The organism is Streptomyces sp. DvalAA-14, assembly GCF_900091855.1.
Classification (GTDB): domain Bacteria; phylum Actinomycetota; class Actinomycetes; order Streptomycetales; family Streptomycetaceae; genus Actinacidiphila.
The window spans coordinates 1-44,762 of the sequence record NZ_FMCH01000600.1; the positions used below are offsets into that span (position 1 = coordinate 1).

General features: G+C 71.4%; 34 protein-coding genes and 2 tRNA genes. 26 read left to right on the top strand and 10 right to left on the bottom strand.

Annotated elements, in window-relative coordinates; all coding sequences use genetic code 11:
• Positions 1 to 47 precede the first annotated feature (47 nt).
• From pepN (GA0115240_RS32135) to GA0115240_RS32150, 4 genes are all read left to right on the top strand, one after another.
• A complete protein-coding gene (pepN, locus tag GA0115240_RS32135; protein ID WP_093742249.1) occupies positions 48 to 2,618 on the top strand; it encodes an aminopeptidase N in 2,571 nt (856 codons plus the stop codon).
• Between the two features lie 336 nt (positions 2,619 to 2,954).
• Entirely contained in the window at positions 2,955 to 3,545 is a 591-nt protein-coding gene (locus GA0115240_RS32140; RefSeq protein WP_093742305.1) for a GNAT family N-acetyltransferase, read from the top strand.
• A gap of 332 nt (positions 3,546 to 3,877) precedes the next feature.
• Entirely contained in the window at positions 3,878 to 5,305 is a 1,428-nt protein-coding gene (locus GA0115240_RS32145) for an alkaline phosphatase family protein (RefSeq protein WP_093742251.1), read from the top strand.
• A 173-nt stretch (positions 5,306 to 5,478) separates the two neighbouring features.
• Positions 5,479 to 6,822 (top strand): MFS transporter, encoded by a 1,344-nt coding sequence (locus GA0115240_RS32150; RefSeq protein ID WP_141709043.1) that lies wholly within the window; start codon positions 5,479 to 5,481, stop codon positions 6,820 to 6,822.
• A gap of 85 nt (positions 6,823 to 6,907) precedes the next feature.
• On the opposite strand, the gene GA0115240_RS32155 is transcribed toward GA0115240_RS32150, so the two are convergent.
• From GA0115240_RS32155 to pepN (GA0115240_RS32175), 5 genes are all read right to left on the bottom strand, one after another.
• Positions 6,908 to 7,150 (bottom strand): hypothetical protein, encoded by a 243-nt coding sequence (locus GA0115240_RS32155; protein WP_093742253.1) that lies wholly within the window; start codon positions 7,148 to 7,150, stop codon positions 6,908 to 6,910.
• A 48-nt stretch (positions 7,151 to 7,198) separates the two neighbouring features.
• The gene (gene malQ, locus GA0115240_RS32160; RefSeq protein ID WP_093742255.1) at positions 7,199 to 9,277 is read right to left on the bottom strand and encodes a 4-alpha-glucanotransferase; all 2,079 of its coding nucleotides are present in this window, start codon (positions 9,275 to 9,277) and stop codon (positions 7,199 to 7,201) included.
• Positions 9,278 to 9,557: 280 nt separating this feature from the next.
• Positions 9,558 to 12,905: a S8 family serine peptidase gene (locus GA0115240_RS32165; RefSeq protein WP_237555383.1), complete on the bottom strand. Its 3,348-nt coding sequence runs from the start codon at positions 12,903 to 12,905 to the stop codon at positions 9,558 to 9,560.
• 217 nt (positions 12,906 to 13,122) lie between these two features.
• Positions 13,123 to 14,151 (bottom strand): hypothetical protein, encoded by a 1,029-nt coding sequence (locus tag GA0115240_RS32170; protein ID WP_237555384.1) that lies wholly within the window; start codon positions 14,149 to 14,151, stop codon positions 13,123 to 13,125.
• A gap of 187 nt (positions 14,152 to 14,338) precedes the next feature.
• On the bottom strand, positions 14,339 to 16,933 hold the full coding sequence (pepN, locus tag GA0115240_RS32175) for an aminopeptidase N (protein ID WP_093742262.1): 2,595 nt from the start codon (positions 16,931 to 16,933) through the stop codon (positions 14,339 to 14,341).
• A gap of 242 nt (positions 16,934 to 17,175) precedes the next feature.
• Between pepN (GA0115240_RS32175) and GA0115240_RS32180 the strand changes: the two genes are divergently transcribed.
• From GA0115240_RS32180 to GA0115240_RS32195, 4 genes are all read left to right on the top strand, one after another.
• Positions 17,176 to 17,835: a mycothiol-dependent nitroreductase Rv2466c family protein gene (locus GA0115240_RS32180; RefSeq protein WP_093742265.1), complete on the top strand. Its 660-nt coding sequence runs from the start codon at positions 17,176 to 17,178 to the stop codon at positions 17,833 to 17,835.
• A 14-nt stretch (positions 17,836 to 17,849) separates the two neighbouring features.
• Entirely contained in the window at positions 17,850 to 18,236 is a 387-nt protein-coding gene (locus GA0115240_RS32185; protein WP_093742268.1) for a VOC family protein, read from the top strand.
• 162 nt (positions 18,237 to 18,398) lie between these two features.
• Entirely contained in the window at positions 18,399 to 18,887 is a 489-nt protein-coding gene (locus GA0115240_RS32190) for a ribose-5-phosphate isomerase (RefSeq protein ID WP_093742270.1), read from the top strand.
• Positions 18,888 to 18,895: 8 nt separating this feature from the next.
• Complete coding sequence (locus GA0115240_RS32195; protein WP_093742271.1) at positions 18,896 to 19,726, top strand: Fpg/Nei family DNA glycosylase; 831 nt, start codon at positions 18,896 to 18,898, stop codon at positions 19,724 to 19,726.
• 42 nt (positions 19,727 to 19,768) lie between these two features.
• Here GA0115240_RS32195 and GA0115240_RS32200 read toward each other — a convergent pair whose 3' ends face one another.
• Positions 19,769 to 20,998, bottom strand: a complete 1,230-nt coding sequence (locus GA0115240_RS32200; RefSeq protein WP_093742273.1) for a GNAT family N-acetyltransferase — start codon at positions 20,996 to 20,998, stop codon at positions 19,769 to 19,771.
• A gap of 129 nt (positions 20,999 to 21,127) precedes the next feature.
• Between GA0115240_RS32200 and GA0115240_RS32205 the strand changes: the two genes are divergently transcribed.
• Positions 21,128 to 22,270 (top strand): PP2C family protein-serine/threonine phosphatase, encoded by a 1,143-nt coding sequence (locus GA0115240_RS32205; protein ID WP_093742275.1) that lies wholly within the window; start codon positions 21,128 to 21,130, stop codon positions 22,268 to 22,270.
• A 153-nt stretch (positions 22,271 to 22,423) separates the two neighbouring features.
• On the top strand, positions 22,424 to 22,618 hold the full coding sequence (locus GA0115240_RS32210) for a hypothetical protein (protein ID WP_093742277.1): 195 nt from the start codon (positions 22,424 to 22,426) through the stop codon (positions 22,616 to 22,618).
• On the opposite strand, the gene GA0115240_RS32215 is transcribed toward GA0115240_RS32210, so the two are convergent.
• Positions 22,583 to 23,683, bottom strand: a complete 1,101-nt coding sequence (locus GA0115240_RS32215) for an asparaginase (RefSeq protein ID WP_093742307.1) — start codon at positions 23,681 to 23,683, stop codon at positions 22,583 to 22,585. The genes GA0115240_RS32210 and GA0115240_RS32215 overlap by 36 nt on opposite strands.
• A gap of 124 nt (positions 23,684 to 23,807) precedes the next feature.
• On the opposite strand from GA0115240_RS32215, the gene GA0115240_RS32220 reads away from it, so the two are divergent.
• Entirely contained in the window at positions 23,808 to 24,260 is a 453-nt protein-coding gene (locus tag GA0115240_RS32220) for an Lrp/AsnC family transcriptional regulator (RefSeq protein WP_093742279.1), read from the top strand.
• 21 nt (positions 24,261 to 24,281) lie between these two features.
• Here the strand turns inward: GA0115240_RS32220 and GA0115240_RS32225 are convergent, their stop codons facing one another.
• Positions 24,282 to 24,569, bottom strand: coding sequence for a hypothetical protein (locus tag GA0115240_RS32225; protein WP_093742280.1), 288 nt, complete (start codon positions 24,567 to 24,569; stop codon positions 24,282 to 24,284).
• Positions 24,570 to 24,706: 137 nt separating this feature from the next.
• Here GA0115240_RS32225 and GA0115240_RS32230 point away from each other — a divergent pair, with 137 nt between their 5' ends.
• Positions 24,707 to 26,128: an ATP-binding protein gene (locus GA0115240_RS32230; RefSeq protein ID WP_093742282.1), complete on the top strand. Its 1,422-nt coding sequence runs from the start codon at positions 24,707 to 24,709 to the stop codon at positions 26,126 to 26,128.
• 323 nt (positions 26,129 to 26,451) lie between these two features.
• Here the strand turns inward: GA0115240_RS32230 and GA0115240_RS32235 are convergent.
• Positions 26,452 to 26,522, bottom strand: a tRNA-Gly gene (locus tag GA0115240_RS32235).
• A gap of 111 nt (positions 26,523 to 26,633) precedes the next feature.
• Here GA0115240_RS32235 and GA0115240_RS32240 point away from each other — a divergent pair.
• The 5 genes from GA0115240_RS32240 (at position 26,634) to clpX (ending at position 31,678) form a co-directional block, all read left to right on the top strand.
• Positions 26,634 to 26,710 (top strand) — tRNA-Pro (locus GA0115240_RS32240).
• 174 nt (positions 26,711 to 26,884) lie between these two features.
• Positions 26,885 to 28,297 (top strand): trigger factor, encoded by a 1,413-nt coding sequence (gene tig, locus GA0115240_RS32245; protein WP_093742284.1) that lies wholly within the window; start codon positions 26,885 to 26,887, stop codon positions 28,295 to 28,297.
• Positions 28,298 to 28,801: 504 nt separating this feature from the next.
• Complete coding sequence (locus GA0115240_RS32250) at positions 28,802 to 29,419, top strand: ATP-dependent Clp protease proteolytic subunit (RefSeq protein WP_093742285.1); 618 nt, start codon at positions 28,802 to 28,804, stop codon at positions 29,417 to 29,419.
• Positions 29,420 to 29,489: 70 nt separating this feature from the next.
• Entirely contained in the window at positions 29,490 to 30,173 is a 684-nt protein-coding gene (locus GA0115240_RS32255; RefSeq protein WP_370673396.1) for an ATP-dependent Clp protease proteolytic subunit, read from the top strand.
• 221 nt (positions 30,174 to 30,394) lie between these two features.
• Positions 30,395 to 31,678 carry an ATP-dependent Clp protease ATP-binding subunit ClpX gene (gene clpX / locus GA0115240_RS32260; protein ID WP_093742311.1) on the top strand — a complete coding sequence of 428 codons (1,284 nt, stop codon included), beginning with the start codon at positions 30,395 to 30,397 and terminating at the stop codon, positions 31,676 to 31,678.
• A gap of 86 nt (positions 31,679 to 31,764) precedes the next feature.
• On the opposite strand, the gene GA0115240_RS32265 is transcribed toward clpX, so the two are convergent.
• Complete coding sequence (locus GA0115240_RS32265) at positions 31,765 to 32,712, bottom strand: hypothetical protein (RefSeq protein WP_093742288.1); 948 nt, start codon at positions 32,710 to 32,712, stop codon at positions 31,765 to 31,767.
• 117 nt (positions 32,713 to 32,829) lie between these two features.
• Between GA0115240_RS32265 and GA0115240_RS32270 the strand changes: the two genes are divergently transcribed.
• From GA0115240_RS32270 to rodA, 9 genes are all read left to right on the top strand, one after another.
• Positions 32,830 to 35,457 (top strand): valine--tRNA ligase, encoded by a 2,628-nt coding sequence (locus GA0115240_RS32270; RefSeq protein ID WP_093742291.1) that lies wholly within the window; start codon positions 32,830 to 32,832, stop codon positions 35,455 to 35,457.
• Positions 35,458 to 35,521: 64 nt separating this feature from the next.
• Positions 35,522 to 37,144, top strand: coding sequence for a bifunctional tetrahydrofolate synthase/dihydrofolate synthase (locus GA0115240_RS32275; protein WP_176725234.1), 1,623 nt, complete (start codon positions 35,522 to 35,524; stop codon positions 37,142 to 37,144).
• A 13-nt stretch (positions 37,145 to 37,157) separates the two neighbouring features.
• On the top strand, positions 37,158 to 37,493 hold the full coding sequence (locus GA0115240_RS32280; protein ID WP_093742293.1) for a DUF4233 domain-containing protein: 336 nt from the start codon (positions 37,158 to 37,160) through the stop codon (positions 37,491 to 37,493).
• Positions 37,494 to 37,545: 52 nt separating this feature from the next.
• Positions 37,546 to 37,959: a nucleoside-diphosphate kinase gene (ndk, locus tag GA0115240_RS32285; protein ID WP_093742295.1), complete on the top strand. Its 414-nt coding sequence runs from the start codon at positions 37,546 to 37,548 to the stop codon at positions 37,957 to 37,959.
• A 215-nt stretch (positions 37,960 to 38,174) separates the two neighbouring features.
• Positions 38,175 to 39,200, top strand: a complete 1,026-nt coding sequence (locus GA0115240_RS32290; protein WP_093742315.1) for a rod shape-determining protein — start codon at positions 38,175 to 38,177, stop codon at positions 39,198 to 39,200.
• A gap of 138 nt (positions 39,201 to 39,338) precedes the next feature.
• Complete coding sequence (mreC, locus tag GA0115240_RS32295; protein WP_093742297.1) at positions 39,339 to 40,478, top strand: rod shape-determining protein MreC; 1,140 nt, start codon at positions 39,339 to 39,341, stop codon at positions 40,476 to 40,478.
• Positions 40,479 to 40,481: 3 nt separating this feature from the next.
• A complete protein-coding gene (mreD, locus tag GA0115240_RS32300; protein ID WP_093742299.1) occupies positions 40,482 to 41,147 on the top strand; it encodes a rod shape-determining protein MreD in 666 nt (221 codons plus the stop codon).
• Complete coding sequence (gene mrdA, locus GA0115240_RS32305; protein WP_093742301.1) at positions 41,144 to 43,396, top strand: penicillin-binding protein 2; 2,253 nt, start codon at positions 41,144 to 41,146, stop codon at positions 43,394 to 43,396. The genes mreD and mrdA overlap by 4 nt, the downstream gene beginning before the upstream one ends.
• Positions 43,393 to 44,589, top strand: a complete 1,197-nt coding sequence (rodA, locus tag GA0115240_RS32310; protein WP_093742303.1) for a rod shape-determining protein RodA — start codon at positions 43,393 to 43,395, stop codon at positions 44,587 to 44,589. The genes mrdA and rodA overlap by 4 nt, the downstream gene beginning before the upstream one ends.
• Positions 44,590 to 44,762 lie beyond the last annotated feature (173 nt).

Genomic DNA, 44,762 nt, shown 5'->3' on the forward strand with positions numbered 1-44,762 from the left:
GGCGTGCGAGGATGGCCGCCTCACCTGACAAGAAGGAGTGGGCCGCTGTGGCTGGTACGAACCTCACGCGTGAGGAGGCGCAGGAGCGTGCGCGTCTGCTCGGCGTCGACGCCTACGCGATCGAGCTGGACCTGAGCGGCGCCCAGGACGGAGGCACCTTCCGGTCGGTGACGACCGTGCGGTTCGACGCTGCCGAGGCGGGCACGGCGACCTTCATCGACCTGGTGGCCCCCACCGTGCACGAGGTGGTGCTCAACGGCCGGGCGCTGGACGCCGCCGAGGTCTTCGCCGACTCCCGGATCGCGCTGTCCGACCTCCGGGCCGGCGCCAACGAACTGCGGGTGGTGGCGGACTGCGCCTACACCAACACCGGCGAGGGCCTGCACCGCTTCGTCGACCCGGTGGACAAGCAGGTCTACCTCTACAGCCAGTTCGAGGTGCCCGACGCCCGCCGTGTCTTCGCCTCCTTCGAGCAGCCCGACCTCAAGGCGACCTTCACCTTCACCGTGAAGGCCCCGGTCGGCTGGACCGTGGTCTCCAACTCGCCGACGCCGGAGCCGTCCGCCGACGGCGTGTGGGAGTTCGAGCCGACCCCGCGCATGTCCACCTACATCACCGCGGTGATCGCCGGGCCGTACACCTCCGTGCACAGCAGCTGGGAGGGCGACGGCCGCAGCGTCCCGCTGGCCGTCTACTGCCGGCCCTCGCTCGCCGAGCACCTGGACGCGGAAGCGATCTTCGCGGTCACCCGGCAGGGCTTCGACTGGTTCCAGGAGAAGTTCGACTACGCCTACCCGTTCGCCAAGTACGACCAACTCTTCGTCCCGGAGTTCAACGCCGGCGCGATGGAGAACGCGGGCGCGGTCACCATCCGCGACCAGTACGTCTTCCGGTCCAAGGTGACCGACGCCGCCTACGAGGTGCGGGCCGAGACGATCCTGCACGAGCTGGCCCACATGTGGTTCGGCGACCTCGTCACCATGGAGTGGTGGAACGACCTGTGGCTGAACGAGTCGTTCGCCACCTACACCTCCATCGCCTGCCAGGCGCACGCCCCCGGCTCCGACTGGCCGCAGGCGTGGACCACCTTCGCCAACTCCATGAAGACCTGGGCCTACCGGCAGGACCAACTGCCCTCCACCCACCCGATCATGGCCGAGATCACCGACCTGGACGACGTGCTCGTCAACTTCGACGGCATCACGTACGCCAAGGGCGCCTCCGTCCTCAAGCAGCTCGTCGCCTATGTGGGGATGGACGAGTTCTTCGCCGGCGTGCAGGCATATTTCAAGCGGCACGCCTGGGGCAACACCCGGCTGTCCGACCTGCTGGGCGCGCTGGAGGAGACCTCCGGCCGTGACCTGAAGACCTGGTCCACGGCGTGGCTGGAGACGGCCGGCATCAATGTGCTGCGCCCCGAGCTGACCGTGGACGACCAGGGCTTCGTCACCGCCTTCGCGGTACGCCAGGAGGCGCCCGCACTGCCGGCCGGCGCCAAGGGCGAGGCGGTGCTGCGCCCGCACCGGATCGCGGTCGGCGCCTACGACCTGCGAGACGGCAAGCTGGTCCGCAGCAGCCGGATCGAGCTGGACGTGGACGGCGAGCTGACCGAGGTGCCCTTCCCGCCGAACACCCGCCGCCCCGACGTCGTACTGCTCAACGACGACGACCTGTCGTACGCCAAGATCCGGCTGGACGAGCAGTCGCTGGCCACCGTCCGGGACCACCTGGGGGACTTCACCGAGTCGCTGCCCCGCGCGCTGGTCTGGGCGGCGGCCTGGGACATGACGCGGGACGGCGAGCTGCCCGCGCGGGACTACCTGGAGCTGGTGCTGCACGGCATCGGCAAGGAGACCGACATCGGCGTGGTGCAGTCGCTGCACCGCCAGGTGAAGCTGGCCCTCGACCTGTACACCGACCCGGCCTGGCGGGAGACCGGCCTGGCCCGCTGGACCGAGGCGGCCCTGGAGCACCTGACAGCCGCGGTGCCGGGGAGCGACCACCAGCTCGCCTGGGTCCGCGCCTTCGCCGCGACCGCCCGCACCCCCGAGCAGCTCGACCTGCTGCAGGGCCTGCTGGACGGTTCGCGCTCCTTCGAGGGCCTGGCCGTGGACACCGACCTGCGCTGGAGCCTGCTGGGCCGGCTGGCCGCGACCGGCCGGGCCGACGAGGCGGCGATCGACGCGGAACTGGTCCGCGACGCGACCTCGGCGGGCGAGCAGCACGCCGCGGGGGCCAAGGCGGCCCGGCCCGCGGCCGAGGTCAAGGCAGCGGTGTGGACCTCCGTGATCGAGGATGAGAAGCTGCCCAACTCGATCCTCGAAGCGCGCATCGGCGGCTTCGTCCAGACCGACCAGCGCGAGCTGCTCGCCCCCTACACCGAGCGGTACTTCGCGGTGGTCAAGGACGTGTGGGAGACGCGCAGCTACGAGATGGCCCAGCAGATCGTGGTCGGGCTCTACCCCTCGCTCCAGGTCTCCCGGGCCACGTTGGACGCCACCGACGCCTGGCTGGCCTCGGCCCAGCCGGTCGCGGCCCTGCGCCGTCTGGTGGTCGAGTCCCGCGCGGGCGTCGAGCGGGCCCTGAAGGCCCAGCAGGTGGACGCGGCGGCCGGCTGACGCACGGGTCGGCGGGCGGGCGGTCCGCCGGGTCGACCGGCGGTCGGACCCGGGTGATCCGGCGGACCCGGCGGATCACCAAGGCGGCGGCCGATCGGGCTGCCTGCCCGCCGCCCGCCCGCCGGCCGACTGCCCGCCGGACTGCCCGCCGGACTACTCGCCGGGCTGCCGGCTGGCTGAGCTGACGGCTGACCAGCCTCCCGGGCGGGCATCTCGGGGTGCCAGGATGCCGGTGTGACCGACGCACCCGACGGGCCCCCCGCTCCCGGCCCACCCGACGTCCCCGGCGCGCCCCTGACGCCCTCCGGTCCCGGCGTGCCGCGCGGCGGCCCCCGCATGCCGCCGCCCGCCGCCGGCGTGGCCGGCTCGCGGGAGGCGGTCCGGATCCGTACCGTCCACACGGCCGAGCTCGCGCCCGCCGAGCGGGCCGCGCTGCGCTCGCTGCTGGAGGAGGCGTTCGCCGGCCACCCGGACGGCGACTTCGACGACGCCGACTGGGACCACACCATCGGCGGTATGCACGCCCTCGCCTGGGAGGGCGCCGCGCTGATCGGGCACGCCGCGGTGGTCCAGCGGCGGCTGCTGCACCGCGGCCGGGCGCTGCGGACCGGATATGTGGAGGGTGTCGCCGTCCGGGCGGACCGGCGCGGGCAGGGACACGGCGCCGCCGTGATGGCCGCCGCCGAGCGGATCATCCGCGGCGCCTACGAGCTGGGCGCGCTGGCCAGCGCGCAGGCCGCCACCGCCTTCTACACCGGCCGCGGCTGGCAGCCCTGGCGGGGCCCGACCGCCGTCCTCACCCCCGAGAACGGCATCACCCCCACCCCGGACGAGGACGGCTGGATCCACGTCCTCCCCGTCGCCGGCACGACGCTGGACCAGTCCGCCACGCTGACCTGCGACTGGCGACCCGGCGAGGTGTGGTGATCCGCTCCTGCGGCGATCACCCGAAGGGATGAACCGCACCGCCCGGCGCCACGGCCGCCGCCCCCCGCGCCGGACCGGCCCGACCCGCCCGCGGCAGGGCTCCTGACACCCCATCGGGCCCCGTCGGAGATCACTTCGGCGTGCCTCCGGTCATGGCTGGGCAAAGCACGAAAAGGTGTGGCCAACCGCTTCCTGCTCGTTGGTCACGTGTTCACCGGTAGCCCCCATCGCCACATGCTCATCTCCCGAAAGAGTTTTGAGGGGTCCCCGATAAGGACCCAGCACCGGCAGCTCCAGGCTTCGCAGGCTCAAAGCTCTAGGAGGAAACGTTCATGGCCGAGTTGACACGACGGCGGCTCCTCGGATCGGCGGCAGGGGCCATCGGCGGGGCGGCAGCGCTCTCGCTGCTGCCCCCCAGCGTGCAGAAGGCGGTGGCGGCGGGGCCGCCGAGCCGCAGCTCGATTCAGGACATCAAGCACATCGTCCTGCTGATGCAGGAGAACCGCTCCTTCGACCACTACTTCGGCACGCTGTCCGGCGTCCGCGGCTTCAGTGACCCCAACGCGCTCAAGCTGTCCAGCGGGCGCAAGGTGTTCTACCAGCCGGACACGGTCAATCCCGACGGCTACCTGCTGCCGTTCCACCTCGACACCAAGACCACCAGCGCCCAGGCCATCCCGTCCACCAGCCACGCCTGGTCGGTGCAGCACCAGGCGTGGAACAACGGCAAGATGGACAAGTGGCTGCCCGCGCACCGCTCCGCGGACGGCGCCAACGGCCCCTACGTGATGGGCTACTACACCCGCGAGGACATCCCCTTCCAGTTCGCCCTCGCCGAGAACTTCACCATCTGCGACAACTACTTCTGCTCGGTCATGGGCCCGACCTGGCCCAACCGCCTCTACTGGATGACCGGCACCATCGACCCGGGCGGCACCAAGGGCGGCCCGGTCATCTCCAACAGCGCGCCCAAGCCGTACACCTGGACCACCTACGCCGAGCGCCTGCAGGCCGCCGGCGTGAGCTGGAAGGTCTACCAGCAGGACGACGACTACGGCTGCAACATGCTGGAGAACTTCGCCAACTTCAAGAACGCCAAGTCCGGCTCCCCGCTGTACGAGCTCGGTGTGCGACCGGGCGCCGAGGGCACCTTCGAGGACGACGCGCGCAACGACCGCTTGCCGACCGTCTCCTGGATCATCCCCACCAGCACCCAGTCCGAGCACCCGGACTACCTGCCGGCCGCCGGCGCGGACTTCGTGGCCCAGAAGATCGAGGCCATCGCGTCCAACCCCGCGGTGTGGGCCAAGACCGCCTTCATCCTCAACTACGACGAGAACGACGGCCTGTTCGACCACGTGGCCCCGCCGGTCGCGCCCGCGGGCACCGCCGCCGAGTTCGTGCAGAACCTGCCGATCGGCGCCGGCTTCCGGGTGCCGGCCATCATCATCTCCCCGTGGACCGTGGGCGGATACGTGGCCAGCGAGGCGTTCGACCACACCTCGCCGCTGCGGCTGCTCGAAACCGTCACCGGCGTCCAGGAGACCAACATCTCCGCCTGGCGGCGCCGTACCTTCGGCGACCTGACCTCGGTGTTCCGCTTCACCGACACCCACCCCACCCCGCCCGCGCTGCCCGACGACACCGCGGCGCAGCTGACCCAGGCCGAGCAGGAAGTGGCGACCCTGCCCAAGCCGACCCTGCCGGGCGCCACCCAGTCGGTTCCCCAGCAGGAGTCGGGCTCGCGCCCGCACGTGTAAGCGCGCCCACCCCGCTCGACCGGCTCGACCCGCACCTCCGCACGCCCCGCGCGCCCGCCGGAAAACCGGTGGGCGCGCGGCCGTGGCGCGGCTAGAGTCGGCGCCTTTGGCAGGGGGATCCGGAACACCCGCGGCGGCGACGGCCCGGACCGGTGACGGCAGGAGGTAGGCGGATGGCGGCGCCGGGACTCGGCCGCGACTTCCGGGCGCTGTGGGCGGCGAACTCCGTCTCCACGCTCGGCGACGGCATGGTGGCCGCGGCGGCCCCGCTGCTGGTCGCCTCTGTCAGCGACGACCCGGTGCTCATCGGCTTGGCCGTCTTCGTCCAGCAACTGCCCTGGCTGCTCTTCGCCCTGGTCAGCGGCGCGGTCATCGACCGGCTGGACAAGCGGCGGCTGATCGTGGCGGTGGACGTCTCCCGCGGCCTGCTCACCGGGGTCCTCACGCTGGCCGTCTGGTGGGGCCACGCCTCGATCCCGGTGATCTACGCCGTCGCCTTCCTGCTGGGCACCTGCGAGACGCTGGCCGAGACCGCGGCGTCGACCCTGGTCCCGGCGGTGGTGGCGCCGGAACTGCTGCCGAGCGCCAACTCGCGGCTGCACGGCTCGTACTTCGTACTGAACAAGTTCGCCGGGCGCCCGGCCGGCGCGAGCCTGTTCGTGCTGGCGGCGGCGCTGCCGTTCGGCCTCGACGCCGCCTCGTTCCTGGTCTCCGCGCTGCTGGTGGCCACCATGCGCGGGGTGCGCGCACCGGCCGGGCGGCCGGGGCCGGACGGGCCGGCTCCGGCGGACGGGCCGGGGCCGGCCCGGTCGATCCGGGCGGACATCCGCGACGGGCTGCGCTGGCTGTGGCGCGAGCCGGTGATCCGGATGCTGACGCTCGCGCTGTGCCTGATGAACGTCACCCTCACCGCAGGCTTCTCGATCATGGTCCTCTATGCCCGCGACCGGCTGGGCCTCGGCGACATCGGCTACGGATTCCTGCTCGCCGCAAGCGCCGTCGGCGGGATCCTCGGCGCGCTGCTGGCCCCGCGGCTGCAGTCCTGGTTCCGGGCGTCGGTGCTGCTGCGGGCCGGGCTGGTGGTCGAGACGCTGACGCATGTCGGCCTGGCGCTGGCCGGTACGGCGGCGGCCGCGTTCTGCGTCCTGGTCGCGTTCGGCGTGCACTCGTCGGTCTTCGCCGGGATCGAGACCACCTTCCGGCAGCGGCGGGTTCCCGAGGAACTGCGCGGCCGGGTGGGGAGCGTCTTCATGATGTTCGCGATCGGCGGCAACGCGGTGGGGGCGCTCATCGGCGGCCCGCTGGTGAGCTGGCGGGGTGTCGCGGCGCCGTTCTGGTTCTCGGCGGTGGCGATGACCGCGGTCACCGCGCTGTGCTGGCGCCCGTTCGGCCGCAATCTGCCGGCCGCGGCGGGCGGGGCAGCCGTGGGGGCCGGGGAAGCCGAGGCGACCGGGGGAGCGGGGGCGGGCGGGCCGGCGCCGGGGACGGCGTCCGGGGAGGCGTACCCCGTGCCGTGAGCGAGCCCCGCGGCGCCGTGCGGGCAGCACTCGGCCCCCGGCGGCCCTCGGGCGGGCGGGACGGGGGCTCAGGCGCGGAGCGCCGTCAGTGGTCCTTCTGCTTGCGGGGCCGCTCGGACAGGATGACCAGGCCCGCGATGATCCCGAAGGCCACCAGCGGCGTCGCGACGAACAGGCCGAGCGTCTGCAGCACGTTCAGACCCGGACCCGGGTCGTCACCGTCGTCCCGGACCACCGCGAACGCCGGCGACGAAATGAGCAGCAGCGCTGTCGTGGCGGCGGTGACGAATCCGGCGCGCACGGCCATCTTGTTGAGCTTCTTGTCCACACGTTCAATGTAGTGACCACCCCGGGGCGCCGCGCGCCCGGGGGTGCCTTACGGCGCGCCGTCCGGTCGTCCGCGCCGGGCGGCGTCCGCGACGGCCCGGCGCACCTCGTCGGCGAGCGCGTGCAGCCGGGGCGAGGCGGCCAGTTCCTCCAGGGTCATCGGGGTGCTGTCGGGTCCGGCCACCGGCAGCCGCCAGTTGGGGTACTCCGTCGAGGTGCCCGGCAGATTCTGCGGCCGGCGGTCGCCCACCCCGTCCGGCAGCCACACGCCGACCATCTTCGCCGGGGTGCGCGCCAGGAAGCGGTGCACCGCCTTGACCACGGCTTCCTCGTCGGCCGAGCCCTCCGGCAGCATCCCGAGCCGGCTCAGCTGCGCGATCCACTCGGCGACCTCGCTGGCGTCCGCGGCCTCCTCCTCGGCCAGCGGCCGGGTCAGCAGGCCGAGGCGGTGCCGCAGTTCCACGTGCTCGCCGGTCAGCCGGGCCGCGGTGCTCGGCAGGTCGTGCGTGGTGGCTGTCGCCAGGCAGAGCTCCCGCCAGGCCGCGGGCGGCAGCGGGCGCCGGTCGGCGGGCCGGCCGTCCCGGTCCTGGTAATTGCGTTCGAACCACAGCACCGACGTGCCGAGGATGCCCCGGTCCGTCAACTCCTCGCGGACGCCAGGCTCGACCGTGCCGAGGTCCTCGCCGATCACCACCGCGCCCGCCCGGTGCGCCTCCAGCGCCAGCAGGCCTAGCATCGCCTCGGCGTCGTAGCGGACATAGGTGCCCTCCGTCGGCGGGCGGCCCTGCGGCACCCACCACAGCCGGAACAGGCCCATCACATGGTCCATCCGCAGGCCGCCCGCGTGCCGCAGCATCCGGGAGATCAGATCGCGGTAGGGCGCGTAGCCGGCCGCGGCCAGCGCGTCCGGCCGCCAGGGCGGCAGACCCCAGTCCTGGCCACGGGAGTTGAACGCGTCCGGCGGCGCCCCCACCGACATGCCCGCGGCCAGCACATGCTGCATCGACCAGGCGTCGGAGCCCGACGGGTGCACGCCCACCGCCAGGTCGTGCACGACCCCGATCGGCATGCCGGCGTCCTTCGCGGCCCGCTGCGCGCCTTCGAGTTGGGTGTCGGTCAGCCAGCTCAGCCAGCAGTGGAAGTCCACCCGGTCCAGGTGTTCGCCGCGTGCCCGGGCCACCTGCGGCGAGCGCGGGTCGCGCAGGCCGGCCGGCCAGGAGTGCCAGTCGGGGCCGTGCAGTTCGGCCAGCGTGGACCAGGTCGCGTGGTCGTCCAGCGCCCGGCCCTGCGCGGCCAGGAAGTCGGCGTAGGCGGCCCGCCGGCCGGGGCTCAGCGGCACCTGCCGCAGCAGTTCCAGCGCTGCCGCCTTCAGCGCCCACACCGCGTCCCGGTCGATCAGGGCGTCCTTGAACAGGACGCTCTCGCGCAGCGCGGCGGCCTTGCGCAGCAGCGGCTCGGCCTGCTCGCGGGCCTCGGGGGGGAGATAGGCGTATTCGGGGACGTCCTCGATCCGCAGGTACACCGGGTCGGGGAAGCGCCGGGACGACGGCCGGTACGGCGAGGGGTCCGTCGGGTGGCCGGGGACGGCCGCGTGCAGCGGGTTGATCTGCACGAATCCCGCGCCGAGGGTCCGGCCGGACCAGGCGGCCAGATCGGCCAGGTCCGCGAGGTCGCCCATGCCCCAGGAGCGGGAGGACAGCGTGGAGTACAGCTGCGCCATGAAGCCGAACGTCCGGCCGGGCGGGCCTTCGAGGCGGCGCGGCGCCACCACGAGGTCGCCGCGCGCGGTCCGGCCGTCCCCGGCCTCGGCCCGCAGGACGTAGCCGCCCGGCGAAGTGGGGGCGGCGGCCCCCGGCTCCAGCGGCACGCCGTTGAGCAGGGTGCCCTCGGGGAGCAGGGGCAGGGCCGCCCCCGCCCGGACCACGGTCAGGGGCGGCAGCAGCCGGCCGGCCGCGCGCTGTTCGTGCGCGTCCAGGGCGTCGCGGACCGCGCGATCGGTACTGGCGTCCACACCGAGCGCCGCCAGCACGGCCACCACGGTCTCCTCGGGAACGGCCACCTCCGCCCCCGGAGCGGGCCGGTACGTCACGTCCACGCCGTACAGGGCAGCCAGGCGCACCCGGTCCATCGAGTCTCCGTCCTCACAACGCACGCGTAAGCCTTACGCCGCACATTCTCCCCCTACCCATCGCCGGGGGGTCAGGTGCGTGCGCCGCGCGGGCTTTTTGTTTCCGGTCGGCGGCCACCTGTTCGGATCCGCCGCCGGCTTGCCCCGCCCGGGAACGGCAGAGCGGGGCGGGCGCCCCCTGAGCGCCCGCCCCGCTCTGCTCCCCCAGGAGGGACTTCGGTGCCGGTGCGGCGCCGTATGGGTCACGGCGCCGACTTTTTTCGGACCGGGGAGGATCCGGTCAGGACACCGTCCTGGTGATGATCACACTGCCGCGGCCCGCCACCGTGCCGCGAGCGTCGAGCAGCTGCACCTCACCGAAGAACTGCCGCCCGGCGGGCGCCGCCGAGGACGCCAGGACCGAGGCCGAGACCTGGGCGGAGGCGCCGTGCGGCAGGTTCACCGTCGCGGAGTCGTCCACCGCGACCCGGCCGAGGCTGTCGGCGAAGTAGACGTCCTCGTAGGCGTAGGCGGTCGAGCCGGACGGCACCGAGTAGCCGTCGACCTCGAAGGTGTAGGTGCCGGCCGCCGGATCGGTCAGGCTGACCGCTTCCTCGGCGTCGCCGTCCGCGGACTGCCCGATCAGCACCCCGTCCCGGTACACGTACAGATCGAGGTCGGCTGCGGTGTCCGACGGCGAACCGATGGAGACGTCGAGCCGCGAGACGCCCGCGCCCAAGGTGAGTTCGGTGGTCTGGACGGCGCCCTGCGTGATCGTCGGCTTCGCGGTGAGCGCCGAGCCGAGCGGTCCGCCGCGCAGCTTGCCCTGGAGGCCGGCGAAGTTGTTGGTCACCTGCCAGGTCGCGGCGCCGGGCGTGCCGACGGTGGCCTCGTCGATGGTCTGCGTGGCCGGGTCGAAGGCCGCGCCGAGCACCGAGACCATCAGCCGGTAGGGGTTGTCCAGCTGCGGCGAGGTGCGGCGCGCCTCGACCTCGATCTCCCACACGCCCGGCAGCGGGTCGGCGTAGGACCGCAGGTCCGGCCGGCAGGTGTTCGCCGGGTTGTTGTAGTTCGGGTAGCAGTCCGGGGTCTGCGTCGAGTCCAGCGGCACACCGTAGGGGTGCATGGTCTCGAACCGGGTCTGGCTGCCCGGCTTCAGTCCGTCCATCGCGACCTCCAGCGAGGTCGCGCCGGCCGGCACGGTGAAGAAGTACGAGGTGGTGGCGTCCCGGCCGATGCTGCCGGAGCGGGTCAGCGTGTACGACGGGCCGGCCAGCGGGGTGGAGGCGACCGCCGTCACCGCGATCTGGGTGTCGGTGCCGCGGGTCAGCGGGTCGTCGAGGTCGAGCAGCGCGCTGTGCGTCCCGGCCGTCCGCGGCTGGGCGACGACGCGCACGGTGACCGGCGTGTTCAGCGGCAGCCGCACCCGCGGGCCGGCCAGCGAGAAGGTGCCGTCGTTGTGCGCCCAGCGCAGCTGCTGCGGCCCGGCGCCGGCCGCGCCGCCGGTGCGGGTCACGGTGATGTCGTACGTCCTGCGCTGGCCGGTCTTCAGGCCGCCCTCGCGGTCGTAGACGCCGGTGCCGAAGCCCGGGGTCTGCAGGAAGCCGGACAGCGCGGTGTTCACCGGCGCCTTGACGGTGTAGGTGTCGGCCGAGACGCCCCGCTTGAGCAGGTCCCAGGCCGGGCCGACGGCGATCAGGCCGGCGCCCTCCTGGATGGTCTGGGTGCCGCGGATGTGCCGGGCGGTGCTGGTGATCGCGGTCCGCAACTGGGCGGGGCTGACGGGCAGATGGCGGGCCTTGGCCGCGGACAGCAGCAGCGCCGCGGCGCCGGTGGCCTGCGGGGAGGCCATCGAGGTGCCCTGCAGCATGGCGTAGCCGGGCGGCAGGCTGTAGCCGGCCTCGGCGACCGGGGCCCCGGGCTCCCAGGTGGGGATGGTGTTGATCGACGCGCCGGGGGCGGTGACGACCGGGGCGAGGCCGCCGTCCTCGCGCGGGCCGCGCGAGGAGAAGGGCATCAGCGAGTAGGGCACGTCGGTCACCGAGCCGTAGTCGGCCGCCCAGGTCTCCTTGGAGACCGACGCGGCCACGCTCAGCACGTGGTCGGCGAGTCCGGGGTCGCCGATGGTGTTGACGCCGGGGCCGTCGTTGCCCGCGGAGATCACCAGCTGCACGCCGTAGGTGTCGATCAGCTCCTTGTAGAGCTGGTCCCGGGCGCTGGCGCCGTCGTTGAGCGAGCCGAGGCCGCCGATGGACATGTTGACGATGTCCACGTGCCGGTTGACGACGAGGTCGATCATGCCCTCGGTCAGCGCGATGGTGGTGCAGCCGCCGGTCCAGGTGCAGGCGCGCGAGGAGACGATCTTCGCGCCGGGCGCGGCGCCGTTCATCCGGCCGCCGAACAGGCCGTTGGCGGCGGTGATGCCGGCCACGTGGGTGCCGTGCTCGGACTCCACCACGCCGATGTTCACGAAGTCCGCGGTCTTGCCGACCCAGGTCCCGCCGTAGGGGTCCATGGGCACGTTCTTGCGGATCTCGACGGTGAAGGGCACCGACTCCGAGATCGCGGTCCCCGGGTCGTCCGTGCCGAAGTGGCCGATCTGGAAACCGTCCTTGTACGGCTTCATCGCGGTGTCGTCGGTGAAGTCGCCGTTGTTGTCCAGGTCCACCCGCACGGTGCCGGCCGCCGGGTCGTAGAGCAGGCCCCACACGTCGGTGGTGTCGCCGTCGCGGTTCAGGTCGCCGTTCTCGTCGCCGCCCTTGGTGGCGGCCTCTGCGAAGGTGCTGAACAGGTACGAGCCGGCCGGCGCGGTCCAGGTGCGGCCGGCGGTGGTGAAGCCCGGCCCGGTCACCGCGGTGACCATCGGCCGCCAGGTGGCGTCCCCGTCCAGGATCGGGTCGGTCGCGGTCACCCAGTCGACGATCTTGCGCTCGCCGGTGGTGGTCCTCTGCAGTGCCGGGTGGCCGACGTCCACGCCCGCGTCCAGGATGCCGACGGTCACGCCCCGCCCGTCGTTGCCCGGGTGGTCGTGCACGAAGTCGACCGCGCCGGTCTCGAAGGCCGGCTGGTACGGGTTCTTGGCCGGGGTGTGCCGGTCCGGACCGGGGTAGGTCGTCGCGGGCTTGCCGTGCCGGGCGGCCGCGGCGGCGGTGTCCGCGGCCGGCGTCGGGTCGTCCAGGGCGATCTCCTGCTTGAGGTCGATCGCGAGCACCTGGGGAAGCTTCTGGGCCGCCGCGATCGCCGCGTCCGCTTTAGCGGTGGGCACGGTGGCGCGTACATAGCCGAGTCGGTCGTACGTCCGGCCGACGCTGGCGCCCTGCGCGTGCAGCTTCGCGGTGACCTGGGCGGTGTCGCCGGGCGTGGTGGCGAGCATGAAGGTGACGTTCTTGTCGCCGTCCGACTTCGCCTGGGCCAGCAGCGAGGCGTCGGCCGAACCGAGCTTGCCGGCCGCGTCCTTGGCGGGGGTGTGCTGGGCCGGGGTGGCGCCGGCCCAGCTGGTGGCGGAGGTTGCGGAGGCGGCGGTGGAGGCGGTGGGCGCCGGGTCGGCGACCGCGAGCGCGGGCCCGGCGGCCGCCAGCGCGGCGACCAGGCCCGCGGCCAGCGCCGTGCGGACCGCGCGTCTCTTCGCGGATATGTGATCGAAAGGCATGGGCATCCCTGTTCGCACAATGGAGGTCTGTTCGGAGTGCGGAGTCGCACGACCGCTCACACTGATGGAATGGGCTGCTCTTTGGGGAGTGTTGACCTGGTTATGGTCTGCCGATGACGTAAACCCGCCAACCGTCAATCCGGATGACTACGGACGAACAGGGGTGAAAAGGCCGGGGGTTGTGGGGGAGGGGTGAACAGTCGGTGCGCGCTCGTGCTCAGCGCGGGGTGACGACGAGGTAGGCGGCCGGAGTGCGGTCGGCGGACGCGACGAGGGCGGTCCTGACCACCGTCGCCTGCTGATCGAGCGCGTCGCGCAGTTTGGCGAGGGTCAGGTGCACCACGGTGACGCCCAGGGCCTCCAGTTGCTCGCGCAGGCGCACGCACCGGTCCCATTCCGCGGCGTCGTCGGCCGCGCCGATCCGGGCGTCCACCACCACCGCCACCCCGTGTTCCGGCCAGAAGGCGTCCACCGCGCCGAGCGGCGGCCCGCCCGGCAGCCGCAGGTCGACGTTCCACGCCGGGTCGGGCAACTGCCCGCAGCGCGCCATGGTGTACAGCCGCTGCTCGGCCGTCCTGCGGCCGGCCGCCCGCAGCGCCGGCAACGCGGCGGCCACGCAGGGCCGTTCCAGCAGCCCGGCGGCGGACAGCTCACGCAGGACCGACACCGGGTCGCAGTGCCCGCGCCGCACCGCCTCGGTGAGCAGCCGCCGGACGGCCTCGGTGTCGTCGAGCCCCGCGACGGTGTCGGCCAGTGCGCGCGCCACCGGCGCGCAGGGCAGCCCGCCGACGTCGTGCGGGCGGGGGAGTTCGCGCACCCGGTGGATGCGCACGTCCCCGGCGTCGCGCAACCGCCGCTGGTGCGGCACCAGCACGTCGATCACCGGCGGTCCGGCGGGCGCCACGACCGCCCCGAAGTGGTGCAGCGCCAGCGCGGCGGGGCCGGTCACCAGCGCCGCCGGCCCGCCGGCCCGGGTGTGCTGCCCGGCGTACAGCAGCGCCGCCCGCACCCGTTCCTCGCCGCTGGGCGCGCCCGGATGCAGCAGGTACACCTGCGGGAGCACCTGCCGCCAGGGCCCGCCGGTCCGGGAGCGTTCGGCGAGCACCGCGGGGGTCACCCCGAGCGCCCGCAGCTGACGTGCCGTCAGCACGGTGCGGGGTGCGGCTCCGAGGCCGTCCGAGGGGGGAAGGAGGTCTGAGGTCTGCCGGTTCACGTTCATGGCCAGGTCGTTCCCGTCCGCGCCCATGCCGCTAACCGCTGTTACACGCCCGTCGACAAACCGGGACAAGCCCGCGCTAAAGTCCACCTGTTCGGATGCCGATGGAGGTCATTCCCCCGTACGGGTGAGGCCACACGCCCGACCAGCGGGCTTTCCGCCCGCCCCGCGGACCGGGCGCCGCCGCCGGTACGAACGGCGGCGCCCGGCGGGCGTTTCAGCGCCCCGCGTCGCAGGACTGGGCGCGCAGCGCCCGGGCCAGGTCGTCGCGCGACTCCAGGACGAGGCGGCGCAGGGCCGGCGCCGCGGAGGCGTGCGTGGTGAGCCAGGCGTCGGTGGCCGCCAAGGTGGCCTCCCGGTCCTGCAGGGACGGGAACAGCCCGCGCACCACGGACATGCCGATCTCGATCGAGCGGGACTCCCACAGCCCTTCGATCGCGGCGAAGTACGGCTCCGCGTAGGGGGCGACGAGCTCGCGCGCGCCGGGCTGGGCGAAGCCGGCGATGGTCGCCTCGACCAGCGCGTTGGACAGCGCGTCGGACCCCACCACCGCCTCCCAGGCCGCCGCCTTCACCTCGGCCGACGGGCGCGCCGCCAGACACCGGACCTCGTGCCGGTGCCCGGAGGCGGTGTCGTCCCTGGCCCGCTCGGCGGCGATCACCGCCGCGTCCGCCACGCCCCGCGCGGTCAGCGTCTCCAGGAAGGTCCAGCGCAGCTCCTGGTCCACGTCGAGCCCGTCGACCTTCGCCGTGCCGTCCAACAGCCCCTGGAGCAGCTGGAGATCGGCCGCCGACGTGGCCACCGCCGCGAAGAACCGCGCCCATGCCAGCTGATGCCCGCTGCCCGGCTCGGCCGCCCGCAACTCCCGCAGCGCGCCCTGCGCCTGCTCCCGCGCCGCCTGCTCGCGCGCGTCCGGCGCCACATAGTGGATCAGCGCGGACCTGGCCTGCTGGTGCAGCGACTGGAGCACCCCGATGTCGCTCTCCCGCCCGGCGAACCGCAGCACCAGGTCCAGGTAGTCGCGGGCCGGCATCAGCGCGTCCCGGGTCAGATTCCACACCGCCGACCAGAGCAGCGCCCGCGCCAGCGGATCGGTCACGTCGCCGAGCCGCTCGCGGACGGTGTCCAGCGACGCCTCGTCGAAGCGGATCTTGCAGTAGGTCAGGTCCTCGTCGTTGACCAGCACCAGGTCCGGCCGCTGCTGCCCGGCCAGCTCCGCCACCACCGTCGCCGGACCCGCCACATCCGTCTCGGCCCGGGCGTAGCGCTCCACGCCGCCGCCGGCCACCCGCCGGTACAGGCCGACCGCCACCCGGTGCGGCCGCAGCACCTGGTGCGCCGGGTCCGCCGTCTGCAGCACCGACAGCTCGGTGATCCGTCCCTCGGCGTCGTAGACCACCTGCGGAGTCAGCGAGTTGACCCCGGCGGTCTCCAGCCAGGCCCGGGACCACTGCGTCATCTCCCGGCCCGAGGTCTCCGCCAGCACCGCCAGCAGGTCGGCCAGCGTGGTGTTCCCGTAGGCGTGCCGCTTGAAGTAGCGCCGGGCCGCCTCCAGGAAGGCATCCCGCCCCACGTAGGCCACCAGCTGCTTCAGTACGGACGCGCCCTTGGAGTAGGTGATCCCGTCGAAGTTGAGCTTGGCGTCCTCCAGATCGCGGATGTCGGCCACCACCGGGTGGGTGGAGGGCAGTTGGTCCGCGCGGTACGCCCATGCCTTGCGGCGGTTGGCGAAGGTGATCCATCCCTCGGTGTACTCGGTGGCCTCCACCTGCGAGAAGGTCCCCATGAAGTCGGCGAAGGACTCCTTCAGCCACAGGTCGTCCCACCACCGCATCGTCACCAGGTCGCCGAACCACATGTGCGTCATCTCGTGCAGCACCACATTGGCCCGGTGCTCGTACGACGCCCGGGTCACCTTGCCGCGGAAGACGAACTCCTCCCGGAAGGTGACACATCCGGGGTTCTCCATCGCGCCAAGGTTGTACTCCGGCACGAACGCCTGGTCGTACTTGCCGAACGGGTACGGGTAGCCGAAGTGCTCGTGGAAGAAGTCCAGCCCCTGCTTTGTGACGGTAAAGATCTCGTCCGCGTCGAAGTGCCGGGCCAGCGACCGCCGGCACAGCGCGCTCAGCGGGATGTCCAGCACCGTTGTGTCGTCCAGCGCGCGCGAGTAGTGGTCCTGCTCGACGTGGTACGGGCCGGCCACCACCGCGGTGATGTAGGTGGAGATCGGCTGCGTCGGCAGGAACCGCCAGGTGGCGCCGCCGCCGTCGGCCGGTGCCGGCTCACCTTCCTGGGCGCTGTTGCTGATCACCGTCCAGCCCTCGGGCCCGGTCACCTGGAAGGTGAACGGCGCCTTCAGGTCGGGCTGTTCGAAGGTGGCGAAGACCCGGCGGGCGTCGGCCGGCTCGTACTGCGTGTAGAGGTAGACCTCGTGGTCCTCCGGGTCCTCGAAGCGGTGCAGCCCCTCGCCGGTCCTGCTGTACGCGCAACGCGCGTCGACCACCAGCGTGTTGCGCTCGGCGAGCCCGTCCAGCGCGATCCGGCAGCCGTCGAAGACCAGCGCCGGGTCCAGCTCGCGGCCGTTGAGCCGTACCGAGACGACCTCGGGCGCGATGAGGTCCGCGAAGGAGGCCGCCCCCGGCTGCCCGCAGCGGAAGTCGATCACCGTCGTGGACCGGAAGGTCCGCGGCCCCTGCCCGGAGGCAGGCCCCACCGCGGACCGCACGTCCAGCGCCACGTCGTAGCGCTCGACGGACAGGATCGCGGCCCGGTCACGGGCCTCCTCACGGCTCAGGTTCTCGCTGGGCACGGGCAACTCCTTCGGTCATCCCCGGACAGGTGAATGCGGTGAAAACTCGGTATATCGGGTATACGTACTCGCTGAGCGCTCCGCATCCTCCCATGGGGTACGGATTCACGGCTGCTGGGAATGCCCGCGTGCCGCCGCCCGTTGTCCGCTGAGGATCGTTCCCCGGATTGATCAGCGGATCCCGCCGAAGAACGTCCCAAGGATCGTCGCAACCAGCTGAGCCGTTACACGAGGAGCCCGCAGTGACCACGACCGCCGCCGAGAGCAGCACCGAGACCGCCAAGACACCGGCCGACTTCTGGTTCGACCCGCTGTGCCCCTGGGCCTGGATGACCTCCCGCTGGATGCTGGAGGTCGAGAAGGTCCGCCCGGTCGAGGTGCACTGGCACGTGATGAGCCTCGCGGTGCTCAACGAGGACAAGCTCGACGAGCTCCCCGAGCAGTACGCCGCCTTCCTGCGCGACGCCTGGGGGCCGGTCCGGGTGGTCGTCGCCGCCCAGCAGCTGCACGGCGACGAGGTGGTCGGCCGGCTCTACACCGCCCTCGGCACCCGCTTCCACAACCAGGCCCAGCCCAAGACGCGCGAGACCCTCGTCGCCGCCCTCGAAGAGGTCGGCCTGCCCGCGGACCTGGCCGACTACGCCGACCGCGACACCTACGACACCGAGCTGCGCGCCTCCCACAAGGAAGGCATCGAGAAGGTCGGCCAGGATGTCGGCACCCCCGTCATCGCGGTCCCCGGCGCCGACGGCGAGCAGGTCGCCTTCTTCGGCCCGGTCGTCACCCCCACCCCGCGCGGAGAGCAGGCCGCCAAGCTGTGGGACGGCACCTTGCTGGTGGCCTCGGTCCCCGGCTTCTACGAGATCAAGCGCACCCGTACCGCCGGCCCGAGCTTCGACTGAGAGCGTCCCTTCCCATGCCACACCTCGGCCTGGTGGCCCTCGTCGTCCGTGACTACGACGAGGCCATCGCCTTCTACCGCGACGCCCTGGGCTTCCAGCTCCGCGAGGACACCCCCCGCGAAGACGGCAGCCGCTGGGTCGTCGTGTCCCCGCCCGGCGCCCGCGAGACCTCGCTGCTGCTGTCCCGCGCCGCCACCCCCGCCCAGGCGGGGCACATCGGCGACCAGACGGGCGGCCGCGTCGCCCTCTTCCTCACCACCGACGACTTCGACCGCGACTACAAACGCATGGTCGCCGCCGGGGTCACCTTCGAGGAGGAGCCCCGCTACGAGCCCTACGGCGCGGTCGTGGTCTTCCAGGACCTCTACGGCAACCGCTGGGACCTGATCCAGCCGGTGTAGCCCGACGCGGTCCGCGGACGCGGCCCGTCCGGCGTTCGAGGACGGGACGCGGAGGCAGGCGCCGAGCAGACGCCGCCCGTCCGGCGATCGAGGACGGGCGAGGCCGTGCCCGGCGTCCACCCCCGCCCTGCGCCGCCGCCCCCGCCGTGCAAAACTCATCGCATGCGCGTCTACCTCGGCTCCGACCATGCCGGTTTCGAACTGAAGAACCACCTCGTGGAGTGGCTCGCCGCGACCGGCCACGAGCCGGTCGACTGCGGCCCGCAAGCCCTCGACCCGGGGGACGACTACCCCCCGTACTGCCTGCGGACCGCGACCCGCACCGCCGAGGACCCGGGCACCCTCGGCATCGTCATCGGCGGCTCCGGCAACGGCGAGCAGATCGCCGCCAACAAGGTCAAGGGCGTGCGCGCCGCCCTCGCCTGGAGCGAGCAGACCGCCACCCTGGCCCGCGAGCACAACGACGCCAATGTGCTGAGCATCGGCGCCCGGATGCACTCGCAGCAGGACGCGATGAAGTTCGTCGAGCTCTTCCTGGCCACCCCCTACTCGCACGAAGAGCGCCACCAGCGCCGGATCGACATGCTCGCGGCCTACGAGGCGACCGGCGAGCTGCCGCCCCTCCCGGCCGGCCATCCGCAGCAGGGCTGACCCCGGGCATGCCCGAAGGGCACACGATCCACCGGCTGGCCGCCGACCACGAGCAGCGGTTCGGCGGCCGGCCCGTCCGGGCGAGCAGCCCGCAGGGCAAGTTCTCCGACGGCGCCGCGCTCCTCGACGGACTGGTGATGGAGTCCGCCCAGGCGCACGGCAAGCACCTCTTCCTCGGCTTCGGCCCCGTCGGCTGGGTGCACATCCACCTCGGCCTGATCGGCACCTTCCGCTTCGGCGACGGCCTCGCGCCGCCGCCCACCGCGACCGTACGGCTGCGGCTGGCCACCGCCGGGCACTACGCGGACCTGCGCGGTCCGGCCGGCTGCGAGCTGCTGGTGGAGCCGGAGAAGCAGGCCATCCACGACCGCCTGGGACCCGACCCGCTCCGCCCGGGCGACGACCCCGACCGGGTCTGGGCCCGGATCGCCCGCTCGCGGATCCCGGTCGCCGCCCTGCTGCTGGACCAGAAGGTCATCGCGGGCGTCGGCAACGTCTACCGCGCCGAGGTGCTCTTCCGGCACGGCGTCGACCCGTACCTGCCCGGCCGCGACCTGCCCCGGCCGGTGTGGGACGCGATGTGGGCCGACCTGGTGGAGCTGATGGGCGAGGGCGTACGGAACAACCGGATCGACACCGTGGCGCCCGAGCACACCCCCGAGGCGATGGGCCGCCCGCCGCGCCAGGACGACCACGGCGGCGAGGTCTACGTCTACCGGCGCACCGCCCAGCCGTGCCTGGTCTGCGGCACCGGGATCCGCACCGAGCCCCTCGGCGCCCGCAACCTCTTCTGGTGTCCGGGCTGCCAGCCCGCGCAGGGCGCACCGGCCGGGCACTGACGCCCGGCCGGACGCCTCCCGCGGCGCGCCCCCGCGCGTGCGCTAGAAGCCGTGCGGCAGCCAGGGCTCCGGGTCGGTGCGGAAGGCCGTCGACGCCTCCGCGAGCGCCCCGGTCCGCTCCTCGCGGACCAGTCCCGCCCCGGCCATCGCGGCCAGCCCGAAGCCGCCGAGGTAGGCCGCGCCCAACTCCTTGACGGAAAGACGCAGTTCGGCCGGCTCCGAGGTGCGCTCGCACACCGCGCCCTTGATGTCGCCGGTCAGCCGCCAACGCCCGCTGTTCCAGGGGCAGAAGGCGTCCCCGACATCCAGCACCACATCCACCGGGGCGCTGTACGTACGCGCCGCCAGTGCCGCGCCCACGTCCACCAGCCGTACGTGCAGGCCGTCACGGAAGCCGAGTTGGCAGCGGCGGACGTCCGACACCAGGTGCTGCAGCGGGTCGTCGGCCGGCCGGTTGGTGAAGTGGATCCTCGAGGTGAGGTCGATCGAGGCCAGGAAGTCCCACAGCGCCGCGTACGTCACCGGATCGAGCGCCTCGACGTCGCGCAGCCGGACCGTCTCGTCGGCGCCCGCGGAACTCCACTCGCCGGTCACCGCGTAGCGCGCGTAACCGCGCACCTCGCCGTCCACCTCGGCCAGCAGGCAGTGCAGCGGCCCGGTGCCGTTCCGGCCCGACGGCGGGTCCAGGGCCGCCCGGGTCTCCCAGCCGGGCCGGCGGGCGAGCATCCCGGGCCGGCCGGGGACCAGCCGCGCGTAGACCGCCTCGCAGGCCGCCAGGCCCTCCGCGGCCGACACCAGCCGGAACCGCACCCGCTCGACGCCGGCCGGCCGGCGGAAGGACGTCCGGACGGTGTCGACCGTGCCGTGCAGCTGCTTGCTGCCCACTCCGTAGCCGAAACGGCCGTAAATGGCCGGCTCCGAGGCGGTCAGCACCGCCACCGGCTCCCCGCGGCCGTGGAACTCGTCGAACTGCCTGCGCATCATCGAGGTGAGCAGCCCGCGCCGCCGGTGCGTCGGCTGGACGCTCACCATGGTCACGCCGGGCACGGTGAGGGGTATCCCGCCCGGCACCGTCATGCTGAAGGTGAAGGCGCCCGCGGTGCCGACCATCTCCGGTCCGTCCCAGGCGGCCAGGGTCCGGTCGAACTCGGTGACCCTGCGCCACTGGGCACGCTCCTCCAACGGGTCGGTGGGGCCGCCGAAGGCCCGCTCCAACCGGTTGTACAACGTGTCCCAGTGTTCCGGCGCGAGCTCCCGCAGTTCGATCGTCATATCCCCTGCCTACCAGCCCGCGGTCCCGGCTGCGAACGTATTTCCAGCACCATTTCCGCACTTCGCGGCTCATCTCACAAGTCACCCGCCCTCCACGGACGGCCCATCGGTCGGTAGGGTCACCGCAAGATGGCAAAGCGTTCGGCAAGGGAAGATCTGCGGTTCCGGTGGAGCAGAGGGCTGCACCGGGCCCGGCTCGGCGTGCGCAAGTCCGCGGTGGACTACTTCCGCGGCGACGCCTCGGACTGGACCGGCCTGGCGGTCCTGGTCGTCACCATCCCGGCGCTGGCCTTCACCACGGTCTGCACCCCGGTGTGGTGCCCGCCCAGCGCGCTGGTACTGCCGATCCTGGCCGGCGGGCTGCTGCTGCGCCCGTCCAGCCTACTGGTGGTCTACGCGGCCTCGGCCGTCGCGCTGGTCGCCGAGTCCGCGGTGCTCGGCCCGTACCGGGAGGGGCCGGCGCGGGTCACGCCCGGCACCGTGCTGGTGGTCACCGCGGTGGCGCTGGCCGGGCTGATCATCGCCCAGTTCCGGGCCCGGGTCGGGGTGCCCTGGCGGCGCGGCCACACCATGCTGTTCGACCTGCGCGAGCGGATCCGGGTCCAGAGCCGGCTGCCGCGGCTGCCCGGCGGCTGGCACGCCGAGATGGCCCTGCGGCCGGCCGGCGGCCAGTCCTTCTCCGGCGACTTCGTGGTGGCCACCCGCACCTCCGACGGCCGGATCCTGGAGGCGGTGCTCACCGACGTCTCCGGCAAGGGCATGGACGCCGCCTCCCGCTCCCTGCTGCTGTCCGGCGCCTTCGGCGGCCTGCTCGGCTCGCTGCCGCCGCACGCCTTCCTCACCGCCGCCAACGGCTACCTGCTGCGGCAGAACTGGGACGAGGGCTTCGCCACCTCGGTGCACCTGGTGCTGGACCTGGAGAGCGGCGACTACGAGCTGCTGTCGGCCGGCCACCTGCCGGGGGTCCAACTCCACGCCGGCACCGGGCGCTGGGAGGAGAAGGCCGCCGAGGGGCCGCTGCTCGGGGTCTACGCCGGGGCCGAATTCCACGGCGTCAAGGGGACGTTGCGGGCCGGAGATGTTCTTCTGCTGTTCACCGACGGCCTGGTCGAGGCCCCGGATCGGGACATCACCGAAGGAATGGACCGGCTGATCGGCGAGGCGGACCGCTTCGTGGCCGCCGGATTCCGCGGTTCCGCCTGGCGGTTGATCGAAGCGGTCGCCAAAGACGTGAACGACGACCGGGCGTTGCTCGTGGTGTGCCGGGACTAGCGCCAGGGAATGGGACTATGGGCCGGACAGGTCCCTGGTGCGGGTCGCTGATGGCACCATGGGGACGGGCGAGGCGGGGGGCGGCGGCATGGGCGGCAGTTCCCCGGACCGGCAAGTCCGGCAAGGAATTACCGAAAGAGGAAGTGATCCGCTGTGGTTATCTCCCTGTCCGCGGTGCTGCTGCTGGCGATCGTTCTGGTCGTGATGATCAGGGCCAAGTCGATCAAGGTGGGCCCGGCGATCGTGGCTGCGCTCTTCGGGTTCTTCGTCGCCTCCACCAACATGGCGCCGTCCGTCAACCGCTTCCTGACCTCACTTGCCGACACGATCAACCAGATAAAGCTCTGAGGCGGGCAGCGCCTGCGGGGTGCTGTCCAGGATGCGGCGCAGGGTCGCCCCGGCGGCCCGCCGTCGCTCGGCGTCCTGCCGGACTCCGGCCTGCCCGCCGCCGGCTGCGTCCGGGCCGTCGGCGTTCTCCGCGCTCCGGCCGGCCAGCAGGGCGGCCAGGATCGCGATCCGGGCCTGGCCGGGGCGCAGTGTCCCGGCCAGCAGCGCGCCGGCGGCCACCAGGTCGACGGCGCCGCCCCCGGTGTAGAGCGGGGCCACCGCGCCGGCCGCGACCCGGGTGCTGACCGTGACCAGCACCCCGTCGCGGGTCGCCGCGGCGACCCGCGCGGCCACCTGCGGATTGGCGTTGCCGGCGCCGGTGCCGACCACCACGACGCCCTGGGCGCCGGCCGCCAGCGAGGCGTCCAGCAGGACGGTGTCGCCGTCGCTGTGGTGCATCACGATGTCCACCCGCGGCGGGGCCACCCCTGGGGCGGGCAGCGGGAGCGCCTCGGCCCGCGGGCGGCGCCGGCCCCAGGTCACCCGGCCGAACTCGACCCGGCCCAGCGGCAGTCCGTCCGGGTCGCCGAAGGCGCGCGCGTCCACCGTGTGCTTCTTCACGGTGCCGCGGGCGGCGAACACCTGGCCCGCGAAGACGATCACGACACCGATGTCCCGCCCGGTGGCGGCGGTGAGCAGCGCGTCGTAGAGATTGCCCGCCGCGTCCCCGTCCTCGGCGTCCAGCGGCTTCTGGGCGCCGGTGAGGACCACCGGGCGCCGGTCGGCGTGGAAGAGGTCCAGGAAGAACGCGGACTCCTCCAGGGTGTCCGTGCCATGGGTGATCACCACGCCGTCCACCGACGGGTCGGCCAGCGCCTCGTGCACCGCGTGCAGCAGCCGCAGTTGGTGGTCCGTGGTCAGCCGGGAGCTGTTGACCGTGAACAGGTCCACCACCGTCACGTCCACGCACTCCGGCACCGCCCCGGCGGCCAGCACCTCCTGCCCGGCGGCCTCGGCCGCGTAGCCGTCGCCCTGCCACCGGCTGGCTATGGTGCCTCCGGTACTGATGACTACGACGTGGCGCACGATGCCTTCGCCTCCAACGGTGATGATGGGCAGCACTCCCCGACACAATGATATGCGCGTAGACCTGCCATATGATTGCGAATACCAGCGGGTATCCCGCCTCAGCGTGCTACAAAGTGCCATCATGGATGCCATCGACAGAAGTATCTTGCGCGAACTCCAGGCGGACGGTCGGCTCACCAACCAGGAACTCGCCCAGCGGGTGGGCCTCACCCCCTCGCCGTGCCTGCGCCGGGTGCGCCAGCTGGAGGACGACGGGGTGATCCGGAGCTACCGCGCGGTGGTCGATCCGGCGTCCGTCGCCCGCGGTTTCGAGGTCTTCGCCTCCGTCGAGGTCCGCCGCGACCGCGCCTCGGTGGCCGCCTTCGAGGACCGCCTGCAGACCATCCCCGACGTCGTCGAGGCGTACCGCCTGTACGGCGCGCCCGGCAGCCTCCTGCGCATCGCCGTGGCGGACTCCGACGCCTACGAGCGGTTCTGGACCGAGCGCCTCATCGCGCTGCCGGGCGTGACCGACGTCAATTCACAGATGATCATGAAGCGGATCAAGGCGCCGCAGGGCATCCCGGTCGACTGAGCGGGGCGCCCGGCGGGCGCGTCACTCGACCGGCGGACGCGCGCGGCGCAGCCGTTCGAACGGGATCTGAAGGACGACGCCCGGAATGATCACGCACACGAACGCGACCCCGGCGACCGCCGCCGCGCTGCGGCTCGACCACCCGGCCAGCCACGGCAGCGGATCGAGGACCAGCCCGACCCCCACCATGATCTGCCCCACCGCGGCCCGGGGCAGCACGCCATTGCGCCCGGTCCGCAGCGTGTAGATCCCCAGCCCCACCACGACGCAGCCACTGCCCAGCATGATCCAGAGCCACACGATGTCCACGAGTCCTCCCCGCGGGGGACCTTACCGCCTGTGGGTGGCACCCTCGCCGCATGGGTGTCGATGTTACTAACATCGATGTTAGTAACATCAGCGTTAGTCTGGGATACTGGCTTCTCGGCGGTACGGAGGGATGACCGATGGCGGAATTCGTGGGGAGGCGGCACGAGCTCGACCTGCTCGACCGCGAGCTGAAGAAGGTGGCGGACGGTGACGGCGGGCAGCGGCCGGGACGGTGCGTGCTGCTGCGGGGGCGCCGCCGGGTCGGCAAGTCACGGTTGGTCGAGCAGTTCGCCGAGAGATCCGGCGCGCCCTTCCTCTTCTACGCCGCGACCGGCGCCTCACTCGAAGCGGACCTGGAACGGTTCGCTCAGGACGCGCAGTCGTCCAGCCTTCCGCTGGCGCATGTGCTGTCCGCCGCCCGCCCGCCGACCTGGGATGCCGCCTTCGACGTGCTGGCCGCCAGCCTGCCGCACGACCGGCCGAGCGTGGTGGTCATGGACGAGGTGCCCTACCTGATGGATGGCGACGGCGCCTTCGAGGGCGTGCTTCAGCGGGCCTGGGACAGGGCCCTGGAGGCCAAACCGGTTCTGCTGGTCCTCATCGGCTCCGACCTCTCCATGATGGAGGCGCTGAACAGCTACGGACGCCCGTTCCACCAGCGTGGACGGGAGATGGTCCTCGGGCCGCTCAACCCGGTCGACGTGGGCGCCATGCTGGGCGTGGCGGAGCCCGCCGATGCCTTCGACGCGGCGCTGATCACCGGGGGGCTTCCCCTGATCTGCGCGGAGTGGCAGGCCGGCGCCGGGATGTGGGACTTTCTCCGGACGGCGCTCAGCGACCCGGTGTCGGCGCTGCTGGTGTCCGCGGAGCGCTCGCTGGCAGCCGAATTCCCCCGGCAGGCGCAGGCCCGCACTGTTCTCTCGGCGATCGGCAGCGGCGAGCGGACCTTTTCGAACATCGCCCGCGCGGCCGGCGGAATCGGCGCGACCCCGCTTCAGCGGGCGCTGGAGCTGCTCACGGAGAAGCGGGTGATTGCCGCCGAACTTCCCCTCTCCCCGCGGCCGTCGAAGGACCGCCGGTACCGGGTCGCGGACCCCTACCTCCGCTTCTGGCTGAAACTCCTGGGCCCGGCGATGGACGAGATCGAGCGCGGCCGGGGCGACCTGACCTTGCAGCGCATCCGCAGCAACTGGACCAGCTGGCGCGGCCGCGCCGTCGAACCCCTGGTGCGCGAGGCGCTGGCACGGCTGCTGCCCGACGCGAACCTCCCCGCGGCCCCTGCCATCGGCGGCTACTGGACACGGACCAACGACGTGGAGATCGACATCGTCGGAGCAGACCGGGGGCCGATCGCCAAGGACCTTCTGTTCGTCGGCTCGGTGAAGTGGCTGGAGAACTCCCCGTTCGACCAGCACGATCTGGCAGCGCTGCTGCGCCACCGCGCGGCGCTCACCCCTGAACCCGTGCCCACGGTTGCCGTCTCGCGCAGCGGTATCGCCGGCCCGGGCCCGGACGCCGCGTACGGACCCGCCGAACTCCTTGCGGCGTGGAGTTCCTGACCCGCGAGCCCCCGGGAGCGGTCTTCACCGTCAACAACCGGTCGACGACGCCGAGCTGACCGCATCCATGAGGAGTACACCCCTAGGAACTACCCGGTCGCGCCGTTGCTGGAGTCCATGCGCGAAGGGATGCCGGACTCGCTGAACGGCCGACGGCGGCTTCCGGTTTCATGATCTTTGGCACACCGGCCGGCGCCGGCGGTTCCGGCAGGAACGGGCACGTGGGAGGCGCGCGCGGGCGACACGGGCCCCCGGAACAATCTCAGGAAGAGCGGCGGCCCAGGCCGCGGAATCCTTCCGCCACCTGGGCCGTAGCCGTACCGAGCGGGCGACGGGAATCGAACCCGCGTAGCTAGTTTGGAAGACTAGGGCTCTACCATTGAGCTACGCCCGCAGCACCAGTGATTCTGGCACACCGCACCGGAGCCGGTCGAACCGACGCGGCGCCGGGACGGATACCGGCTGTCCAAGGGTACGGAGGCATGTACTCTACGTGTCGCACCAGCGGGGTGTGGCGCAGCTTGGTAGCGCGTCCGCTTTGGGAGCGGAAGGCCGTCGGTTCGAATCCGGCCACCCCGACCAGCAGTTCCGCGGCAGGCCGAGGTGGGGAACCGCGGTCTCCGGAGGCTGTGGACGACCCCCTCCGGAAGGTTTGTGGTAACCGGTAGGATGGGCCGTCGGCGACCGGACGGGCGCACCTTAAACGCGCACAGCGAATCGCCCCCATCAACGTAAAGCCCCCAAGGAGACCCAACCGTGAAGAGCGCCGTCGAGACTCTGAACCCGACTCGGGTTCGACTCACTGTCGAGGTGCCCTTCGAGGAGCTCAAGCCCAGCCTCGACGCGGCGTACAAAAAGATCAACCAGCAGGTCACGGTGCCGGGCTTCCGCAAGGGCAAGATCCCTGCGCGCGTCATCGACCAGCGGTTCGGCCGTGGCGCGGTCCTCGAAGAGGCCATCAACGACGCGCTGCCCAAGTTCTACACGGAGGCGGTCAACGAGGGTGAGCTGAATGTCCTCGGCCAGCCCGACGTCGACATCACCGAGTTCAACGACGGCGACGAACTGAAGTTCACCGCGGAGGTGGACATCCGCCCGGTCATCGAGATCCCGGACTACTCCGGCATCGAGGTCGTGGTGGACGCGGTGGCCGTGTCGGACGAGGACATCGAGAAGTCGCTGGAGCAGCTGCGCGACCGCTTCGCGTCCACCACCCCGGTCGAGCGCGCCGCCGCCGACGGCGATGTCGTCGTGGTCGACCTGGAGGCCACTGTCGACGGCGAGGTGCTGGAGGACGGCGTCGCGACCGGGGTCAGCTACACCATCGGCTCGGGCCAGCTCCTCGACGGCATCGACGAGGCCGTCATCGGCCTGGAGAAGGGCGGCTCCGCCACCTTCACCTCCGAGCTCAAGGGCGGCACCGCCTCCGGCAGCCAGGCCTCCGTCAAGGTGGAGGTCTCCGATGTCCAGGAGCGCGAACTGCCCTCGCTGGACGACGAGTTCGCCCAGCTCGCCTCCGAGTTCGACACCCTCGAAGAACTGCGCGAGGACAGCCGCAAGCGCCTGGAGCGGATGAAGTCGTACGACCAGGCGACCCAGGCCCAGGAGAAGGTGCTCGACGCTCTCATCGAGCTGATCGAGGTCCCCATCCCGGAGAAGCTGCTCCAGGACGAGATCGGCACCCGCACCCACAACCTGGAGCACCACCAGTTCCCGCAGACGGGACTGACCTGGGAGACGTACCTGGAGGCCGAGGGCAAGACCCGCGAGGAGTACGACGCGGAGCTCGAAGCCCAGGCCGTCAAGGGCATCAAGACCCAGTTCATCCTGGACGAGCTGGTCAACAAGGAGAAGCTGTCGGTCAACCAGGAGGAGCTCACCGAGCACCTCATGCGCCGCGCCGCCACCTCCGGTATGACGCCGGACCGGTTCGCGCAGGCCGTGGTCGAAGGCGGCCAGGTGCCGATCCTGGTCGGCGAGGTCGCCCGCGGCAAGGCGCTGGCCGTGGTGGTGGAGGCCGCCAAGGTCACCGACACCAACGGTGAGCCGGTGGACCTCGAGGACGACGAGGACGAGGACGCGGAGACGGTGCAGGCCGCCGACGGCGAGGCCGCCGAGACGCCCGCCGGCGAAGAGGCCGGGGCGCCCGAGGCCGCCGAGAAGGCCTGACCCGCAGCGCCCGCTCAAGGGCGCGGGGAACGGCGCGGGCCACCGGCCGGCCGCCGGTGGCCCGGGGACGGCAGCAGCGGCCCCTTCGGGCCTACGGGCCGGTGACGCCCCGCGGGCCCCGTCGTGGCCGTCCGCGCAGTTCCTCGCGCCCCTGATGGGCGCCGCCCGGGCGCGAGGGCTCCCACCGGCCCCGACCCCGCCCCCGCGCCCCTGATGGGCGCCGTCCGGGCGCGAGGGGCCCCCGCCGGCCCCCACGCCCCCAGTGGGCGCCGCCCACCGTGAGGGCGGCCCGTCACCGGTGCGGCCCGCACAGCGACCCTGCGCTCACAGCGAACAGTTCCGCGTAGGGGATTGCTGGGCCCCACCTGCGCGTTAGGGTCCGTTAGTAGGAGGGCAGGGGTGCAGCACCGGCGACGCCGGGACAGCGCCCCCCGGCCCTGACGAAGACCCTGTGGCGGCAGCTCCGCCGTCCGACAACGAGCAGGTGGATACGTGACGACTCCGATGCCTTCCGCCGCCGGCGAGCCGACTTTCGGTGGCCTCGGCGACCAGGTCTACAACCGACTGCTCGGCGAGCGAATCATCTTCCTCGGCCAGGCGGTCGACGACGACATCGCCAACAAGATCACCGCGCAGCTGCTCCTCCTTGCCGCAGAGCCCGACAAGGACATCTTCCTCTACATCAACAGCCCCGGCGGCTCCGTGACCGCCGGCATGGCGATCTACGACACGATGCAGTTCATCAAGAACGACGTCGTCACCATCGCCATGGGCATGGCCGCCTCGATGGGCCAGTTCCTGCTCACCGCGGGCACCCCCGGCAAGCGGTTCGCGCTGCCGAACACCCGCATCCTGATGCACCAGCCCTCCGCGGGCCTCGGCGGCTCCGCCACCGACATCAAGATCCAGGCCGAGCAGCTGCTGCACACCAAGCGCCGGATGGCCGAGCTGATCGCCCAGCACTCCGGCCAGACCTTCGAGCAGATCACCAAGGACTCCGACCGCGACCGCTGGTTCTCCGCCGAGGAGGCCCAGGAGTACGGCCTGCTGGACGGCGTGATGCTCTCCGCCGCGCAAGTCCCCGGCGGCGGCGGCACCGGTGCCGGCGGCCCGGGCGCGTGAGCCCCGTGCCCGCGCACCGCAGCCGAGTCCCGCAGATCCCTCGAAGCTCTTCATCACCAGGACGGTGGACGTGAACCCCTTGAACTTCCCCGGTAGCGGCCTGTACGAGCGCACCCAGGCCGAGCGGCCCGGTGTGTTCGGAGCCGAGGCCCGCTATGTCATCCCGCGCTTCGTCGAGCGCACCTCGCAGGGCGTGCGCGAGTACGACCCGTACGCCAAGCTCTTCGAGGAGCGGGTGATCTTCCTCGGCGTGCAGATCGACGACGCCTCCGCCAACGACGTCATGGCGCAGCTGCTGTGCCTGGAGTCGATGGACCCCGACCGGGACATCTCGGTCTACATCAACAGCCCCGGCGGCTCCTTCACCGCGCTGACCGCGATCTACGACACCATGCAGTTCGTGAAGCCCGACATCCAGACGGTCTGCATGGGCCAGGCGGCCTCCGCGGCGGCCGTGCTGCTGGCGGCCGGCAGCCCGGGCAAGCGGATGGCGCTGCCCAATGCCAGGATCCTCATCCACCAGCCGTACAGTGAGACGGGTCGCGGTCAGGTGTCCGACCTGGAGATCGCCGCCAACGAGATCATCCGGATGCGGCAGCAGCTGGAGGAGATGCTGGCCAAGCACTCCACCACGCCGATCGAGGAGATCCGCGAGGACATCGAGCGCGACAAGATCCTGACCGCTGACGAGTCGCTGGCCTATGGTCTGATCGACCAGATCGTGTCGACCCGCAAGACCTCCGTCGGCGTCTGACGCACCTGATGTATCCGCCCGGCGTGCACGTGTGACGTGACCGCCGGACGGACGGCGACTGACGGGACCATGGCCCGCCCTCCCGGCGGGCCCTCCTCGGACTCGGAAAGCGAGTACGTCCAAGGGGGGCCCACACGGGGGGCGCGGCAAGGTACCGTCGATGAGAGAAGCACCAGGCTCCGTTGAAGGTCGGCGGATCCCAGGCGAAGGGGAAACACCTCGTGGCACGCATCGGTGACGGTGGAGACCTGCTGAAGTGCTCATTCTGCGGAAAGAGCCAGAAGCAGGTGAAGAAGCTCATCGCAGGCCCGGGTGTGTACATCTGCGACGAGTGCATCGACCTCTGCAACGAGATCATCGAGGAGGAGCTCGCCGAGTCCTCCGAGGTGCGGTGGGAGGATCTGCCCAAGCCGCGGGAGATCTACGAGTTCCTGGAGAGCTACGTCGTCGGCCAGGAGCCGGCGAAGAAGGCCCTCTCGGTCGCGGTCTACAACCACTACAAGCGGGTCCAGGCGGGTGAGAACGGCCGCCCGGGACACGACGACGCCATCGAGCTCGCCAAGTCCAACATCCTGCTGCTGGGCCCCACCGGCTCCGGCAAGACCCTGCTGGCCCAGACCCTGGCCCGGATGCTGAACGTGCCGTTCGCCATCGCCGACGCCACCGCCCTCACCGAGGCCGGCTATGTCGGTGAGGACGTCGAGAACATCCTGCTGAAGCTGATCCAGGCGGCGGACTACGACGTCAAGAAGGCCGAGACGGGGATCATCTACATCGACGAGATCGACAAGGTCGCCCGCAAGAGCGAGAATCCGTCGATCACCCGGGACGTGTCCGGCGAAGGTGTGCAGCAGGCGCTGTTGAAGATCCTGGAGGGCACCACCGCGTCGGTGCCGCCGCAGGGCGGGCGCAAGCACCCGCACCAGGAGTTCATCCAGATCGACACCACCAACGTGCTGTTCATCGTGGGCGGCGCCTTCTCCGGTCTGGAGAAGATCATCGAGGCCAGGGCGGGCGCCAAGGGCATCGGCTTCGGCGCGACCATCCGCTCCAAGCGCGAGCTGAACATGGCCGACCAGTTCTCCGAGATCATGCCGGAGGACCTGGTGAAGTTCGGCATGATCCCCGAGTTCATCGGCCGGCTGCCCGTCATCACCAACGTCCACAACCTGGACCGTGAGGCGCTGCTGCAGATCCTGGTCGAGCCGCGCAACGCGCTGGTGAAGCAGTATCAGAAGCTCTTCGAACTCGACGGCGTAGAGCTGGAGTTCGAGCGCGGCGCGCTGGAGGCCATCGCCGACCAGGCGATCTTGCGGCAGACCGGCGCGCGCGGTCTGCGGGCGATCATGGAGGAGGTGCTGATGTCGGTGATGTACGAGGTGCCGTCCCGCAAGGACGTGGCCCGGGTCGTGGTCACCGCGGACGTCGTGCACTCCAACGTCAACCCGACCCTGGTGCCGCGCGAGCCGCGGATCGTCGGCAAGGGCGAGCAGAAGAGCGCGTAGGCCCGTAAGCACGTCAGGTACGCACAAGGGGCGCCCGGTCCGCGGTGGACCGGGCGCCCCTTGTCGTTGCACGTCTCAACGGGTGGTTACTTGATCTCCACCCGGGTGTCCTTGCGGACCTGCGAGAGCAGCGTGGCCGTGCCGTCCACCGTCGGGCCGCCGCCGGTGCCGACGGCCAGCGCCGACAGGTCGATCGGAAGGATGGTGCCGAAGGTGCTGTAGTCGGACCACAGGCAGATCGGCGTGGTGACGGCCTTCTTCGACGCGCCGTCGGTGACCTTGGCGTTCTGGCACTCCACGATCGCGTCGTCCGCGCCGGCCGGGTGCACCGTCTGCACCCCGCCGATCAGCTCGGTCTTGGTGCCGTCGCTGTCGGTGCCGTTCTTGGCGGTCTGTGCCCGCAGGTCGGCCATCATGCCGTCGGCGACCTTCTTGGGGTCGGCGAGCTTGCCGTAGACCCCGCTGAAGGAGAGCAGCTTGCCGGTCGTCTCCGAGCCGCTGACGTAGCCGGCCGTCACCTGCTGCGGGTCGGACAAGCCGAGGGCCTTGAGCTTGGCCAGGTCGCCGCTGTCGAAGCCGCTGTCGCTGGCGCTCGGGTCGCCGCTCTTCTTGTAGTCGGTCGCGACGGTGGCCGGCGTGGTCAGCTTGTACTTCTTGCCGTCGTTGGAGAGCCCGTCGCTGCCGCTGTTGCCCTTGTGCGCGATGAGCACCCCGGCGAGGACGGCGATCACCGCCACCACCGCGACGCCGACGATGATCCCGGTGCGCTTGTTGTTCCCGCCCCGGGGCGGTACCGGCGGCTGCCCGTAGCCGGGCTGTCCGTAGGGCTGCTGGGGCGGCACCTGCCCGTGCGGCTGCTGAGCGGGCTGCGCAGGGCCGGCAGGAGGCCCGTAGCCGCCCTGCTGGTCCTGCGCGGGCTGCTGCGACAGGCCCTGGCCCTCCGCGGCTCCGCCGGCTCCCCCTGGGCCCTCGGGTCCCTCGGGTCCCTCGGGCTGCTGCCCGTACGGGCTCGGTGGCGGCTGGTTGTAACTCATCTGCTGGGTCCCCTCCGTTAACGAGTCCGCCCATCCTTGCGGACCGCGCTCTGTCTCCTGTCCACAGCGCGGCAACTGATTCGTAACAGCCCGGCCGGCCCCCGTAGAATCGGTGTCGTGACCGACAAGACTCAGCGCCCCGACAGCGGGCCGAACAGCAACCCCGAACTGCCGACCCAGTACGCGCCGGCCGAGGTAGAGGGGGCGCTGTACGAGCGCTGGGTGGAGCGCGGGTACTTCGAGGCCGACGCGAAGAGCGAGAAGCCGCCGTACACCATCGTCATCCCGCCGCCGAACGTCACCGGGACGCTGCACCTCGGGCACGCGTTCCAGCACACCCTGATGGACGCCCTCACCCGCCGCAAGCGCATGCAGGGCTACGAGTCGCTCTGGCTGCCGGGCATGGACCATGCCGGTATCGCCACCCAGAACAAGGTCGAGCAGCAGCTCGGCGCCGAGGGCAAGTCCCGGCAGGACATCGGCCGGGAGGCCTTCGTCGAGCGGGTCTGGCAGTGGAAGGATGAGTACGGCGGCCGGATCCTGGGCCAGATGCGCCGCCTCGGCGACGGCGTGGACTGGTCGCGGGAGCGCTTCACCATGGACGAGGGCCTGTCCCGGGCCGTCATGACCATCTTCAAGAAGCTCTACGACGACGAGCTGATCTACCGCGCCGAGCGGATCATCAACTGGTGCCCGCGCTGCCTGACCGCCATCTCCGACATCGAGGTGGAGTACCAGGACGACGACGGCGAACTGGTCTCGCTGAAGTACGGCGAGGGCGAGGACACGGTCGTCGTCGCCACCACCCGGGCCGAGACGATGCTCGGTGACACCGCGGTCGCCGTGCACCCGGACGACGAGCGGTACCGGCACCTGGTCGGCAAGCGGATCCGGCTGCCGCTCACCGACCGGACGATCCCGGTCGTCGCGGACTCCCACGTCGACCCGGAGTTCGGCACCGGCGCGGTCAAGGTCACCCCGGCGCACGACCCCAACGACTTCGCCATCGGCCAGCGGCACGGCCTGGACTCCATCACGATGATGGACGAGCGCGGCATCATCACCGTGCACGGCCCCTTCCAGGGCCTGGACCGCTTCGAGGCCCGCTCGGCGATCGTCGGCGCGCTGCGCGAACAGGGCCGGATCGTCGCCGAGAAGCGCCCCTACGTGCACTCGGTCGGCCACTGCTCCCGCTGCAAGACCACCATCGAGCCGCGGTTGTCGCTGCAGTGGTGGGTCAAGGTCGAGCCGCTCGCCCGGGCCGCGGGCGACGCGGTGCGTGACGGCCGGGTCGCGATCCACCCGCCGGAGATGTCCAAGCGGTACTTCGACTGGGTCGACAACATGCACGACTGGTGCATCTCGCGCCAGTTGTGGTGGGGCCACCGCATCCCGGTCTGGTACGGCCCGGACGGCGAGACGATCTGCGTCGGCCCCGACGACCCCACGCCCGGCGAGGGCTGGACCCAGGACTCCGATGTCCTGGACACCTGGTTCTCCTCCGGGCTGTGGCCCTTCTCCACGCTCGGCTGGCCGGACCGCACCGCCGACCTGGAGAAGTTCTACCCGACCGATGTGCTGCTGACCGGCCACGACATCATCTTCTTCTGGGTCGCCCGGATGATGATGTTCGGCCTGTACGCGATGGACGGCGTGGCGCCCTTCCACACCATCGCGCTCACCGGCCTGGTCCGCGACGAGCACGGCAAGAAGATGTCCAAGTCCAACCCCAACTCGGTGGACCCGCTGGACTGGATGAACGCCTACGGCTCGGACGCGGTGCGCTTCACGCTGGCCTCCGGCGCCAACCCGGGCGCGGACGTGCCGATCGGCGAGGACTGGGTCAAGGCGTCCCGCAACTTCGCCAACAAGATCTGGAACGCGACCCGTTTCGCCCTGATGAACGGCGCCAGCATCGACGGCCCGCTGCCGGGGCCCGAGGAGCTGTCGGCGGCCGACCGCTGGATCCTGTCCCGGCTGAACACCGTCGTGGCGGATGTGGACGCCTACTACGAGGACTTCCAGTTCGCCAAACTCAGCGACGGGCTCTACCACTTCGCGTGGGACGAGGTGTTCGACTGGTACGTGGAGCTGTCCAAGACCAGCTTCCTCAAGGGCGGCGCGCAGGCCAGGGTCTCCGGGCGGGTGCTCGGCGAGGTGCTGGACGTGATGCTGCGGCTGCTGCACCCGGTCGTGCCGTTCGTCACCGAGACACTGTGGACCACGCTCACCGGCCGCGAGTCGGTGGTGATCGCGGACTGGCCGCGCGACAGCGGATTCCGGGACGCCGCGGCCGAACGGGAGATCGCCGAGGTGCAGCGGGTGGTCACCGAGGTCCGGCGCTTCCGCTCCGACCAGGGCCTCCAGCCCGGCCAGCGGGTGCCGGCGCTGCTCACCCTCGACGGCACCCTGCTGGCGCCGCACGAGGACGCGATCCGGCAGCTGCTGCGGCTCCAGCCGCCCGGCGAGGGCTTCCACCCGACCGCGACCCTGCCGGTGGCCGGGGCCACCGTCGCGCTGGACCTGTCCGGCACCATCGACGTGGCCGCCGAGCGCAAGCGGCTCACCAAGGACCTGGGGCTGGCCGAGAAGGAGAAGGAGCAGGCGGGCCGCAAGCTCGGCAACGAGGGCTTCCTCGCCAAGGCGCCCGAGCCGGTCGTCGCCGGGATCCGCGCGCGGCTGACCGCCGCCGAGGCCGACATCGAGCGGATCACCGCGCAGCTGGCGGCGCTCCCGGCGGCGTGACACCGCACGAGCGGCGGACGGGCCCGGACCTCTCGGTCCGGGCCCGTTCCGTAGACTGCGGTGCGTGAGCGAGAACCTCCCGGGCGACCGGCCGCACGACGACGACTTCCCGGACGATTCCAGCGCGGGATCCGCCGGCCGCTTCGACGCGGCGGCCGACGACGCGGATGACGACCCGGCCGACGACGGCAGCGACGACGCCGATGAGGGGGCCGGTGACGGGGCGGCCGGCCGGCCGCTGCGCGAAGCCGACCTGGCCCTGATCGAGGCTGGCAGCCGTACTCTGCGCGCCCAGGTCACCCCGCCCGCCCCCGAGGACGACGTGCCGTCCCGGCCGGCCGATCCCGAGCTCGACCGGGAGCTGCGCGCGGTCGAGGAGGAACTGCTCGGCCGCTGGCCCGAGACCAGGATCGACCCGTCGCTGGACCGGATCACCGCGCTGATGGACGTGCTCGGCGAACCCCAGCGCACCTACCCGGCCATCCACATCACCGGCACCAACGGCAAGACCAGCACCGCCCGGATGATCGAGCGGCTGCTGCTCGCCTTCGAGCTGCGCACCGGCCGCTACACCAGCCCGCACGTGCAGTCCGTCACCGAGCGGATCACCCTGGACGGCGCCCCGATCAGCGCCGAGCGCTTCATCGAGACCTACCGGGACCTGCAGCCGTACGTCGGCCTGGTCGACGGCGGCCAGCCGCACCGGCTGTCCTTCTTCGAGGTGATCACCGCGATGGCCTACGCGGCCTTCGCCGACGACGCCCCGGTGGACGTGGCCGTGGTCGAGGTCGGGATGGGCGGCTCCTGGGACGCCACCAATGTGCTGGACGGCCAGGTCGCCGTGGTCACCCCGATCTCGCTGGACCACACCGACCGGCTCGGGGCCACCCCCGGCGAGATCGCGGTGGAGAAGGCCGGGATCATCAAGCACGACGCCAGCGCCGTCTTCGCCCAGCAGCCCGCCGACGCGGCCAAGGTGCTGCTGGCCCGGGCGGCCGAGGCCGAGGCCGAGGTGGCCCGCGAGGGCGTGGAGTTCGGCGTGCTGCACCGCGAGGTCGCGGTCGGCGGCCAGTTGCTGACCCTGCGCGGCCTCGGCGGTGAGTACGAACAGATCTTCCTGCCGCTGCACGGCGAGCACCAGGCGCACAACGCGGCCCTGGCGCTCGCCGCCGTCGAGGCGTTCTTCGGCATCGGCCGGGTGCACCAGCGCGCCCTCGATCCGGCCGCCGTGCGTACCGCGTTCGCGACCGTCACCTCGCCGGGCCGGCTCGAAGTGGTCCGCCGCAGCCCGACCGTGGTGCTGGACGCGGCGCACAACCCGGGCGGCGCGCTGGCGGCCGCCGCGGCCATCGGGGAGGTCTTCGCGTTCACCCATTTGGTGGGCGTGGTCGGCCCGAGCGGGGACAAGGACGTGCGGGGACTGCTGGAGGCGTTCGAACCGGTCTTCGCCGAGGTCGTCGTCACCCGCAACTCCAGCTCCCGGGCGATGGATGTGGACGCGCTGGCCGCGCTGGCCGTCGAGGTGTTCGGCGACGACCGCGTGCAGGTCGAGCCGCGGCTGGACGACGCGCTGGAGGCGGCCATCACCCTCGCCGAGGAGGAGGGGGAGTACGCCGGGGCCGGGGTGCTGGTCACCGGTTCGGTGATCACCGTGGGAGAGGCCCGGCTGCTGCTGGGCCGCAAGTGAGAGGTATCAGGCCATGCGGACGCTGTGTTCGAGCACGCTGATCGGCGAGTTCTTCGTCATCGGCTTCGCCGGGCTGGTCGCGATGAAGCATCCCGACCTCTCCCAGGGCACGGTGTGGACGGTGTGCGGCATCGCGATGGCGCTGTGCGTACTGCTGTGCGGAGCCGTCACCCGGCCGGGTGCACTGGTGATCGGCTGGGCGCTGCAGATCGGACTGATCGCCAGCGGTTTCGTAGTCGGTACGATGTTCGTCCTCGGGGTGATTTTCGCGGCGCTGTGGTGGGCCTCGATCCACTACGGCCGCAAGATCGACGAGATCAGGGGCCGCCACACGGCGTCGGCCGCGTGACGGCTAGGCTCGCCCCACAGCCGCACGTGTCATACGTATCAGGAGTCGAACCGTGTCCCAGCGCACCCTCGTCCTTCTCAAGCCGGACGCCGTTCGCCGCGGTCTGATCGGCGAACTCCTGGCCCGGGTGGAGCGGAAGGCCGACTGGACGATCGTCGCGCTGGAACTGCGCACCTTGGACCGGGCCACCTTGGAGCAGCACTACGCCGAGCACGTCGGCCGCCCGTTCTACGAGCCGCTGATGGGCTTCATGGCGTCGGGCCCCTCGGTCGCGCTGGTGGTCGAGGGGGAGCGGGTGGTCGAGGGCGTCCGCGCGCTGGCCGGCCCGACCGATCCGATCGCCGCCGCACCCGGCTCGATCCGGGGAGACTTCGGCACGATCGTGCGGGAGAATCTGGTGCACGCCTCGGACTCCGAGGAGTCCGCCGAACGCGAGATCAAGCTGTTCTTCCCCGGTCTGGCCTAACCGCCCGCCCCGGGTGGGCATATGCCGAGGGCGATCGGGAACCAATCATTCCGACACGGCGTCACCATTACCGAGGTCCGCTGTGTGTTCTGATGACAATGACGTCGGAACCCTCGATGACGTCACAGCCCCGATCCCGCGTCCGGTCGGGCGCGACTACGATGGAATCTCCGCTCCAGCTCGGGAAGGCCAGACGTATCCACATGGCGAACAACATGTCGTTCATCGGCCGTGATATGGCTGTCGACCTCGGGACCGCCAACACGCTGGTGTACGTCAGGGGCCGCGGGATCGTCCTGAACGAGCCGTCGGTCGTGGCGGTCAACACCAACACCGGGGGAATCCTCGCTGTCGGTTCCGAGGCCAAGAAGATGATCGGTCGCACGCCGGGCAACATCGTCGCGGTCCGGCCGCTGAAGGACGGCGTGATCGCCGACTTCGAGATCACCGAGCGCATGCTGCGCTACTTCATCCTCAAGATCCACCGTCGTCGCTACATGGTCCGCCCGCGGGTCGTCGTATGCGTGCCCTCGGGCATCACCGGCGTGGAGCGCCGTGCCGTCATCGAGGCCGCCACCCAGGCCGGCGCCCGTACCGTGCACATCATCGAGGAGCCGATGGCGGCCGCGATCGGCGCCGGGCTCCCGGTGCACGAGGCCACCGGCAACATGGTGGTGGACATCGGCGGCGGCACCACCGAGGTCGCGGTGATCAGCCTCGGCGGCATCGTCACCGCCCAGTCCATCCGGGTGGCCGGCGACGAGCTGGACAACGCGATCATCCAGCACATCAAGAAGGAGTACAGCCTGCTGCTCGGCGAGCGCACGGCCGAGCAGATCAAGCTGACCATCGGCTCCGCCTTCGACGCCAAGCCGGAGCAGGAGGAGCACACCGAGATCCGCGGCCGCGACCTGGTCAGCGGCCTCCCCAAGACCGTGGTGATCTCGGCCGGCGAGGTCCGCAAGGCCATCGAGGAACCGGTCAACGCGATCGTGGACGCGGTCAAGACGACCCTGGACAAGTGCCCGCCGGAGCTGTCCGGCGACATCATGGACCGCGGCATCGTGCTGGCCGGCGGCGGCGCGCTGCTGCGCGGCCTCGACGAGCGGCTGCGGTACGAGACAGGCATGCCGATCCACATCGCCGAGTCACCGCTGGACTGCGTGGCGCTCGGCGCCGGCAAGTGCGTCGAGGAGTTCGAGGCACTCCAGCAGGTGCTCGACGCCGCGCCCCGCAGATGACCTTTTTTCCGCACATACTCCCGCCGGACCGGCCGCCGCGGGCACCAACCGCACAGCGGCCGTACACCGCACACTAGTTCCGACCGGCCGTGCCCCCAGCGGCGGCGGGTCCGATGAGGAAGGCACGGACTGGCGCCCGTGAGGGACACAAAGGAGAGCCGGCTGCTGCTGGTACTGCTGGTGGTGATGGCGTTCGCGCTGATCACCGTGGACATCCGCGGCGGTGAGAACTCACCGCTCGACCGGCCCCGGCAAGTGGCCCAGTCCGTCTTCGGCCCGGTGGAGAACAGCGTGGCCGGCGTCGTCGACCCGGTGGGCAACGCCGTGGACGCGGTACGGGACTCAGGTGGTCGCAGCGCCACCATCCACCGTCTGCAGCGCGAGAACGAAGCGCTCAAGCAGCAACTCGGCAGCAAGGACATGACCCGTAACCGCGCCGCCGAACTCGACAGCATGCTCAAGACGGCCGGCGCCGGGCAGTACACCATCAAGGGCGCGCAGGTCATCGCGATAGGAGCGGCCCAGGGCTTCTCCTGGACGGTCACCATCGACGCCGGCAGCAAGGACGGCATCACCCGGGACATGACCGTCATCAACGGCGACGGGCTGGTCGGCCGGGTGACCACGGTGGGCCCCTCCACGGCCACCGTGCTGCTCGCCAACGACCCGGACTTCACCGTCGGCACCCGGCTGGAGAAGACCATGGAGCTGGGCTTCGCCACCGGCGAGGGCAACCGGCCGATGCGGGTGCAGCTGCTCAACTCCACCGCGAACGTGCACAACGGCGACCGGCTGGTCACCTTCGGCTCCACCGGCGGCAAGCCCTTCGTGGCCGGCGTGCCGGTCGGCCGGATCGTGCGCGTCGACCCGGCGGCCGGCAATCTCACCAAGACCGTGCAGGTCCAGCCCTTTGTCAGCTTCACCAAGCTGGACATCGTGGGCGTCGTCGTGGTGGGTCCGCGCACCGACCCGCGCGACAGCGTGCTGCCGACCCGGCCGGCGCCGCCGGCCACCGCGAAGCCCAAGCCCAAGACGTCACCGAGCGGCACGGCGCCCGGCACCAACGGGGACCAGCCGTCGGGCACCTCGAACGACCCGTCGTCCGGGACCTCGAACGACTCCTCGTCCGGCACCTCCGACAACGCTTCGTCCGACCTCCCGTCGGACAACCCGTCCGGCCTGCCGACCGACGGCGCCAGCCCGAGCGCCACGGTGCAGGACTACAACCTCACCGTGGGCCGTGAATCCACCACCCCGACGAACACCAGCGGGGGCTGACCGATGCGCCTCAAACGGATTGTGCTCTCCACCGTCCTGGTGGTCGTCGCCATGATCGCCCAGGTCAGCGTGCTGGCCCGGCTGCACTTGCCCGGCGCGGTGCCGGACCTGCTGCTGCTGACCGTGCTCGGCCTGGCCCTGGCCTACGGCCATATCGGCGGCTGCCTGGTCGGTTTCTTCGCCGGGCTGCTCGCCGACATCGCGCCGCCCGCCGACCACGCGGTCGGCCGCTACGCCCTGGTGCTGTGCGTCATCGGCTACCTGGCCGGCCTGGCCAAGCCCGACAGCGGCCAGCCGCGCACCGCGGCCGGCCCGATGCTGGTGGTCGTCGGCGCGGCCATCGGCACCACCCTGCTCTACGCCGGCGTCGGCAGCCTCGTCGGCGACCAGGCCGGCGCCCATGTCGGCCTGGTCAAGCTGGTGTTCACCGCCACGCTGTACGACCTGCTGCTGGCGCCCTTCGTCGTGCCGCTGGTGATGGCGCTCGCCCGCCGCTTCGACAACGATCCGCTCGCCGACGACCCGACCGGCTTCGGCGGTGTGCGCGGCAGCCGCAACCGGATGCGAAGCAGCAAGATCGGACTGACCCCCGATCGGGGCATGTTCGGGCGCGCTGGGAAGATGGTCAAGTTCAACTCGCCGGCCAGGGGAGCGCGTCGCCAGCCATGAGCAATATCCCGGACACCGGCCGGACCACACGGGTCACCATCCGCCTGGTCATCTTGCAAGTCCTCACTTTGTCGCTGCTGTTCACCCTCGGCGGGCGGCTGTGGTTCCTGCAGATCCGCAACGGCCAGGAATACGACCAGAAGGCCGCCAACAACCACATCCAGCAGGTCGTCACCCCCGCCGTCCGCGGCGCCATCCTCGACGACCACGGCGTGCCGCTGGCCGACAACGAGACCCGGCTGGTGGTCTCCGCCAGCCGCACCGACCTGCTCAAGCAGGCCGACGACGGCAAGGCGGTACTGACCCAGCTGGCCGGCGTGCTCGGCATGAAGCCGCAGGACGTGCAGGACAAGGTGCGGCTGTGCGACGCGAAGACCCCGCAGCCCTGCTGGAACGGATCGCCGTACCAGCCGATCCCGATCACCGACGAGGCCACCACGCAGCAGGCGCTCCAGATCATGGAGCGGCGCGAGGACTTCCCGGGCATCACCGCCGAACCCACCGCCGTACGCCGCTACCCGGCCCCGTACAAGGCGAACACCGCGCAGGTGCTCGGCTACCTCTCGCCGGTCACCGACGACGAGCTGACCGCCTCCGAGAAGACCGCCACCCCGCTGCTGCGGTCCGACCAGATCGGCCGCTCCGGCCTGGAGCGCACCTACGACACCGACCTGCGCGGCAAGGCCGGCGTCACCCGCTACGAGGTGGACAACCTCGGCCGGGTGATCGGCAAGGCCGGCGACACCCCGGCCACCCCCGGCGACACCCTGGTCACCAGCATCGACGCCAAGGTCCAGTCGGTCACCGAGCAGCAGCTCGCCGCGGCGATGAAGGAAGCCCGCAACACCTTCGACCCGATCACCAACGAGAACTACAAGGCCGACTCGGGCGCGGCCGTGGTGATGGACAACCACACCGGCCAGGTCATCGCGATGGCCAGCGCGCCGACGTACGACCCCAACTCCTGGGTCGGCGGCATCTCGGCCAAGGACTACAAGAACCTCACGGCGGTCAAGTCCAACTACCCGCTGCTCAACCGGGCGATCCAGGGCCAGTCCGCCCCCGGCTCCACCTTCAAGGTCGTCTCCACCTCCGCGGCCGTCAACGCCGGCTACGACATCAACGGCGAGTACCCGTGCACCTCGTCGATGAAGATCGGCGACCAGGAGTTCAAGAACTTCGAGAACGAGAGCTACGGCGACATCTCGCTCGGCCGCGCCCTCGAGGTCTCCTGCGACACCGTCTTCTACGGCATCGCCTACCAGGAGTGGCAGAAGGACGGCGGCACCGCGCCCAAACACCCCAAGGACTGGTTCTACAAGACCGCCCACCAGTTCGGCCTCGGCGCCAAGACCAATGTGGACCTGCCCGGTGAGGTCACCGGCCGCATCCCGGACCGGCAGTGGAAGCAGGACTACTTCGACGCCAACAAGGACTACTGGTGCAAGGTCAAGAGGACCAGTAAGAAGCACGACCTGGCCACCAACATCGCCCGGGAGAACTGCACCGACGGCTATGTGCTGCGCGCCGGTGACTCGGTCAACTACGCCATCGGCCAGGGCGACACGCTCGTCACCCCGATCCAGATGGCCCGGGTCTACGCGGCCATCGCTAACGGCGGCACCCTCTACCAGCCGACCATAGGGAAGGCGGTGGTGAGCCCCGACGGCAAGACCGTCACCCCGATCAAGCCCAAGGCGGTCGGCAAGCTGCCCGACACCCAGAACACGCTGAAGTACATCGATCAGGCCACCGCCGGCGTGGTCACCGGCGGTACCGCCAACTGGAAGTTCCTCAACTGGCCGCAGGACAAGATCCCGCTGCACGCCAAGACCGGTACCGCGGAGGTCACCGGCAAGCAGACCACGTCCTGGCTGACCACGTACACCAAGGACTACACGATCGTGATGACGATCTCGCAGGCCGGTACGGGTTCGGGCGGCTCCGGCACCGCGGTCCGCCGGATCTACGAGGCCATGTACGGCATCCAGAAGGACAGCACGTCGATCGACCCCAAGAAGGGCATCATGCCCAAGCCGGTCACGAAGCTGCCGAAGATCTCCCCCGACGGCGCGGTCGTCCAGCAGGCGTCCTACGTCGTCGGCCCGGCGGGCATCGGCAACCTCTCCGGCGACGTGCTCACCTCCGGTGACGGCCCGCGCACCGCGGACGACACCGGACCGGCCCTGGCCGCCCTCACCCCCACCCGTACCGAGCGGCTGCTGTACGGCAGGAAGTCCTGGACATGAGTGCCAACACCTATACGGTCCCCCGCTTCAGCCCGGAGAAGTCCTCCTTCGGCAAGCTCTTCGCCCGGGACTCGGTGGTCCGCCGGATGGACTGGGTGCTGCTGTTCACCACCCTGGCGCTGTGCGCGATCGGCACCATGCTGGTCTACTCGGCGACCCGCAACCGGACCAACCTCACCCATGGCGACCAGTACTACTTCCTGATCCGCCATGTGATGAACGCCGGCATCGGGTTCGGTCTGGCCATCGGGGCGATGGCCATAGGGCACCACCGCATGCGGACCATCGTGCCCTTCTTCTACGTCCTGTCCATCCTGGGCATCCTCGCGGTCCTCAGCCCGCTGGGCTCCACCATCAACGGCGCCCACTCGTGGATCGTGATCGGCGGCGGCTTCTCGCTCCAGCCGTCGGAGTTCGTCAAGGTCGCCATCATCATCGGCATGGCCATGGTGCTGTCCGCCCAGGTGGACGCGGGCGACAAGCTGCACCCGGACCGCCGCACGGTGCTCCAGTCGCTGAGCCTGGCCGCCGTTCCGGTGGGCATCATCATGCTGATGCCGGACCTCGGCTCGGTAATGGTGCTGGCCGCGATCGTGCTCGGCGTCCTGCTCGCCTCCGGCGCTTCCGCCCGCTGGGTGCTCGGCCTGATCGGCACCGGCTTCCTCGGCGCGCTGCTGGTCTGGAAGCTCGGCATCCTCGACAAGTACCAGATCGACCGCTTCGCCGCCTTCGCCAACCCGGCCCTGGACCCGGCCGGCGTCGGCTACAACACCAGCCAGGCCCGCATCGCCATCGGCTCCGGCGGCCTGCTCGGCAAGGGCCTCTTCCACGGCAGCCAGACCACCGGCCAGTTCGTCCCCGAGCAGCAGACCGACTTCGTCTTCTCGGTGGCCGGCGAGGAACTCGGCTTCGTGGGCGCGATGCTCATCGTCACCCTCATCGGCATCATCCTCTGGCGCGCCTGCTCGATCGCCCGCAACGCCACCGACCTCTACGGCACGATCGTGGCGGCCGGCATCGTGGCGTGGTTCTCCTTCCAGTCCTTCGAGAACATCGGCATGACGCTGGGCATCATGCCGGTGGCGGGCATCCCCTTGCCCTTTGTGTCCTACGGCGGCTCCTCGATGTTCGCGAATTTCATTGCCATAGGGCTCCTGGAATCCGTCAAAATGAAACGCACCATGTCCGCCTGACGGCGGCTCGCGGACGCCCGGGTCCCCCCCGGCCGGCGGGTGCGGCTGCGCCGCGGGCTGGTGGACGCGGGCCGGAAGGGGCGCGGGGAACTGCGCGCACGGCCAGGGGTGCGGCTGCGTCGCGGGTGGGGCACCGCCGGGCTGAGGGTGCGGCTGCGCCGCGGGTGGGTGGA

Bases quoted from the DNA above. Each gene is read 5' to 3' on its own strand.
- GA0115240_RS32250 (WP_093742285.1), top strand. From the start codon at position 28,802: ATGCCTTCCGCCGCCGGCGAGCCGACTTTCGGTGGCCTCGGCGACCAG.
- GA0115240_RS32170 (WP_237555384.1), bottom strand. From the start codon at position 14,151: ATGGGCGCGGACGGGAACGACCTGGCCATGAACGTGAACCGGCAGACC.
- GA0115240_RS32265 (WP_093742288.1), bottom strand. From the start codon at position 32,712: ATGAGTTACAACCAGCCGCCACCGAGCCCGTACGGGCAGCAGCCCGAG.
- GA0115240_RS32280 (WP_093742293.1), top strand. From the start codon at position 37,158: ATGCGGACGCTGTGTTCGAGCACGCTGATCGGCGAGTTCTTCGTCATC.
- GA0115240_RS32165 (WP_237555383.1), bottom strand. From the start codon at position 12,905: ATGCCTTTCGATCACATATCCGCGAAGAGACGCGCGGTCCGCACGGCG.
- mrdA (WP_093742301.1), top strand. From the start codon at position 41,144: ATGAGCAATATCCCGGACACCGGCCGGACCACACGGGTCACCATCCGC.
- malQ (WP_093742255.1), bottom strand. From the start codon at position 9,277: ATGGACCGGGTGCGCCTGGCTGCCCTGTACGGCGTGGACGTGACGTAC.
- GA0115240_RS32185 (WP_093742268.1), top strand. From the start codon at position 17,850: ATGCCACACCTCGGCCTGGTGGCCCTCGTCGTCCGTGACTACGACGAG.
- GA0115240_RS32140 (WP_093742305.1), top strand. From the start codon at position 2,955: ATGCCGCCGCCCGCCGCCGGCGTGGCCGGCTCGCGGGAGGCGGTCCGG.
- GA0115240_RS32200 (WP_093742273.1), bottom strand. From the start codon at position 20,998: ATGACGATCGAACTGCGGGAGCTCGCGCCGGAACACTGGGACACGTTG.
- GA0115240_RS32195 (WP_093742271.1), top strand. From the start codon at position 18,896: ATGCCCGAAGGGCACACGATCCACCGGCTGGCCGCCGACCACGAGCAG.
- GA0115240_RS32205 (WP_093742275.1), top strand. From the start codon at position 21,128: ATGGCAAAGCGTTCGGCAAGGGAAGATCTGCGGTTCCGGTGGAGCAGA.
- mreD (WP_093742299.1), top strand. From the start codon at position 40,482: ATGCGCCTCAAACGGATTGTGCTCTCCACCGTCCTGGTGGTCGTCGCC.
- GA0115240_RS32145 (WP_093742251.1), top strand. From the start codon at position 3,878: ATGGCCGAGTTGACACGACGGCGGCTCCTCGGATCGGCGGCAGGGGCC.
- rodA (WP_093742303.1), top strand. From the start codon at position 43,393: ATGAGTGCCAACACCTATACGGTCCCCCGCTTCAGCCCGGAGAAGTCC.
- GA0115240_RS32290 (WP_093742315.1), top strand. From the start codon at position 38,175: ATGTCGTTCATCGGCCGTGATATGGCTGTCGACCTCGGGACCGCCAAC.
- GA0115240_RS32190 (WP_093742270.1), top strand. From the start codon at position 18,399: ATGCGCGTCTACCTCGGCTCCGACCATGCCGGTTTCGAACTGAAGAAC.
- GA0115240_RS32150 (WP_141709043.1), top strand. From the start codon at position 5,479: ATGGCGGCGCCGGGACTCGGCCGCGACTTCCGGGCGCTGTGGGCGGCG.
- GA0115240_RS32220 (WP_093742279.1), top strand. From the start codon at position 23,808: ATGGATGCCATCGACAGAAGTATCTTGCGCGAACTCCAGGCGGACGGT.
- GA0115240_RS32230 (WP_093742282.1), top strand. From the start codon at position 24,707: ATGGCGGAATTCGTGGGGAGGCGGCACGAGCTCGACCTGCTCGACCGC.